This window comes from Sporosarcina sp. P34, assembly GCF_002743375.1.
Taxonomy (GTDB): Bacteria; Bacillota; Bacilli; order Bacillales_A; family Planococcaceae; genus Sporosarcina.
In genome coordinates, this window is the sequence record NZ_PDZC01000009.1 from 57,672 (window position 1) to 115,342 (window position 57,671).

52 protein-coding genes and 1 pseudogene (1 of these 53 only partly in view) are annotated in these 57,671 nt (G+C 41.6%); 13 read left to right on the top strand and 40 right to left on the bottom strand.

Annotated features, from left to right (window positions below):
* Together CSV63_RS12830 and CSV63_RS12835 are read left to right on the top strand one after the other, a co-directional pair.
* Positions 1–973, top strand: the 3' portion of a protein-coding gene (locus tag CSV63_RS12830) for an alpha-ketoacid dehydrogenase subunit beta (RefSeq protein WP_099696162.1). The gene continues 50 nt to the left of window position 1, outside the view; the window shows 973 of its 1,023 coding nt (coding positions 51–1,023); the start codon falls outside the window, past its left edge; its stop codon occupies positions 971–973.
* A gap of 13 nt (positions 974–986) precedes the next feature.
* A complete protein-coding gene (locus tag CSV63_RS12835) occupies positions 987–2,216 on the top strand; it encodes a dihydrolipoamide acetyltransferase family protein (RefSeq protein ID WP_199203666.1) in 1,230 nt (409 codons plus the stop codon).
* Positions 2,217–2,369: 153 nt separating this feature from the next.
* Here CSV63_RS12835 and CSV63_RS12840 read toward each other — a convergent pair whose 3' ends face one another.
* From CSV63_RS12840 to CSV63_RS12865, 6 genes are all read right to left on the bottom strand, one after another.
* The gene (locus CSV63_RS12840) at positions 2,370–2,789 is read right to left on the bottom strand and encodes a PaaI family thioesterase (protein ID WP_099696164.1); all 420 of its coding nucleotides are present in this window, start codon (positions 2,787–2,789) and stop codon (positions 2,370–2,372) included.
* A 78-nt stretch (positions 2,790–2,867) separates the two neighbouring features.
* Complete coding sequence (locus CSV63_RS12845) at positions 2,868–3,686, bottom strand: choline kinase family protein (protein ID WP_099696165.1); 819 nt, start codon at positions 3,684–3,686, stop codon at positions 2,868–2,870.
* Positions 3,687–3,962: 276 nt separating this feature from the next.
* Positions 3,963–4,265 (bottom strand): hypothetical protein, encoded by a 303-nt coding sequence (locus tag CSV63_RS12850; RefSeq protein ID WP_143565403.1) that lies wholly within the window; start codon positions 4,263–4,265, stop codon positions 3,963–3,965.
* A 596-nt stretch (positions 4,266–4,861) separates the two neighbouring features.
* Positions 4,862–6,604: a P-loop NTPase fold protein gene (locus CSV63_RS12855; RefSeq protein WP_099696167.1), complete on the bottom strand. Its 1,743-nt coding sequence runs from the start codon at positions 6,602–6,604 to the stop codon at positions 4,862–4,864.
* A 248-nt stretch (positions 6,605–6,852) separates the two neighbouring features.
* Positions 6,853–7,680, bottom strand: a complete 828-nt coding sequence (locus CSV63_RS12860; RefSeq protein WP_099696168.1) for a hypothetical protein — start codon at positions 7,678–7,680, stop codon at positions 6,853–6,855.
* 470 nt (positions 7,681–8,150) lie between these two features.
* Positions 8,151–9,491 (bottom strand): reverse transcriptase/maturase family protein, encoded by a 1,341-nt coding sequence (locus CSV63_RS12865; protein WP_099696169.1) that lies wholly within the window; start codon positions 9,489–9,491, stop codon positions 8,151–8,153.
* Positions 9,492–10,097: 606 nt separating this feature from the next.
* Between CSV63_RS12865 and CSV63_RS12875 the strand changes: the two genes are divergently transcribed.
* On the top strand, positions 10,098–11,120 hold the full coding sequence (locus tag CSV63_RS12875) for a hypothetical protein (RefSeq protein ID WP_099696171.1): 1,023 nt from the start codon (positions 10,098–10,100) through the stop codon (positions 11,118–11,120).
* A gap of 497 nt (positions 11,121–11,617) precedes the next feature.
* On the opposite strand, the gene CSV63_RS12880 is transcribed toward CSV63_RS12875, so the two are convergent.
* Both CSV63_RS12880 and CSV63_RS12885 read right to left on the bottom strand, forming a co-directional pair.
* Positions 11,618–12,247: an SLATT domain-containing protein gene (locus CSV63_RS12880; protein ID WP_099696172.1), complete on the bottom strand. Its 630-nt coding sequence runs from the start codon at positions 12,245–12,247 to the stop codon at positions 11,618–11,620.
* Positions 12,248–12,388: 141 nt separating this feature from the next.
* Positions 12,389–12,616: a hypothetical protein gene (locus CSV63_RS12885; protein ID WP_099696173.1), complete on the bottom strand. Its 228-nt coding sequence runs from the start codon at positions 12,614–12,616 to the stop codon at positions 12,389–12,391.
* A gap of 116 nt (positions 12,617–12,732) precedes the next feature.
* Here CSV63_RS12885 and CSV63_RS12890 point away from each other — a divergent pair, with 116 nt between their 5' ends.
* Positions 12,733–14,403, top strand: coding sequence for a hypothetical protein (locus CSV63_RS12890; protein WP_099696174.1), 1,671 nt, complete (start codon positions 12,733–12,735; stop codon positions 14,401–14,403).
* Between the two features lie 673 nt (positions 14,404–15,076).
* On the opposite strand, the pseudogene CSV63_RS12895 reads toward CSV63_RS12890, so the two are convergent.
* The 13 genes and pseudogenes from CSV63_RS12895 to CSV63_RS12955 form a co-directional block, all read right to left on the bottom strand.
* Positions 15,077–15,190 (bottom strand): annotated as a pseudogene (locus tag CSV63_RS12895) (flagellin); the annotation flags it as partial.
* Between the two features lie 353 nt (positions 15,191–15,543).
* The gene (locus tag CSV63_RS16975) at positions 15,544–16,830 is read right to left on the bottom strand and encodes a flagellin N-terminal helical domain-containing protein (protein WP_099696175.1); all 1,287 of its coding nucleotides are present in this window, start codon (positions 16,828–16,830) and stop codon (positions 15,544–15,546) included.
* A gap of 262 nt (positions 16,831–17,092) precedes the next feature.
* Positions 17,093–17,314 carry a carbon storage regulator CsrA gene (gene csrA, locus CSV63_RS12905; RefSeq protein ID WP_099696176.1) on the bottom strand — a complete coding sequence of 74 codons (222 nt, stop codon included), beginning with the start codon at positions 17,312–17,314 and terminating at the stop codon, positions 17,093–17,095.
* A 1-nt stretch (position 17,315) separates the two neighbouring features.
* Entirely contained in the window at positions 17,316–17,747 is a 432-nt protein-coding gene (fliW, locus tag CSV63_RS12910; protein WP_099696177.1) for a flagellar assembly protein FliW, read from the bottom strand.
* Between the two features lie 79 nt (positions 17,748–17,826).
* Complete coding sequence (locus CSV63_RS12915; protein ID WP_099696178.1) at positions 17,827–18,381, bottom strand: DUF6470 family protein; 555 nt, start codon at positions 18,379–18,381, stop codon at positions 17,827–17,829.
* A 67-nt stretch (positions 18,382–18,448) separates the two neighbouring features.
* On the bottom strand, positions 18,449–19,324 hold the full coding sequence (gene flgL / locus CSV63_RS12920; protein WP_099696179.1) for a flagellar hook-associated protein FlgL: 876 nt from the start codon (positions 19,322–19,324) through the stop codon (positions 18,449–18,451).
* Positions 19,325–19,340: 16 nt separating this feature from the next.
* Positions 19,341–20,885, bottom strand: a complete 1,545-nt coding sequence (flgK, locus tag CSV63_RS12925) for a flagellar hook-associated protein FlgK (RefSeq protein ID WP_099696180.1) — start codon at positions 20,883–20,885, stop codon at positions 19,341–19,343.
* A gap of 12 nt (positions 20,886–20,897) precedes the next feature.
* Positions 20,898–21,404: a flagellar protein FlgN gene (locus CSV63_RS12930; RefSeq protein ID WP_099696181.1), complete on the bottom strand. Its 507-nt coding sequence runs from the start codon at positions 21,402–21,404 to the stop codon at positions 20,898–20,900.
* 17 nt (positions 21,405–21,421) lie between these two features.
* Entirely contained in the window at positions 21,422–21,688 is a 267-nt protein-coding gene (flgM, locus tag CSV63_RS12935; RefSeq protein ID WP_099696182.1) for a flagellar biosynthesis anti-sigma factor FlgM, read from the bottom strand.
* Between the two features lie 124 nt (positions 21,689–21,812).
* Positions 21,813–22,232 (bottom strand): TIGR03826 family flagellar region protein, encoded by a 420-nt coding sequence (locus CSV63_RS12940; RefSeq protein WP_099696219.1) that lies wholly within the window; start codon positions 22,230–22,232, stop codon positions 21,813–21,815.
* Positions 22,233–22,237: 5 nt separating this feature from the next.
* Positions 22,238–22,852: a ComF family protein gene (locus CSV63_RS12945; protein ID WP_099696183.1), complete on the bottom strand. Its 615-nt coding sequence runs from the start codon at positions 22,850–22,852 to the stop codon at positions 22,238–22,240.
* Positions 22,849–24,219: an ATP-dependent helicase ComFA gene (locus CSV63_RS12950; protein ID WP_199203667.1), complete on the bottom strand. Its 1,371-nt coding sequence runs from the start codon at positions 24,217–24,219 to the stop codon at positions 22,849–22,851. Before CSV63_RS12950 ends, CSV63_RS12945 begins: the two co-directional genes overlap by 4 nt.
* A gap of 14 nt (positions 24,220–24,233) precedes the next feature.
* Positions 24,234–25,082: a DegV family protein gene (locus tag CSV63_RS12955; protein WP_099696184.1), complete on the bottom strand. Its 849-nt coding sequence runs from the start codon at positions 25,080–25,082 to the stop codon at positions 24,234–24,236.
* 863 nt (positions 25,083–25,945) lie between these two features.
* Between CSV63_RS12955 and CSV63_RS16535 the strand changes: the two genes are divergently transcribed.
* Complete coding sequence (locus CSV63_RS16535; RefSeq protein WP_158233966.1) at positions 25,946–26,098, top strand: hypothetical protein; 153 nt, start codon at positions 25,946–25,948, stop codon at positions 26,096–26,098.
* Between the two features lie 297 nt (positions 26,099–26,395).
* Here the strand turns inward: CSV63_RS16535 and CSV63_RS12960 are convergent, their stop codons facing one another.
* The 9 genes from CSV63_RS12960 to lplA all read right to left on the bottom strand — a co-directional run bounded on the left by CSV63_RS12960 (position 26,396) and on the right by lplA (position 38,343).
* Positions 26,396–26,686, bottom strand: coding sequence for a late competence development ComFB family protein (locus CSV63_RS12960; RefSeq protein WP_099696185.1), 291 nt, complete (start codon positions 26,684–26,686; stop codon positions 26,396–26,398).
* 16 nt (positions 26,687–26,702) lie between these two features.
* The gene (gene aspA / locus CSV63_RS12965) at positions 26,703–28,148 is read right to left on the bottom strand and encodes an aspartate ammonia-lyase (RefSeq protein WP_099696186.1); all 1,446 of its coding nucleotides are present in this window, start codon (positions 28,146–28,148) and stop codon (positions 26,703–26,705) included.
* Between the two features lie 102 nt (positions 28,149–28,250).
* On the bottom strand, positions 28,251–30,221 hold the full coding sequence (locus CSV63_RS12970) for a S9 family peptidase (protein ID WP_099696187.1): 1,971 nt from the start codon (positions 30,219–30,221) through the stop codon (positions 28,251–28,253).
* Positions 30,222–30,337: 116 nt separating this feature from the next.
* Positions 30,338–31,891, bottom strand: coding sequence for a fatty acid--CoA ligase family protein (locus tag CSV63_RS12975; protein WP_099696188.1), 1,554 nt, complete (start codon positions 31,889–31,891; stop codon positions 30,338–30,340).
* 965 nt (positions 31,892–32,856) lie between these two features.
* Positions 32,857–34,791, bottom strand: coding sequence for an FtsX-like permease family protein (locus tag CSV63_RS12980; protein ID WP_199203668.1), 1,935 nt, complete (start codon positions 34,789–34,791; stop codon positions 32,857–32,859).
* Positions 34,763–35,542: an ABC transporter ATP-binding protein gene (locus CSV63_RS12985; RefSeq protein ID WP_099696189.1), complete on the bottom strand. Its 780-nt coding sequence runs from the start codon at positions 35,540–35,542 to the stop codon at positions 34,763–34,765. The genes CSV63_RS12980 and CSV63_RS12985 overlap by 29 nt, the downstream gene beginning before the upstream one ends.
* On the bottom strand, positions 35,523–36,545 hold the full coding sequence (locus tag CSV63_RS12990; RefSeq protein WP_099696190.1) for a sensor histidine kinase: 1,023 nt from the start codon (positions 36,543–36,545) through the stop codon (positions 35,523–35,525). The genes CSV63_RS12985 and CSV63_RS12990 overlap by 20 nt, the downstream gene beginning before the upstream one ends.
* Positions 36,542–37,243 carry a response regulator transcription factor gene (locus CSV63_RS12995; protein WP_099696191.1) on the bottom strand — a complete coding sequence of 234 codons (702 nt, stop codon included), beginning with the start codon at positions 37,241–37,243 and terminating at the stop codon, positions 36,542–36,544. Before CSV63_RS12995 ends, CSV63_RS12990 begins: the two co-directional genes overlap by 4 nt.
* A gap of 107 nt (positions 37,244–37,350) precedes the next feature.
* Positions 37,351–38,343 (bottom strand): lipoate--protein ligase, encoded by a 993-nt coding sequence (lplA, locus tag CSV63_RS13000; RefSeq protein ID WP_099696192.1) that lies wholly within the window; start codon positions 38,341–38,343, stop codon positions 37,351–37,353.
* 207 nt (positions 38,344–38,550) lie between these two features.
* Here lplA and yhfH point away from each other — a divergent pair, with 207 nt between their 5' ends.
* Complete coding sequence (yhfH, locus tag CSV63_RS13005; protein ID WP_083035173.1) at positions 38,551–38,676, top strand: protein YhfH; 126 nt, start codon at positions 38,551–38,553, stop codon at positions 38,674–38,676.
* An 838-nt stretch (positions 38,677–39,514) separates the two neighbouring features.
* Here yhfH and hemY read toward each other — a convergent pair.
* Genes hemY through hemE form a run of 3 tightly spaced genes read right to left on the bottom strand, consistent with a single transcriptional unit; the run spans position 39,515 to position 42,962 of the window.
* The gene (gene hemY / locus CSV63_RS13010; protein ID WP_099696193.1) at positions 39,515–40,930 is read right to left on the bottom strand and encodes a protoporphyrinogen oxidase; all 1,416 of its coding nucleotides are present in this window, start codon (positions 40,928–40,930) and stop codon (positions 39,515–39,517) included.
* Between the two features lie 28 nt (positions 40,931–40,958).
* Positions 40,959–41,894 (bottom strand): ferrochelatase, encoded by a 936-nt coding sequence (gene hemH / locus CSV63_RS13015; protein WP_099696194.1) that lies wholly within the window; start codon positions 41,892–41,894, stop codon positions 40,959–40,961.
* A 24-nt stretch (positions 41,895–41,918) separates the two neighbouring features.
* Positions 41,919–42,962, bottom strand: a complete 1,044-nt coding sequence (gene hemE / locus CSV63_RS13020) for a uroporphyrinogen decarboxylase (protein ID WP_099696195.1) — start codon at positions 42,960–42,962, stop codon at positions 41,919–41,921.
* Positions 42,963–43,255: 293 nt separating this feature from the next.
* Here hemE and CSV63_RS13025 point away from each other — a divergent pair, with 293 nt between their 5' ends.
* From CSV63_RS13025 to CSV63_RS13035, 3 genes are all read left to right on the top strand, one after another.
* Positions 43,256–43,765: an antibiotic biosynthesis monooxygenase family protein gene (locus CSV63_RS13025; protein WP_099631136.1), complete on the top strand. Its 510-nt coding sequence runs from the start codon at positions 43,256–43,258 to the stop codon at positions 43,763–43,765.
* Positions 43,766–43,944: 179 nt separating this feature from the next.
* Positions 43,945–45,108, top strand: a complete 1,164-nt coding sequence (locus tag CSV63_RS13030; RefSeq protein WP_099696196.1) for a M20 family metallopeptidase — start codon at positions 43,945–43,947, stop codon at positions 45,106–45,108.
* Positions 45,109–45,524: 416 nt separating this feature from the next.
* The gene (locus CSV63_RS13035; RefSeq protein WP_099696197.1) at positions 45,525–46,061 is read left to right on the top strand and encodes a competence protein ComK; all 537 of its coding nucleotides are present in this window, start codon (positions 45,525–45,527) and stop codon (positions 46,059–46,061) included.
* On the opposite strand, the gene CSV63_RS13040 is transcribed toward CSV63_RS13035, so the two are convergent.
* The 4 genes from CSV63_RS13040 to CSV63_RS13055 all read right to left on the bottom strand — a co-directional run bounded on the left by CSV63_RS13040 (position 46,024) and on the right by CSV63_RS13055 (position 49,044).
* The gene (locus tag CSV63_RS13040) at positions 46,024–46,401 is read right to left on the bottom strand and encodes a YhjD family protein (RefSeq protein WP_099696198.1); all 378 of its coding nucleotides are present in this window, start codon (positions 46,399–46,401) and stop codon (positions 46,024–46,026) included. The genes CSV63_RS13035 and CSV63_RS13040 overlap by 38 nt on opposite strands.
* A gap of 156 nt (positions 46,402–46,557) precedes the next feature.
* Positions 46,558–47,124 (bottom strand): nuclear transport factor 2 family protein, encoded by a 567-nt coding sequence (locus tag CSV63_RS13045; protein WP_099696199.1) that lies wholly within the window; start codon positions 47,122–47,124, stop codon positions 46,558–46,560.
* A 62-nt stretch (positions 47,125–47,186) separates the two neighbouring features.
* Positions 47,187–47,867 carry a response regulator gene (locus CSV63_RS13050; RefSeq protein ID WP_085132956.1) on the bottom strand — a complete coding sequence of 227 codons (681 nt, stop codon included), beginning with the start codon at positions 47,865–47,867 and terminating at the stop codon, positions 47,187–47,189.
* Positions 47,868–47,895: 28 nt separating this feature from the next.
* Positions 47,896–49,044 (bottom strand): sensor histidine kinase, encoded by a 1,149-nt coding sequence (locus CSV63_RS13055; protein WP_199203669.1) that lies wholly within the window; start codon positions 49,042–49,044, stop codon positions 47,896–47,898.
* A 150-nt stretch (positions 49,045–49,194) separates the two neighbouring features.
* Between CSV63_RS13055 and CSV63_RS13060 the strand changes: the two genes are divergently transcribed.
* A complete protein-coding gene (locus tag CSV63_RS13060) occupies positions 49,195–49,827 on the top strand; it encodes a YigZ family protein (RefSeq protein ID WP_099696201.1) in 633 nt (210 codons plus the stop codon).
* A gap of 179 nt (positions 49,828–50,006) precedes the next feature.
* Complete coding sequence (locus CSV63_RS13065; protein ID WP_099696202.1) at positions 50,007–51,038, top strand: LCP family protein; 1,032 nt, start codon at positions 50,007–50,009, stop codon at positions 51,036–51,038.
* Between the two features lie 446 nt (positions 51,039–51,484).
* On the opposite strand, the gene CSV63_RS13070 is transcribed toward CSV63_RS13065, so the two are convergent.
* Positions 51,485–52,528, bottom strand: a complete 1,044-nt coding sequence (locus tag CSV63_RS13070; protein WP_099675390.1) for a glycosyltransferase family 4 protein — start codon at positions 52,526–52,528, stop codon at positions 51,485–51,487.
* Positions 52,529–52,816: 288 nt separating this feature from the next.
* Here CSV63_RS13070 and secA2 point away from each other — a divergent pair, with 288 nt between their 5' ends.
* Both secA2 and CSV63_RS13080 read left to right on the top strand, forming a co-directional pair.
* Positions 52,817–55,180, top strand: coding sequence for an accessory Sec system translocase SecA2 (gene secA2, locus CSV63_RS13075; protein WP_099696203.1), 2,364 nt, complete (start codon positions 52,817–52,819; stop codon positions 55,178–55,180).
* Positions 55,177–56,085, top strand: coding sequence for an accessory Sec system S-layer assembly protein (locus CSV63_RS13080; protein ID WP_099696204.1), 909 nt, complete (start codon positions 55,177–55,179; stop codon positions 56,083–56,085). Before secA2 ends, CSV63_RS13080 begins: the two co-directional genes overlap by 4 nt.
* A 95-nt stretch (positions 56,086–56,180) precedes the next feature.
* On the opposite strand, the gene CSV63_RS13085 is transcribed toward CSV63_RS13080, so the two are convergent.
* Together CSV63_RS13085 and CSV63_RS13090 are read right to left on the bottom strand one after the other, a co-directional pair.
* Positions 56,181–56,639 (bottom strand): C40 family peptidase, encoded by a 459-nt coding sequence (locus CSV63_RS13085; protein ID WP_099696205.1) that lies wholly within the window; start codon positions 56,637–56,639, stop codon positions 56,181–56,183.
* Between the two features lie 250 nt (positions 56,640–56,889).
* Positions 56,890–57,594 (bottom strand): glucosamine-6-phosphate deaminase, encoded by a 705-nt coding sequence (locus tag CSV63_RS13090; RefSeq protein WP_099696206.1) that lies wholly within the window; start codon positions 57,592–57,594, stop codon positions 56,890–56,892.
* Between the last annotated feature and the right edge of the window lie 77 nt (positions 57,595–57,671).

Consider the following 57,671-nt stretch of genomic DNA (forward strand, 5'->3'; position numbering starts at 1 on the left):
GTCATTAACGCTTGTCCAGGCCGTGACAGATGCACTCGGTACGATGCTCGCTGAAGACGACCGCGTCATGCTGCTCGGAGAAGACATCGGGAAAAACGGTGGCGTATTCCGCGCAACCGAAGGCCTTCAAGAAAAATTCGGTGAAGATCGTGTCATTGACACACCGTTAAGTGAAGCCGGCATTGTCGGCGCCTCAGTTGGGCTAGCAGTCAACGGAATGATTCCGATCGTGGAAATACAATTTCTCGGTTTTATTTATCCAGCATACGAACAAATTGCCACGCATGTGACTCGAGTAAGAATGCGGACGATGAGCAAGTATACGGTGCCAATGGTCATTCGTGCGCCATACGGGGCGGGCGTGCGCGCACCGGAAATTCATTCAGACAGTCCGGAATCCCTTTTCACACATATGCCAGGCATTAAAGTCGTCTGTCCTTCATCCCCTGCCGACGCGAAAGGTTTGCTCATCGCAGCGATTAAAGATCCCGATCCCGTATTGTTCATGGAGCCGATGCGCTTATATCGCGCTTTCCGCGAAGATGTTCCGGAAGGGATGTATGAAATCGAAATCGGCAAAGGGAAGAAAGTGGCGGAAGGTGATGATGTAACCGTCATCGCTTGGGGCGCCATGGTGCCTGTCGCGAAGAAAGCGGCTGAAAAAGCGAAAGCTAGAGGGATTCAATGTGACGTAATTGATATGCGTACGTTGTTCCCTCTCGATAAAGACATCATCGCAGAATCTGTACAAAAAACCGGCCGCGTCGTCGTCGTGCATGAAGCACATGAAACGACAGGTGTCGGAAACGATATTTTGTCTATTATTAATAAATATTCATTCTTATATATGAAAGCACCAATTGAAAAAGTAACGGGATTTGACGTCCCAGTCCCCTTCTTCGCACTGGAAGATGATTATCTACCCACTACCAAACGTATAGATGAAGCAATCGAAAAAGTCTATACATTCTAAGGAGGTTTCCCCATTGTTAGAAGTAAAACTGCATGATATAGGAGAAGGAATGACGGAAGCCGAGATTCTTCACTATCTTGTGAAACCCGGTGACTCCGTTGTTGCGGATCAAGCCCTTGTAGAAGTACAAACAGATAAAATGGTAGCGGAATTACCGTCGCCCGCAACTGGAATTGTAAAAGAACTATTAATCGATACTGCCTCTACGGTTAATGTAGGCACTACGATCTTATTGATAGAAGTGGAAAATGGTTCCGGACGGGCCGAGAAAGCCACTGCTGCCAAGTCGGCCCCGACCGAAACAAAGAAACTCGCTGCCACAATCTTCAAAGGCCCTCACCGGATCATGGCAGCTCCGTACACACGGAAAATTGCTAGAGAAAACGGCGTGGACATTACACTAGTCAACGGAACGGGTCCTGCAGGTCGTATTTTAGAAGAAGACGTGTACCGTTTCATGAAAGAAGGAAGCGATCAAACTTCCGCGGTGCTGGAAACTGCAGTAACGGATACTTTGCAATCCACTCCTGCAACTAAAGCAACACCTGCAGAAGTGGAGACGATACCTTTCACAGGCATCCGTAAGCAGATCGCAAAGAAAATGACCCAATCACTGACGACGATTCCGCATGTTACACATTTCGAGGAAATCGATATGACGAATCTCCTTGCACTGCGCGAGGAACTAAAAGCAGACGGAGCCTCTATTTCCGCAGTGGCATTTTTCATCAAGGCATTGGTCGTAGCGTTAAAGGACTTCCCTGTTTTCAACGCCAAGCTGGATGAAGAAAATGGCGTCATCATTCTTGAAAAAGACTATCATATCGGACTTGCCGTTGATTCAACACTCGGACTGATTGTGCCCGTTTTGAAAAATGCTCATAAGAAAACATTGCTAGAAGTCAATACGGAAATGAAAGAGCTGAATGAAAAAGCACGGCTCGGTACATTGTCAGGTAAAGAAATGCGCGGTGGCACCATGACCATCACGAACGTCGGACCACTCGGAAGTACGGGCGCGACGCCGATTATTAACCATCCTGAAACGGCGATCATCGCATTCCATAAAACAAAGAAATGCGCAGTGGTCACGGATGATGACGAAATTGTCATCCGATCGATGATGAATATTTCCATGTCATTTGACCACCGAGTAGCAGACGGCGCAACGGCAGTAGCCTTTACAAACCGCTTTGCAGAATTGATTGAACATCCTAAAAAGCTTTGGTTGGAATTAATATAAATAGTAGGCGATATCATCCAAGTAATAATGAATTACTTTACCCGGGTTCACGTTAACCGGGTTTTTTCTTGTCTAATTTCAATTACTTCAAAAATAAAAATCTTTCCCGTTTTACCGGAAAAGATTTTTTGAGATCGTCTGCACTAGTCCACCTTACTTAGCCAAGATCATTACAGAAGAAACGACGTCTCCAACTTTCTTGTCATTTTGAAAGAGACTAGCTACTACATAAGCCATCTTGCGTCCGAGCCGTTCTACACGAGCCTCTACTTCCACCGTTCCTATCAACACGGGCCGGTGAAATGTCGTATGAATATCTACAGAAGCAAATGTCTGATCTTCGGCTATTTTGGAAGCAACCGCATAAGCCATCATAATATCTGCCGCGGATGTTAAAAAACCACCCATCGACACGCCGTTTCCATTCATGAACTTCTCATCTACTGTCCAAACACCACGAGCCAGTCCATCCTCTGCTGACCGTACGTCAAGCTGCAATGTCAAATCACAATTCGGAGGCGTCGCTTCCCCCTTCACTACCTTCATCAAATCCACTGTTTTCGGCTCTGCCATCCGCTCATCCACTCCATTACTTTGTTTTACTATCTGATACACAAGGGGGAAATGCAAGACGTGGATAATAGAATGCCGTTACTTATCCCCATACTCCCGATAATACCGCTCTACTCCCTCGATCAGACGCTCCGTACGCATCGCTGTATACTGTTCAAACGAAGGATCTTCCTTCTCTTTAACGAGCGACCATAACGACCAAAGAAAGTCAGTCTTTAACTTTTGCAGATCAAGCGACTCTTTCGAGGAAGCTGGCAAACCGTAATAATCGAGTAACACTTGCTCTTGCTGCTCACTTAACTCCCGTTCCAAAATAAACGCCGCCAAATCCCATTCAGGCAAATAATTCGCACTGTACTCCCAGTCAATCAACAGCACTTGCTTGGCATCATTCTGAATAAAATTACCCGTCACCGAATCCATATGACACGGCGCATATTCTTGCCGCTCCCCTTGCGTCAACTTCCGCAACCGCTCCTCCAACAATACATAAAGCGAAGGAATTTCCGTTAACGAACGCTTATACTTCTCCACCTCGTCCCAATAATTAAAACGATTCTTAAATTCCCTATTCGACGAATGAAGCGTAGCCAACACACCCGCCACTTTCTCCAAATACTCCGGCGTCACAATCAAATCCCGCGTTAAATCAGCCGTCGCATCATAATACGGAGTCATTTTAATACCCTCATCGGTAAACACCACGTTACCAACTGTCACCCCAACTTCAGCCGCAATCTGCTGATTTGCTTTTTCATTTTGGCGGTTAATAATATCTTCAAACTCATGCGCCGGGAAACGTAGGACGTATTTTTGTCCTTTGTGCGCAACGAGGAAGTTTAGATTGGTAAGACCGCCTAGTCTTTTGATGTATGTAAGATCTTCGATTAGAAACACTTTTTTGCACCTCGGTTTTCTGTACTATTGTACTTATTGTTCTATTAATATATTTCTGAATTGAAATTAATTATATCAGGACCCACTGTACAATCAAGTAACTATCAGAATAGGCCGATTATTAATTGTAATCAAGCAGACGTTTGATTTGATGCTTATTGTATAATGGCTTCCCTATTGTATTTTAGAGTGGTAAAACTTCAAATATGCAGAGCCGATATACATTGTCATTTCGGTTCACAGCGTCCTGTGTTGATTCTCTTTGCTAATTACCACTCACTTGTCATATAGAGTGTTTTTCTGAAAAGGATACAGATATTTAATATTTTTTTGGAGATTGATTGTATGTGACTGGATTTTGTATTGCTTTTCTGTTTTGTCATTCAAGTAATTGATAATGATATGTGCAACGTCGAGATTCTTCTCGACAATAGTTTTATTCTTTATTTTTAAAGATTCTTTAAGTTCTTTAGTTATTGGCTTGGCGGATTTAGGCAAGTGCACTTGCTCAAAATCGTCAGGTCCACCTGTCGACTTTGGGCAGACCACTTGTGACTGTTGGGCAGGGTGTTGTGTCAAATTGGGTGGGCTAATTATTATGTATTTGGGTAGAGATTTCTTATACATCAGGAAGGGTTATTTGATCATGGATTAAATATTTATTAATCACCTATATATCATTATTTAAAAAATCTCTACACCGAATCTATTAATATTTTCATTATTTTTAAATAAAAATTGTGGTTTATAAGGTAATGAGATATCAGCAGCACTTAATCTGTTTGCTTTTGGGTATAAATTCATGACCCACTGAATAAGTATTCTTTGGGAGGTGTTTTGTTTAAATGAATATTGAACCAAAAGAATTATTGTTAAAAATGAAAGAGCATGACTTTTTTATGACACTACAATCGGCAAAATAGGCAATGCGAATTATCAGAAAGATAAGGCATATGTGTATAAGATATCGGAATTACTTTATGAAAATTTTCACAAGGTTAGATTTGTAGACGATTTAAGTGAAAGTGTAATTGGTAAAGGAAAATGGCAATTTCCTAATACACAGATACACCCCATTTCGCTAGCCTTTTCACATTTCAATGGGATTATTCTCTTTATATTTTTATGACTTGTTTGCACGCTGTTTTAAGACAAGCGACTTCTTCTGTCGATGGCTATTTATATTTCTTATCAAACTCATCTATAAAGGGAACTAAGTTGTTTATTTCTTCTATAATATTTTTATTTGTAGGTAATTGTATATCAATATACTTAATTTCCATTTCTTTTAGATATCTCAACATTTCTTTATACTTATGTGCATCTTCATGATTCCAAGCGAAACCGCCTTTATTTAAAAACATAATTGATGGCATGTAGTTATTCGATATTAATATATTAGCTGTGTATGAAATATTATTTATAGTTCCCTCTGTTTCTTCTTTACATATAATTACACCGTCAATACTGTCATGATAAATATCCATTATTCCAAATAATACGCTTAAGTCTCGTGTTTCTAAAATAGTTGGTTGATATGCCTTCACTTTAGGAAATCTCTCCTGGGTTGGATAATATCTAACTAACTCCTCCTTCAACGTATTTGCTATTTCTTGGTCAAGACAGTCACTATATTCAATTATTATCGATTTGACTTTTTTGAGAACACTATTTAATAAAACATTGCTTGAGTTATATAAAACATCTATTTCACTCAACTCTTGTTCAGTTATATAGTTATTTATTCTATGCACTTCAAGAACATCAAGCATGTAATCAATTGCTATTTCTTTAAAGCCCTCAGGCAATCTTTTTAGATAATGGTTATTTAAAAGGCTTATCAAAATATGATGTGAACGGTTCGAAAAGAACGATAACTCTTCGTTTATTCCACCATTTACAGATAGTCTATATAAATCATCACAATCCTTTCTAATCTTAATTATTCCCCTTAAATTTCCTTTTGTTAGATAAAATATTTTTCTGAGCTCTTCAATCTGGCCTATTTTTAGAACTTTTGGTGCCACTAAAATAAATTCTTGCCAGTTTAATCTTGGTAAAAAAATATACTCTCTAACCACGTTATTTAGGATTAAATGATTGTTACTATATTTCATATCCAAAAATTTTTTAGTGTCAAACAATAAGAAAAATATAACAGGACATTCTGTTAGAAGAATTTTATTCTCATTCATAAATTTTTCTATTTCATCATTGCTCATCTTATCTAGTTCATCCAATATAATAACCACGGATAATTTTTCAGAGAAAATATTGAGGAGACTAATAACTTCTTTTAATAAGTCTTCTTTTCTTTGTCTCGAAGATTTGATCTTCAAGTTTTGGACTCTCTCATCAGTTAAATGTGTATCTTCAGAGCTCATATTAAACATAGAGAAAAACATTCCAACTAGGCTTACCTTACTCTTGAAACTCAAACCGAATTTTGTAACGTTACTACTCCTACTATTATTCTCTTCTATCTCTTCCAAAAATATATCAAATAACACGCTCTCTTTTAATTCAGCAATCCTGTCTTTATAACTTATTAATCCATCTGTTTTTTTGTGCTTTTCTTCGTCTAATCTAGATATCTCTTTTTTTTCTATATATATTTTTTCTAAAAATAATACTATCTCTCTCAATAAATCTGTTTCTTTATTAATAATATTTAAATGTAAAAAAGCAAATTTCCTTTCATCATCAAGATAATCTGTAACTTTGTCATCGTACTTCCTTCTCAATGAATTCATTAGCGTTGTTTTACCAACGCCCCTATCCCCAGCAATAGCATATATCCCAAGTGAATTCTTAATTAAAATCTTCTCTAACATATTTTTCTTAGATAATAAAGTTGCAGGGAATAGGGCATGATCTAACATTTTATTATCTAATGGCTTCATATCGTTATCTTTCAATTAAAACACTCCTACTTTTTGTTAAATCTCACCTTTTATTTTCATGTAATGCACAAATGCGTAATATATCGGGAACCACGTTGCAGCGCCCGCAATTTCTCACTGATTTTAGCGCACCTGTGCATCGCACAACTCTAATACTATTCAGAATCAGTACCAAGTTGTGTGATGCACAGGTGCACAGGTGCACAATACCACTTGGCTAATCTTATAATCAGCATTCAATGTACAAGCGCTTGTGTCAAGAACTACTTTTTCTCTTCTATTAGTTTTACGGACTTTCTTATCATATCCATTTGCAACAGTTGCGATAACATGCTATCTAAGTTGTTCAACAGTTTCTCAGCTATAATAACTAATTCGCTGAAAGAGTATTCTGGGAGTCCACTCAATCCATAACTATGAGTCTGTTGTATATTAAATTTTTGTCGCTCTTTTACGGACAGCATTCGTTTTTGAAGGGCAACAGTCAGTTCATCTATGCCAACAAAGTATCTATGGGTCGATGTATTTCGATAGTGCCTGAGGACATTTCTGTCACTTTGGCTAATGTCTTTGTAAATAGGCGAAAGGATAAGGTTTAATTCATTAATTTCTTTAAAAGATAGCCATCCAGCTCTTTTTTTCTGTTTTTTTAAGCATGACTTAAAAGGATCAAAGTAAACTTTTCCTTCTTCCTTTACTACTTCACAACAGGATAGTTCATTAATCATTACCGCCACATAATCTAATAGAGAAATAATTCTTGGGATGACCGTGCGGAAATAATAATTTTTCATTTCATACTTCCAATAGTTACTCCAAAGAATATCATTTTTTTCTCTAAGTTCTACCTCTATTTGATGAGCCGCCTGTGCGTAATAATAAGTCCTCACAAGCTCCCGAAAAGCTTCTGAAATGGAATAGAGATAGCTTTGACACAACAGGTCCTTAGGCTTCGCAAAACCTTCCATTCCTACTTTATACTGCAAAGTTTTAAACGGAGAAGTAAGCATCATTACAGAATGCTCTCTATGCCATTTTAGTAAATAGGGCCGCATCTCCTCCATGTGTTTATCCAAAAGCTTTTCATCCATACCAACAGCCCCTTTGTATAGTGTAGTTTTCTACACAAGTATCCTTTGTTGAATAGAAATCAAAGCTCAGAAATCTTAAAAATAGGCAACCCTTTTGAATAGTCAACATTGATTTTCACATTAGAAATTATAACTTCATGTTCACTTTCTAATTCTGTTTTATCTTTTTTTATTTTTATTTTCTCATTAAACATTCCATAAGCTAATTTAAACATTTCAAGAAAATCAGCATTTAAACCGTGAGTATTTGACTTATAAGATCTCTAAGATCTCGTTTACCTGTGCATAACACAACTCAAGAACAATTCAGAATAGTATCTGAGTTGTGTGATGCACAGGTGCGTGTTCTTAATATTCGGAGTATGACTCACATCAATTTAGAACGGTGCATGAGTTGTTTGATAATAAGTACAATTTTAAAAAGCGTCAACCATTTTAATGGATTGACACTTAGATTTACCAATAACAGTTTAATGCTTAAAACTAATTCTATAACCTAATTTCTTTTCAATTTTAGTTTTTCTGTTTTTAATTTGTTGCAAAATAAGATTATTTGTATTTGGACTTATTTCATCAAATGCCTTTTGAGCTTTAATCGCATACGTTATAAAATTTCCGTAAGGAGTGCTATTAATCCCTGCGTCTGTGTATAGTGTGTATATTTTCTTTCTATAAGGCAACTTTTTTAAGTTCTTTTTTTCTTTTGCTTTCTTAGCTTTTTCAATTAGTCGGTTAGCTTTCCTATAGAATTTATATGGACTTTTACTTCTCATCCTTACATTTTCTCCATCAAAAGCAAATCCCAAATAATCTAGATTACAGGTAATGTTGCTATCTAAATGCTTAATTTCATTTTGTTCATACTGAAGATAATGTGTTTTAGATAGGTGTATTTTTAATTTTTCTCTTGCAGCGAGAGTGTTAATTTTTGAAGCCAATTCATTAAATTCACTTTTACCAAAGTCACCTTGAGCTGGAATAACAATTATAAAATCATCCGAATATCTTCTGTACAAACCATTGTAATCTTTCACTAATGATTTAATTTCTTTATCGAATAAAATAGCATAGACATTAGCCAAAACTGCACTAATAGCGGTTCCTTGGGGTATGCCAATGTCGTTTTTATTAAAAGAAATCTTATATTTCTTTTTAAATTCCCTATACTCGCGCGTATTGTCAAAGTAACTAAACTTTCGTTTCTTTCTTAAATATTTGTCCGTACCAAATAAGCTGTTTATCAACTCTTTTTCACAATAGGAGTATCTAGTAACAGATCTAAAGACTCTGTACCAATCTTCTTCCAAATTCACCATATTTAACACGATTTTGACTCTTTTCTTTAACAGCTGATGGTCTAAGCTATCAAAATAACTTTCAAAATCCCCTACTATTATGTAACAATATTGATATTCGACTATTGCATTGATAACTTCCGCGGCGGAATCAATATTGCTCTTACTGTACTTAGGCTCCCTATAAGCTATTGACTCTTCGTTTATATCATTTTCTTTAGCCCATTTGGAGTATGCTTCATTTAATAACTCTCCATAGTAACGATAAATAAAATTATCTTTGTGGCAAGCATACATAATATTACGGGGTTTAGTTTTTATCGGCAATTTATCATCACGGATAGATATCTGAGTTGCATCAAATTTATCAGTACTTTGGGTATACTTTAATAATGGGTAAAAATTATGTTTTTCAATCTTCATTGGGTCTTCAACATACTTTTGTACATTTGTATATTCGATTCGACTATCAAAATGAAGATATTTTTTACTTTGATATTTCTTGTTATCTCTCATTGTAATTCTCCGTTCTCCGAGCAGATGAAGCCACAATCCCAGCAATTGTTTTATAGCTTATCTGCACTCCGGCCCTGATGTTCGCAGATGGGGACCACATTAATCCTGCAACATGCTGGTATTAAACTTGAATGTTATAATCTAGTTAGGCTGTCAGTATCTCATATTGGAGGGATTAAATTGAAGCTTCTATTCCAGTTCCAACTTGTTGTAGATCCAGGCTCTATGAAGTATTTAATAGCGTTCCTTGTGTGGATGCCATCTTGGCTTCTTCTCTGGAGCATTATGGTTGACAGTTCCATACTTGATTCCCCTCACATCCCAATATTCGGAGGGCACATGAATTATATCACTTATTAACTCATTTGGCAATTTAAGGGCAAATACCCGCTTAAACTACGCATATCAAACATAGTATCTCTTTGTCACCACTTGCTTAATAGATAAAGAGTTGCAACTATATTAAGGTGTAATGGGTATAATAGAGAATCTCTTAAAAATTAGAATGGAGTGTTTGATATTACTTATTGTTTAGCCTGGAAAGATAAAAATAATATTTTTATGGTAGTGGATTCCGCTGTATCTTCAGATTATTAAGATGGTGAAATGAAGGAAACTAGTTTCGGAAATATACATGAAAAAAGAGGTAAGAAGTATGTATATGAAGGAGCCTTGAAACTTCAAACAATTAATAATTCATACTTAATAAGCTATGCAGGAACCCTAGATCACATTGATGAAGTGTTTGATTTATTGCATATACAATTAACTTCTGGAATTGATATATATAGTGCCTTTAATACAATTGCCAATTCTATTTCTTATAATGACATTGATTTTTTGGTAGGATTCATACAAAATGATACGCCGAAATTAGTTCATTTTAATGGTGAAGAAGCTGTTGGAAAAGAGTTTTGCCACATTGGATCAGGTATCTCAAGAGAGAGTTGGACATATAGAAATGAGTTACTACTTGAAAGAAATAAAGATATTCGAATTTCACCAACACAATCTTTAACTTCGACAATAAATATTCTGCAAATCTATTCTCTAAAAGATAATATGATGGATATTGGTGTAGGTGGATTAGTTTTCGGTGCAAGGATTAATAGCGAAGGAATTCATTGGTGCAAAGATATAACCTATTATTTGTATAATCAGGATTTACTAAACTATCAATTAATAACTGTGATTGCTAGAGATAATAATTTACATGTCTTATCTAGTTTAAATAATAAACATCTGATTTTTGTTAATAGAGAAAATGAAATATCCCTGGAGGGTATATTAAATAGTCACTCTGAATTTCTTCATAAATCATCCACTGACTATTTTGTATTTGCTAGTTTATTTTATCCTAGTATTGTTTTAATTCAAATTAATGGGAAACTACATAATGAATATTTTAGAATGTACTATTGTAGAGATGGGATTTTTACTCATTACAGGTTTATAATTACACCTGAATTAATTGGACTAATATTAGGTGAATCATTCCCAGAAGACGAAATAGTGGTTTTTCAATGGGAATTTGCTCTAGCAGTTGAATATAAAAGTAGGAAAAATGTAATAGTAGAAAATGGACATCAAAATCTGGTTGAAGATTTTGACGATGAACGTTTTATTTAATTTAAAATTATCTCGTAATTAGTAAATAAGCCTATAAATTTGTTCGTTTTTCATAGTGAGACAGATGTACAATCCAAATAAAAAGACCAACCCTTGATGAGGATTATGGCCAAAAGAAAAACACCTTCAGCTGCACAATCATAAGATCGTGTTTTGGTATGTTACTATGCTCTTTCATTAGTGAATGGGGAAGTTAGACATTTGAAGGTGTGTTTTAATTTTGCTTGCCTGTGCATCATATAACTCCAGAACAATTCTGAATGGCGCATGAGTTGTTTGATGCACGGGTTGATAATTACAAAACAATAGAGTTTTACCTGTTCCACAAATAATTCATTGGAGATCAGTTCTGATCAGTTCTGATCAGTTCTGACCATTTCTTAAAAGTAGTTTTTCGTGTAATCTAGTCCATGGAATTGTCATTTCTTATGAATTTGATTGTACTACTGCCTCCAACTCATTATTTTAATTAGACTCTATTGGCTTGAAGCTCAATTTTATCTATTCCAAAAAGGTGATAATAGTATGCAAATCCCCAGAATTAACGGTATAGAATAAGCGAATATAAATTTCCGTTTTTCATTATTGTAATAATCTTCTACTATCTTGTCATCTTCTTTATTAAGCATATTCTTTGCTTTTTTGGATTGTAGATAATCAATATGCTCATGATTTTCAACTATGGCTAGTGTTCGCTCATATTCTTTATAAAGATTAGATACTTTAATAACATCCAATTCTTCTTCTAATCTAAGCATTTCAATCTTTCCATAAATTTTGGATAAATCATGCCCGTTACTTTCCATTAGAATTGCTTTCTCTTTATAATTTTTTCCTCCCATATGAGTAGCGAAAAAGGAAAGCGCTATTGAAATTGCTAATGTTATAAAAGTAGTCCATTGAGCGTTCTCATTATAAAATTGATATAAAGTAATAATAGATATTAATACAACTACAATATTATAAAAAACAATTAGATTTTGGATTTTATCAAAATAGTTTCTAAGCCTGGTAGAACAAGCAAAGCGTGCTCTCCTAGTTATATCGATACGTCTTTCTAATTCTTTTAATGACTTTATTGGTTGATGCGATTCGGAAGATAAATTGGCATTCTCTGTATTTTTCATTAAAACACCCCTTACAACATTATCTATAATTTACTGTCTAAATTTCTATATTTCTAAAACTAAATTCTATATTCCTATAGTCATAGTAATTTATCAAGCAAATTTTCATTATATAGTAGTTTACATACTTAAATAGGAAATTCAAGAATACAAATAATTCTGCAACGACGCAATCGCCACCCGATGACCCTCTATCTGCTTATCCAACTCCCCCACTTCTTCCCCACTAAGCCGATACTTCGAAGCATACTCCGCAATCTCTTTCATCTTATACAACCGCTTCTCTATCTCTTCCAATATCCGATCCTGCTGTTTAACTTGCTCCAGTTGTTCTTTCAACCGCTCGATTTCTTTCGAGTTATCCTTCATTCGCCGCACCTCCTTTCCAACTCTATACCAGTTCTACTACCAGGCTATAATTAGCTATTTACCTTCTAAAATTATATAATAAGAACATATATTCTTATCTTATAGGAGGGCTGGCTATGACGATTGGAACATTGAAATACTCTACTCATTCACGATCTTACGGCTTTTTACTAGAAGACGGTAAAGCGGCAAAGGAACAATACAATGCCAATTGTAAGAACAGTTACCTGAAAATAATTTCACTGCCTTCTTCTAATGAAAAATTAAACAGTCTGCTCTGCGCATTGCTACTTAGCAGTGGACGTATTATGTCGTCTGCAACTAACCATAAATATTTCCGTTTCACTTTCAATACAAAACACAGTGAATGGGCTCATTCCTGCTATCAGCAGTTACAATCGCATATACCAGACTTTCTTATCAAGAAGGAACAAACTACGGATACACGGAGTAAATCCGGCTTTACAGAGCGTGTGGTGATTGAATCTGCCCCTTGCGCTACTGCTGAAGCATTATACTCCGCTTGGTATCAGAACGTCTCAAAGGGCATGCCTCTGGAGTTTGTTGAACAGCATATGACCGCTCAGACACTCGCGTGGTGGTACCAGGAATGTGGTCACTTGAAAGTGAAAGAAAACGGTACGCTGGAGAAACTGATTCTCTCCACCGAGCAATGGACCGAGGACGAGCTTCGGTTACTTCAATATGTAGTAAATATCAAATTCAATTTCCTGTTTGCAATAGACGGTCAACGAAGACTTATTTTGTATGACCAACTGCAAATCAAATACTTTCTAGGTATGGTTGCACCTTGGATCCATCCTGTGTTCTCCTATAAAATTAAGAATGTAGAAGTTCGAAAACCCGTTGCAAAGCGGACAACTATACGGCTTCCCAAACAGATATCTATTCCCTCTCCTACTGATGAAATCAATCAAATGATTCAGCAATACGCTTCCTCTATTAGAGTAACAACAGAGAACTTTCAAAGATTCAACTACGCTCGGCAAGAGAACAATGAATCCAAACGCTATCAAGTGAGCCTTACTGAAGAAAATCGAGACATTCTTTGCTCCGTCCAAGCCGCAACAGGTTTAACTTTGGGTGAGATTGTGCAAGAATGTTTTCATCAACAGAATTGCATATCACCACGACCGTTGAATACGTTGGATGATCTTTCAACTACACAGCAAAATATTATGCTTGGTTCTATTATTGGGGATGGTACATTAAGACATACACCTTCAAAATCTATGGGAATCAGAAGTAATTACCATGAACATTTTTCTATAAATCAACATGAATATCGTGCTTGGAAAGTGATGAAACTTCATCCTTATCTTGTATTTAAACGTGAAGGTACGGTTATTGATTCAAAAGTTGATAATTTATGGAGTACACTTCAATCTGATTTTTATGCCGAGAAAGTAAAAGATGAAAGAAGAATCAAGCGTTTACCTGCAAACCAACTTACTAATTTAAATGATTTGCACAGTATAGCAACTGTCTACATGGATGATGGGTCACTAATGCTAACAACCCGCGTGAATGACAATAATAAAAAGATATATATCACTCCTCATATAGCTCTGTACCTACAAAACTTCACATATGAAGAATTAGAATGCTTCATAGTACAAATCAAAAGTTTAACTCTAGCTGAATTTACACTTACGAAACGACCTGATGGAAATGGTTATTATTTGCGCACAAACCGTACTGCAGATACATTACTGTTTCTTCAAGACATTCAACCTGTTACAATTACCTGCCCTGCAATGCAATGAGCTATAAAACTAACTGGCAGTATCGTTTCTACCTGGAAACTCAAAAATGGCTGCGCGAATATCCCGAATATGAACTCATTACTAGCTCTAGAGACAGGATGCGACCTTATACACCAAAAGAAATAGCTACATTAATAGCTATGAAACAAAAAGGCTGCACCATTCAACATATTGCCGATCAGCTCGGACGCAGTTATTGGTCGATAGTTTACAAAACCAAAGATCTACAGGATCAAAATCTTATGTAAGCAAAAGAGACTTCTAAAAAGAAGTCTCTTTTGGTTATTAAGTACTATTAACGTAGTAGTTGTAGAACGCCCTGAGGCTGTTGATTGGCTTGCAAGTAGTCCTATTGTCTCTAATAGGCTCAGACTATATCTTCACCCACAGCATAACCTGTTTGGGGCTGGGCGCTTCGGACGGTGTTGCTTGTCCTACGGATTTCATCGTCATAGCCCTGAAACCTTAGACGGTATATCCTAGTCGTTGAACCTTCTCCAGAGTTTCCTCACAGGAGCTTGGCTGCTGATTGTCCATTGTTTCATCCTCATCATTTTCAGACCATCACGCTGACCGTTTCCAATTACGTTGTGGTTGATGAAGCTTTAGGAAGTTCCAGCAATTCACCCAGTTGTGCTCTTATCTGTTACCGGATAAGACGCCCTTCCAATCATTATCTCAAGAGTTGTAATACTCCTTGAGGCATCTGATTCGATTGAGCCAACATTGCTTGTGCTGCTTGAGAAAGAATTGAATTCTTCGTTTGTTCCATCATCTCTTTCGCCATCGTGCGAACATTAGCTTTCACTAATGACTAGACTATATCTTCACCCTTCTATACCTTGTGGATATTGATTAGGGGTCGGGCACTTCGGATTCGCAATGCTGATGGACATTGTTTCACCTATGGATTTCATCACCATAGCTCTCGCCTTAGATGGTCTATCCTAGTCGTTGAACCTTCTCCACTCTTTCGAGACAGGAGCTTGGCTGCTGATTGCCCAATCTCTCTTCTTTTTGACCATTCACGCTTGCCGTTTCCAGCTACGTTGTAGGGAAGTGAGTTTTAGGGGTTTCCAGCAATTCACCCGATCATACTCTCTAGCCGTTACCAGCTAGGACGACTGTGCTTGTTACTGCTTAAGCAGCTAAAGCATAATCTACGTCACGGATACGAGATTCCGCAGCAGTTAGGTTTTCTGAAGAAGTGTTTAAGTTGTTAATTGAGTGCTCTAAACGATTTTGGAATGCACCTAGTTTAGAACGCTCTCCTGAAACTTGTTGAATAGCCTTATCAAGAGTCTTAATTGAATCGTTTGCTCCATCTTGAGTTTGAAGATTTATATCTTTTACGAGACCTACATTTGTATCCCCAAGAGTCTTAGTACTCATTTCATTAAAATCAATAGTCATGTTTTGATCTTTGTTAGCACCAATTTGTAAAGTTGCTCCACTATTTGATACAGTTATAGTAGCACTATCTGTTCCACTAGCTAAAGTAGCAGTTAGTTCAGCACCTCTATAACTAACTGATTGTCCAGTTCCTGTGATTGTCTCTGCAACAGAGTTTTCATCAGTAATCGTAACTACTGCGTCATCACCACCAGTAATGGTATCCTTGTCACCGAATTCAGCTGCATCTGTACCGCCTAAAACTATTTTTGCATCTGAGCCAAAGGCTTTAGTTGAAAGTGAAATTGTATCAGTTGTTCCTCCATCACCAGCAACTACGCCAGTTTTATCAGTATATGAATTAATTCGAGCCTTTACAGCGTCTACATCTGACTCATCGTCCATATCACTGAAATCAATTGTAACACCATTAATAGTAAGCTCTTTTCCTGATAATCCTGTGTCAGTTCCAGCACCTGCAAAAGCTGTAGTTCCTTCTGCTGCAGTTTTCACGGTAGCTGCAGTAGAAACATCTACTGTATAATCACCTTTTTTTAGTCCAGAAGCAGTTTCTAATTTCACTACAGTATTATCATCTGATGAACCTACAGCTCCCAAACTACCATTCAAAAGTTTTTGAGTGTTGAATTCCGTAGTATCAGAAATACGATTAATTTCAGATTTTAGTTGTTCAACTTCCTTTTGAATTTCTTTTCTATCATCTAATGTATTAGTGTCATTGGATGATTGGACTGATAACTCACGCATACGTTGAAGAATATCATGTGTTTCATTTAATGCACCCTCAGCAGTAGCAATCATTGAAATACCATCTTGAGCATTTTTAGATGCTTGATCCAATCCACGAATCTGACCACGCATTTTTTCAGAAATTGCAAGACCTGCTGCATCGTCCCCTGCTTTATTGATACGAAGACCTGAAGCTAGTTTCTCCATTGATTTAGATTGGTTAGTTGAAGCTGTGTTCAACTGACGATGTGTGTTCAACGCTGCAATATTATGATTAATTCTCATTTTAATTTCCTCCTTGAGTATGTGTAGGGTACACTTCCTTGTGACCCTGAATTTTGTGGCGGTGTACAGAGCCGGCCGAACTCTTTCTCCCGCTTACACTAGTAATATCGGATAGCTAGGTAAAGAGTTTAGTATATTTTTCAAGTTTCTTAAAATCCAGAAAAAAAGATAGCGTGCATATGTCATAAGTTTGTCTAAACAGAGTCCCACATAAAAAAGCATCGCTACAGAATCTCTATAGCGATACTTTCTCCATTATAGACTATTCTTTATTCATCAACTGCGTGAATAGATCCATATCGATTGTGAGTGCCTCTTTATTTGTCTCTGTAGTCGACTGGACTAACTCACCTCTGAGTATTTCAATGGATTTCGGCGCTTCAATGCCAATCCGCACGGTATCTCCTTTAACCTCCAGTATCCGAATTTCTATATTGTCTGCAATTTGAATCGACTCGTTTACTTTACGTGACAAGACGAGCATGTCAGTTCCCTCCTTTATCAAGTGGGTGTCTGACTGTGAAACGCGGGTCGTTGAGAATCATTTGTTTGGCTTTTTTATTTAGAACTTGAAAGATTAATGGAGCTTGCAAGTTGATTGTCGACTTGTGATAGGGCTGTTTCATGGATAGGATGCCAAGTACCATGATATCTTCTGGCTGATTGATTTCAAGTAAGTCAATCGTCGAGCTATCTATTTCAAATGTATAATCGGTTACTAGTGTATATGGATTAGCTACAATAAATGCAACTTCTTGCTGCTTCGTTGATTGCAAGACTTGTAAAGCGTCACTGCCTTCAATTGGCAACAATACAAAGTCTGTTTCGTTTTCGAAGCCTGGGATTCCTTTTGGAAAATACCACTTTTCTGTTGGATCTATATCGATCGTGGCATGAAATTTGGTTTCAATTCTCATGTTGTAAGTTGCTCCTTTACTTAATGTCTTGTTTACTATTACGTTATTGATTACGAAGATACTTAATATACATTCTTCATTACACTTTCCAATCGATTTCGATAGAAGGATGTTGCTCCAGGTTGGCCGTTACGGTCCCTGGCGTGTAGTAATGGATGGGTTTGTTTACCTGCGCATCTATTATGGGCTTTTGTGGTGTTACGTTTATATTCAATTGGCTTGGTGTAAAGCTTCTTTTTAATTGCAATGGATTTCCTACAAAACGGATACCTAGCTCGGCTACTGGTCTATCTGTGTTTTGTTTAATAATATCAGCTAACGGGTTACCGCCATTTTCAATTTTTACGAGTTGCATCCCTTCCTGAGCTCTACGCGCAATGCCTTCTTGAACTTTTTGCTGGCTGTACTGTGCCACTTCGTCTCCCCGTCTGAACATGCTCATCAAATCTAGTGCCGCCCGATTTTCTGTCGTGTCAATTGTAAGTTCGGACGGTGTAGTGGACATTTCAATAATCGCTGCTGGTTGTTCGATAGTCAGAGAAGCTTTCGGTTGTTCAATCTCTTGTATGGGTTGATTTATCTGTAAGCCTAACTTAGCTGAAGTCGTTTGGATTTGTAGTTGAGGGATATTCAAGTCTATCACCTTCCTTTGCTTTCCTATATAAAAATAGCGGACACTATCAACGTGTCCGCACTACTATTTACCGCAAGAAATCCGTTAAAGAAGGCTGGATAATACGCGCTCCTACCGACAATGTGGCCCGGTGGATAGACTCAGAAGTAATCAAATCCGTAATGGTTTTTTCATAATCAATATCTTCGTTTTCAGAACGTTGCTTTTTCGCTGCTCCTTCCTGCATTAGAAGACGATTTTCCATAAGTTCTGCACGATTGGAACGCGCACCAATATCCGCACGTTTTATTAGAACGTCATCTAGCAACCCATCAATTTTTTCTAGCGCAGAACCAAAATCATACTTGTCGCCCGTATCATTTTTTATATCGGTGAATAATTGATTAATATTATTAAACAGATCAGACACATTCGTACTTACACGCAAGTCTACTCCATCAAATACTTCAATTAATACATTTTCTTTAAAAGATGCGCCCGATTCATAATTTCCCGTTGTTTTGTCGAATAACGGCTTATCGGTCATCTTGCCACTAAATATATGTTTGTCGCCAACTTTCGTGTTCGCTAAGTCCTGCAGTTGATTTTGCAGTTGCTCTAATTCGATTTTGATCATTTCCCGGTCATTAGCTGTCATCGTACCGGAATTTGCAGCATTTGTGGCTAATTCCCTGGCACGGTGAAGGACTTGTCCAACTCCATCCAACGCATCATCCGAACTGTCGAGCCAGTTGCTGACTTCGCCTAGGTTTTTCTGATATTGCTCTACTCTGTTGACCTGCATACCATAGCCGAGACTTTTCATGATGACGACAGGATCATCGGAAGGGCGGGTCACTTTTTTACCTGTATTTAGTTGCTCTTGTAATTTCCCCATCGTATTATAGCCGCTTGATAGGTTCCGCAGCATGTTTTGCGATAGCATGGATTGTGTTACACGCATGAGAATTCCTCCTTCATTATCTGCCGACTGTGCCCATTCCGTTGATGATTTTGTCGAGTGCTTCGTCCATCACAGTGATCATGCGGGCAGATGCGTTGTATGCTTGCTGGAAGCGGATCATGTCGGTCATTTCTTCGTCGAGTGAGACGGAGCTGATGGAGTCACGGCGATTCGATACCGCTAATAGTAAAACACCTGAGCTTTCCGTCATTTTGATTGCTTGTTGCCCTTCGACTCCTAGTTGTCCAATCGTTTGCGCGTAGAAGCCCTGAACGCTCGAACCATCTAATCCATCTAATTTAGCGAAGAATACATCGCTAAGTTTTTTTGCGTTTTGACCGTTACCGACCTCTGCCCCTGTTGTTGAATCAGAGGCTGCTAGTTTATTCGGGTCTTTTCTGATTTCATCATTTACTGCAATGTTACTTGCAGTGAATTCAGTTGCGCCAGCTGGTAAGACAAAGAATGGCTGGTCTTTTACGCCATTTAAATCTGTCCCTTTTTCATGAACTGCGTTAAACGCTTTCGCAAACTCATTCGCCATTCTATCCAATTTCGCCATCATCTCGGGATATAAACCTTTTACGCCAGATGGTGTGTTATAACCGTAAGAGTCTACAAGTGATCGCAATTCCCCAGTCTTTGGCATATTGTCTATTTCTAAGGCAATTACTTTATCTGGATCGTCTACAGCTGGTTTACCTGAAATGTGAAAGTCATCTATTGCATCTGGAAATTTACCTGTTCCAGATGTATTTATTGAAATCTTGGAACTTTCTCCGCCTTTCACAACAGTAATCGCCGCAGTTGTAGTCGTTTTAATTTTAATCGTCACCGTACCTTCTGCAATAGCAAGAGCACGTCCGCCTGATTTCTCATAGCTCGTTTCTATCGGTAGATAACTAGACAACTTGTCCAGTAAGCCGTCACGCGTATCATAGAGGTCGTTTGGCAAGTAGCCATTCGGTTCGACATTGGCGATTTGTTTGTTTAGTTCACCAATTTGACTTAGCAAAGAGTTAATATCATTTGTGCTAAAGTCGATTTCATCACCTAAATTACCTTTAATTTCAGAAACAGATTTATAAATATAGTTAAACGAGTCAGCAACAGCCACCCCACGCTCCACAACGACCGCACGCGCTCCACCATTTTCCGGACTCGTCGCCAATGTCTGCAATGATTGCCAAAAGTCGCTCATCGATTGTTGCAAGCCATACTCGGAAGGTTCGCCTATCGCGTCTTCCATTTGGGCAATGGCATTCGTACGCGATTCCCAGTACCCAAGCTTCGTTGATTCACTCCGATACTGATGATCGACAAACGAATCTCGAATACGCTGAATGCTCCCCGCTTCTACACCTGTGCCGAGAAATCCCGGAACCGTGCCCGCGTTCAGTCCAACGCCTGGAAAACCAGACGTAGCCTGCATGTTGACACGCTGACGTGAGTAACCGGGTGTATTCGCGTTCCCAATATTATGCCCTGTCGTATAAAGAGCGGATTGCTGTGTGTACAATCCGCGTTTGCTAGTTTCTAGTCCCATGAATGTCGAGCGCATATGGTGTCCTCCTTAAGCTTGGGAGTCGAATGAGGAGAGCTTGGTTTTGGCTCTGCTTTGTGACTGCCCTTGTATTTCGTTTTTCGAATAGTTGACGGTTTCCGGACGCGGACGGACCATGTCCAGCGATAGATTCACAAATTGAAGTGATTGATAGGTCAGTTGCTGATTGAGTTCATTCTGCTGTTTCAACTCATGAATCGCATGCAGGAGACGGTCCCTCGCCTCTGCTAATTGTTCTTTGTCCGGAACACTTGCTAGTTCGATTAATTGCGTCATCGTCGGTTCAGCAGGCACTGCACTTCCTTGTGCGGTCAGATACTGCTTCACTTCCTGTACACGCTTTTGGTCCATTTGCATAATAGCTGCTAAGTGAGCTTGCTCCTCCTTCAACAGCTGGTCAATCCCGTCGACGTCGCCGCTTTTTAGCAATGCGGTCTTGTCGTTCGACAGACGGAGCAAGCTCGTATGCAGTTTTTCTAGGTGATTGAGCGTTGTCAAAATTGGTTCAATGGACATGTGGAACCCTACTTTCCTTATAGCTTATTGAAATACGACAGCATAGTGGAAGCGAGTTTGTCCGCATCTACTTGATATTCTCCAGATTGCACTTGCGCTTTCAATTCCTGTACGCGTTGTTGTCTAGCCGATTCAATCGGTGAAGTAGCGGATAACTTTTTGGCCTCTGAAGAAATCTCGAGCTTATCCGTTTTCACTTGTGCGGCTTGCTTCGTTTGATCGACTTTCATTTGCTGATTGCGGTACGGGTTGATGGCTTGTGGTTTAAATCCTTCTATTTTCATACGTCTCGCTCCTTTCATTTCTTATGTTGGATTTGGGTCCTACTCTTTACTTCGGCAGATTCTACGGAATTTATAGAGCCTTTTGTACGAAAAAACGAGCAGTACGAACTGCTCGTTTCGCATGTCATCCTTTACGGTCCTTTTGTGTGAAATATGTGCCTTTATCTTGTGCCTTGATCGCTTCTCGGAGCTCTTGCGCCGCGTCAAATGTCCGTAAGTCGGATTGAATCTCTTCCGTACATTTGGCACAGATTTTACCTGACGATGTTAATGCGCCACATTTATCACACGGATAGCCGAGGTTCGGGAACAATGCGGGTTGCAGTCTTCCTTTACGAACCCAGCGATGCAGTAATTCCTCTGTCACGCCTGTTACTTCCACAATCCGCTCAATATTCGCTGCACGGTTCTCTCGTTTACGTAAAAATCGATACACTGTTTCATACATTTCCTCTTCCGCTTGCGCACACGTGCCACATACGTCCCGAAGTCCTGTGTAATTAAATATACTGCCACATGTCGGACAATTTCGTACTTCCGCCATCTCCATCACTTCTCTCTAATAGGTCTAAATAACGTCACTGCTTCCACTCGGTGTACGCCGCGCTGTTTCAACGCTTCCGCGGCGTGATGCAATGTGGTGCCGGTCGTATAAATATCATCAACGAGCACGTACACTGCTTCATTATAAGGTATATCGGCTGGTACGTGGAATAGTTCAGTCATTGCGAGCCGTTCGCTGCGAGATTTTTCACCCATGACGGATTCCGTTGTTTTTTCAAGTAGCGATTGATACGGAATCTTCGCTGCTTCTAGTAACGCATCCACTTGCGAAAAAGTTCGTTTCTTTTTATTCACTGGATGCATCGGAATCGGTACGACGATCTTTTTGGCATCGTTCAGTACACGACGTAATGCGGGGGCAAAAATTTGTGCGAGCGCGACGTCTTGCATGAACTTGAACTGATGCAAGTACGCTCGTGCTGCTTCATTATATGCATAGAGTGAATGAACAGAATCGAGTACATCGTTTTGTATGACCTGGTCAATGCGTTCAAACTTTTCAAGACAGGTTAGACAGGCGAAAGTGTCTTGTTGCATACCGAGGAAGTGTTGCCAAGTGGGCTGGTCGTGTAATGGTTTATCGCATAGTAAGCACGTCATTGCGGCACCTCTGTATGGTTCAGCTTGCGAATTTCTCGCTTCGCTTCGTCCATGGCATAGGTGATGCCTTGATGGAACAGTACGAAGTCGCCTGACGTGTTCGGCACAGAGCGCCCCACTCGCCCACCGATTTGAATGAGCGCGCCTTTATTGAAAATCGTTTGCTCCGCTCCGACAACCGCCACTTGCACATTCGGAATGGTAATGCCCCGCTCGAGTATCGTAGTCGTCAGCAATCCAGGGACGGCTTTCTGTCTGAGTAACTGCACCCGTTCTTTGCGGTCTTCATGTTCCGCATGGACTGCGCAAATTCGCTCATCAAGTTTTTGGAATAACGGTTCCGCGATTTCCATCAGCTCAATTTGATGAAAGAAGATGAGAAACGGTTGCTGTTTCTCAAGACGTTCGGCTGTCCAACGCAGTAATTTCGCTGGAATCCGTTTCTTTTTCAACTGTTTCTCGTAATTCCATAGCGCAACGCTTCGCGGTACGGGTAACGGCTGCCCATGATAGCGCCGTGCCAAAACCGAAATATGGCCTTGCTTTTTATTCATAGCAAGCAACTGACGAGAAGGCGTTGCCGTCACAAAATGAATCGGCGCGTTCGGTTTTGCTGCTTTCCTCACTGCTTGCTGTAACGTTTCGTCTGCTGTATACGGAAACGCATCGGCTTCATCGACGAAGACCGCATCGAATGCCTCGTGAAAACGATAGAGCTGATGGGTCGTCGCAAGGATTAGCTGTGCGTCAAAGTGTTCTACTTCTGCCCCGCCATATAACGCTTCTACTTTCGTGTCAGGAAAAGCAGTCGTCAACCGCGGCAATAATTCTAAGATGACGTCCACACGAGGCGCTGCTAAGCAAACCCGCTTGCCTTCTTGTAATACATAATGAATCGGTTGAAACAGCATTTCCGTCTTGCCCGATCCGCACACCGCATAGAGTAAATGAGATACCCCTTGTTTTGTACTTTCCAGCAATTCACTCGTCGCTTTTTGCTGCGAAGGCGTCAAATTCCCTTGCCAGTTCATACGGTGGCTCGTCGGGAAAGTTGGTGGTGTGCCTGTCCACGTAAGCAACTCTGAACAACAGGACACCCGTCCCATGTTGAGACAGTTTCTGCAGTAGGCGCAAGGTGCTTCGCATTGAGCGCATGTGAAGACGGTGAAGCGCGCTTGATTTTCATTATGGCAACGCTGGCAAGCATAGTGTTTACCATGCCACGTCTTTTTTGTCGTAACACCTGGTTCTATATGAATATCCCCTTGACGCATCGCTTCGTCAACGGCTTCTTCTGAGAATGGCAAGAGATGACGCAACCAAATGCGCCCTGCCAAAAATTGCTTTAGTTGGTTTCGTTCGGACATGCAGTTCCCCCTGTTCAGGTTCCGCGTCGTTTCACCCAACCGAGTCCCATGGCCCCTTCACCAAGATGCGTGCCGATCACCGGACCAAAGTGGCTGATCGTGAAATCGACGTTCGGATGTTTTTCTTCTAATTGTTTCTTCCATTCGACTGCGTCGTCATAGCGATTCCCATGGATCACTACTGCGTCGAGCAATTGATTTTTCGCATCTTCCGACAGTAAGTCCGAAATGCGTTTCATCGCTTTTCTAGACGTCCGGATTTTTTCGAACGGCACGATAATTTTGTCTACGAAATGTAAAACCGGTTTCACTTGCAACAATCCGCCAACTAGCGCTTGTGCACCGGATAAACGACCGCCACGTTGCAGATGCGATAAATCGTCCACCATGAAATAGGCTTTGACATCTTTCTGCATGTCTCTTAATTCTTCGATGATCGCACGCGGATGTACGCCTTCATTCGCAAGCTGTGCGGCACGGATCGCGTAAAAGCCTTGAGGATAGGCTGAAACTTCCGAATCAAACGCCAGCACTTCCAATTCCGGCACGAGCTCGGCTGCTTGTAACGCGCCCATATAGGTTCCGCTAATGCCGCTCGACAAGTGGATCGTAATGACCGCATCGTAGTCTTTTGCCAGTTCGCTAAATAGCGCTTCGAAGTCGCCAATCGCGGGTTGTGAAGTTTTCGGTAGCGGGCCCTTGCCGCGTACCATTTCATAGAATGCTTCGGTCGTAATGTCGGCATCTTCTTTGAATTCTTTGCCGTCGATTGTTACGAGTAACGGGATGGTATGAATCCCGAGTTCTGCTTTTATGTCATCCGGCAAATACGCCGTCGTATCTGTCACAATCGCTGTTTTCAATATGATCAACTCCTGTTATTTATTCTACCTGAAATTGGTGGAGTTGGCATCTGTGAAGTGGTGATTGGTGGGGATGAATTGCGGTACGTGGGGGATAGAGCGGATGAATGTCTTTATTGAGCGGGTAGCATGGTGGATAGAGCGCCCACGGTAAAGTATGAGCGGGTAACACACTGCATAGAGCGCTTGCCGAGCTGGATAGAGCGGATCTCGACCCACTATGAGCGCGAGCCCCCTTTTTAGTGATGCAAGTATTTTTCAGGGGTCATGTGCGATGGTTCGGGCTTCACAGCTTGGTCGATTGAGCGGTTAGCTTGGTGGATAGAGCGGATACAAGGCTTGATAGAGCGTTCGATTGGAATGATAGAGCGGGTAACATGCTACATAGAGCGGTAACCGAGCTAGATAGAGCGGATCTCGACCCACTATGAGCGCGGGCCCCCTTTTTAGTGAAGCAAGTATTTTTCAGGGATTATGTGTGATGATTCGGTCATCACAGCGTGGTCGATTGAGCGGTTAGCTTGGTGGATAGAGCGGATACAAGGCTTGATAGAGCATTCGATTGGAATGATAGAGCGGTTAACACACTTCATAGAGCGGTAACCGAGCTGGATAGAGCGGATCTCGACCCACTATGAGCGCGAGTCCCCCTTTTTAGTGAAACAAGCTTTTTCAGGGATCATGTGTGATGATTCGGGCTTCACAGCTTGGTCGATAGAGCGGTTAGCTTGGTGGATAGAGCGGATAAAGGGCTTGATAGAGCGTTCGATTGGAATGATAGAGCGGTTAACACACTTCATAGAGCGATAACCGAGATGGATAGAGCGGATCTCGACCTACTATGAGCGCGGGCCCCCTTTTTAGTGAAGCAAGTATTTTCAGGGATTATGTGTGATGGTTCGGTCATCACAGCGTGGTCGATTGAGCGGATAGCGTGGTGGATAGAGCGGATACAAGGCTTGATAGAGCGTTCGATTGGAATGATAGAGCGATTAACACACTTCATAGAGCGGTAACCGAGCAAGATAGAGCGTATCTCAGCCAACTATGAGCGCGGGCCCCCTTTTTAGTTAAGCAAGCATTTTTCAGGGATCATGTGTAAGGTTCGGGCTTCACAATGTGGTAGATAGAGCGGATGAACGTCTTCATTGAGCGGGTAGCGTGGTGGATAGAGCGACTACAGGGCTAGATAGAGCGCCCGCAGGTAAGTATGAGCGGGTAACTCGCTACATAGAGCGGATCCCGTCAAACTATGAGCGCGGCGCGGCGCGGCCCAGCCACTACCCCGTCTATATACAAAAAAATCCTCCCGATCACTCGGAAGGATTTTTCATATTATCGCATCGCGGGTTTTGCCCGACGATTCCCGCGGCCCACGCGACTTTTGTCAAGATGGCCGTGGCCCCTTGACGGTCGGCTTCGTGGACAGCGCGGATGTACGCGCTGTTGGATTCATGGACGACATATTGAGGTTTCACGTTGTTCAACGTCATCGCAAGTACGTCGTTCAGGCAATGTTCGCATGTACATGGTAAATGCAACTCGTCTTTATATTTGGAAATCACGTCGCGTACTACGACTTCCATAATATTATGCACTTTCATAGTCGAATACTCCTTATTACTTAGAAAGAATAATCTTCTTCTTCAACAACTCTTTACCCGAAATACCAGGCTTCGTCATCTCGAATGGATGCAGAATCGTATCCAACTCTTCTGTCGACAAGATATCTCTCTCGATACAAATCTCACGGATCGACTTGTTCGTTAGCAACGCTTCTTTTGCAATCTCTGATGCCACTTCATAGCCGACGTGCGGATTGATCGCGGTGATGATCCCGATACTCTTCTCCACATACTCCGACAAGTGCTCTACGTTTGCTGTGATGCCGTCTAAACAATAATCGCGGAATGCGCCGAATACGTTCGTCATGATTTTCAGTGACTGCAGCAAGTTGAATACCAGCACTGGCTCCATGACGTTCAATTCGAACTGCCCCGCTTCTGATGCCAACGCGATTGTCATATCGTTACCTACTACTTGGAACGACACTTGATTCATTACTTCTGCCATAACTGGATTCACTTTTCCTGGCATGATAGACGATCCTGGCTGTCTAGCAGGTAACGCAATTTCAGAAAGTCCTGTACGTGGACCCGATGCCATCAAGCGCAAGTCATTACAGATTTTAGACTGGTTCAGCATCGTGCCGCGTAGTGCTGCGGATACTTGAACATAGGAGTCCGTATTTTGTGTAGCATCCACTAAGTGTGTAGAGGACTTTAATTCAAAACCACTGTTTTCTGACAGATAGCTCGCTACTTTTTTAATATACAGTGGATCTGCGTTCAAGCCTGTTCCGACAGCTGTTGCGCCCATATTGATTTCGTACAAGTAGACACGTGATACACGAACACGTTCAATGTCGCGACGTAGTACCATTGCGTATGCTTCAAATTCTTGTCCAAGACGAATTGGAACGGCGTCTTGTAAGTGTGTACGGCCCATTTTCAAGACTGATTGGAATTCGATCGATTTTTTCAAGTAGGTTTTATGAAGGGATTCCATCACGCCAAGTAGCTTATCTACTTTCATTAGTGTAGCGATATGGATCGCAGTCGGGAACGCGTCGTTTGTCGACTGCGCCATATTGACGTGCGAGTTCGGGCTAATGATGTCGTATTCACCTTTTTTGTGACCGAGAATTTCGAGTGCACGGTTGGCGATGACTTCGTTTGCGTTCATATTCACTGACGTTCCTGCTCCACCTTGGATTGGATCCACGAGGAACTGATCGCGCAGTGCCCCATTCATTACTTCTTCAGATGCCTGGATGATTGCTTCTGCAATGTTCGCGTCCAATTGACCGATGTCGCGGTTAGCTTGTGCTGCAGATTTTTTGACGATTGCAATCGCACGGATCAAGTCGCTATTGACGCGGTAGCCTGTGATAGGAAAGTTTTCCGCTGCGCGTAGTGTTTGTATACCGTAATACGCGTCTTGTGGCACCTTTTTTTCTCCGATAAAATCCGACTCTATTCTGTACAGTAGTTGTTCCTCCATCATGCAGAACCTCTTCTCAAGTAGTATTTAAAAGTTTAATTCGTCTCTCATTATACACACAATATTTCTCATGTATAGCCGTTTGGCATACCTTTTCATCTTACCTCACAGATACCGTTTAAACCACCTGGTAATCTCTTCTAATCTCGCAATTCGCAGATTCGGTTTTCCTGTTCTCGACATATTATGATCGGATTCGGGGAAGCGAACAAATTCTGTTTCTTTGCCCAAATCTTTTAGCATAATAAATAATTGTTCAGCTTGCTCAATTGGACAGACGAAATCTCGTTCAGCATGCAGGATCAACAAAGGCGTCTCGATGTTCTCTGCATACTTTAATGGTGACTGATTCCACAGCGTATCGACATCTGTCATGTTTGCTTTCAAATGCCAGTCGGTAAAGTAGTAACCGATATTAGAAACACCATAGAAGCTGATCCAGTTGCTGATCGAGCGTTGTGTGACGGCTGCTTTGAAACGGTTCGTATGCCCGACAATCCAGTTCGTCATGAAGCCGCCGTAGCTCCCACCTGTCACGCCAAGACGCGTTTCATCAATCCAGTTTTCCGTTTTTAGTACTTCATCCAGTCCTGCCATGATATCTTCATATCCACCGCCACCATAATCGCCACGCACTGCGTCAACAAACGCCTGACTGTAGCCGTGACTGCCACGTGGATTGACATAGAGAACGCCATAACCTTGCGCAGCTAACACTTGCATCTCATGGAAATACGTAAATCCATACATCGCATGCGGTCCACCGTGAATTTCCACAATGAGCGGATACGTGTTACCTTCTCTAAAGTTCGCGGGCTTCATTAACCACCCCTGAATATTTACATGGTCATTCGTATAATGAATCGTTTCCGGTTCAACTAACTCGACTCTTTTCAACCAGTCTTCATTAAATGAAGTGAGTTTTGTCCGTTCACCCGTCGCTATCGTTTGGCGATACAGTTCTCCGGGATTTGTCATCGTGCTAACCGTGAGCAACGCGAATTCCCCGTCCCCCGCCACATCATACCCGTAGACATGCTCTTCTTCACCTGTCGCAGGATACATCGCGCCGTCCAGTGTAGCCGCATACAAACGCACTTCACCCATACTCGATAATTGGAAATACAATTGCTCGTCTTCCGTCCACACTACACCTGGCGCAGTCACTTGTTGCAAGTGATCGGAAATACTTTCGTCTCCAATCGGCGCGTCAATTCCCGCGGTCAAATTCATCGTCTGATCGTTCGCTTGATCATAGACGAAAACATCCGCCTGCGTGACATTTTGGAACGTCATATCATACCCTGTATATGCAATATAACGGTCGTCTTTAGAAAAAGCTACATTGCCGAAAAAGCCTTGTTCATCGAGAATGACCGTCTCTTTTTTCGTCTCCACATCCAACAGCACGAGTGGCGTACTGAAATCATGATCCGACTGCTCATTGCGATTGACTCCGATGACCAACTGCTTGCCGTCATGTGAAACCGCTTCTAGTGAATGATCAAATGGTTCCATTGTGAAATTGCAAATCGTGCACGTTGCCAGGTCAACATAACCGATTTGTGTGTATTCGTCTTGCGGTATTACGCCAATGAAATCTGCTTTGTATTTCATTTTCGTCACACGGATCGGTTGCGGAAATCCTTTTTCCTTCTGTACTGTAGTAGAAAATGTTTCGCCTGTTTTCAGCGTGCCTGTAAACCAAATTTTCTTGCCGCACGGCGACCATTCGAATGAATCAATTCCCTTTTTACAGTCCGTTAACGCATAAGCTTCCCCGCCCGCCTTTTGCATAATATACAGTTGATTCGTTTCGCTGCGATTGGATAAAAACGCTAATTTCTTGCCGTCAGGCGACCATTTCGGTGCACTGACTTGGTGCTTACCATATGTCCACCTCGTGACATCACCCGTTTGCAAATCGATATGATGGATAGCTGAGTGATACGCATTGTCCTTTTTATTTAATTCCGTCACCGTAAACACCGCTTCTTGATCGTTAGGTGCCAATACTGGATTCGTGACAGACTTCGTTTCAAATAAATCTTCAATCGTTACACATCGTTTATTCATCCAATCCCTCCTGTACTCTTACAATTCATTAAACCATAACAAGTCCGTACCTGCTTTGGCAATACATGAAAAAACGAGTGACAGGTTATAATTCCCATCACTCGTTTCCACTTTCATTAACTCTTAATTTGATCTTTCAATGAACGTCTTAAAATTTTACCTGTCGTATTTTTCGGTAATTCATCCAAGAACTCAATATACTTTGGTACTTTATACTTCACGAGACGCTTCCCACAGTAATTAAGCAGTGACTGTTCCGTCGCGTCCGAACCTTCCTTCAACACGACATAGGCTTGTACTTCTTCACCGAAGTTCGCGTCGGGCACGCCAACGACTGCTGCTTCTACAATATCACGGTGGCTAAACAGCACTTCCTCTACTTCCCGAGGATACACGTTGAATCCGCCGACGATGATCATATCTTTCTTGCGGTCTACTATATAAAAGTAACCGTTTTCATCCCGTCGCGCCAAGTCGCCAGTATAGAGCCAGCCGTCACGTAGAACAGCCGCCGTTTCTTCTGGCATTTTATAATACCCCTTCATGACATTGGGGCCACGTACGATTAATTCACCGACTTCATTGTCAGGAACTTCTTCACCATTTTCATCGACGACTTTATTCTCGACGTTCATAATATTCGTTCCGATCGATCCAGGAACACGCTCGCGATCTAACGGATTGAAACATGTCACGGGTGATGCTTCTGACAAGCCGTACCCTTCCGAAACACGCACATTGAATTTCTCTTCGAAGTCATGAAGCAAAGATACAGGCAATGAAGATCCACCTGAAACTGCCAATCTGATGGATTCAAAGTCTTCTGTTTTACCTTCCGGATATTGATAAAGGAAGTTATACATAGTAGGAACTCCGGCAAATATCGTAGCCTGTTGTTCACGAATGATGTGGAATATTTCACCCGGACTAAAACGTGGCTCGAGTAATATAGTAGCGCCTTTAACGAGTGGTGCGTTCGCTACAACCGTTAAGGCAAATACGTGGAATAAAGGCAATGTCGCCACCACTTTATCATTTTCGGAGAAACCTAAATAGTTCCCTACGTCACGTGCATTGGAGTAGATATTCTTATGTGTTAACATCGCACCTTTTGGGTGTCCTGTCGTTCCTGATGTATAAAGTATGACAGCGCTTTCATTTTCGTCAACTGCTACCGCTTCCGTCATCGGTTTCGATTGCTTGATGAGCACACTAAATGGATGCACTTTTGTCTTCACTGCGTCATTCAGTGCAGCTAACTTTTCTCCTGCATCTGGACTCATTTCACAGACGACATAGTTCTCAATCGTCGGGAATGACTGGCTGGCTAGTTCTACAAGTGGTAGTAATTGATCGATCGCAATAACGGCTTTGGCTTCACTGTTTTCTAAAATATAGGAAATCTCGTCAGGTGTATAGAGTGGATTGATCGGCACAGCTGTTGCTCCGATGCGCATAGTTGCATAGAGAGAGATCAGGTAATGTGGCGTATTCCCAAGTAAAAATGCCACTTTGTCCCCTTTGTTAACCCCTAGGTCTTGTAGTGCGTTGGCGAACATGGATACGGACATGTCAAACTCCGCGTACGTCGTGTCTTTCCCCATAAAACGATAGGCGATTTTACTTGGCTTGCTCTGTGCAGTCTGTTGAACACTAGAAACTAAATTCATGCTTTCATCTCCCTAACCAGTGAATGAATAACCATTCAGTATTTCGTTCATTATACTGACAAAATAATTAATTGGCAAGAGTTTACTGGGAATTTTGTTTATTTACTTTATTAGGTTAGGTTGACGGGGTGTTGGGGTGGGGATTGGCGCTTCGGAGGGGACGCTTTCCTGCGGGTGTGGCTTACTAAAGGAAGTCTATGAGGCACATGCTCCTAACGCTTCGCTTTTACTCGCAAAAGCCGTCCTTCGCTACGGCTCTCGCTGATCCTCCTGGAGTCGCCCCAGCTTCCGCCTCAATCCTACGTTGATAGTGGAGGTACGTAGGTCAGTCACTGCAGATAATGTGTGAATTATTGTTGTCTTTGAACTTATTGAAGTTCTAGTTCTGGTGGTGAGTTACATAGTTGACATGAGGGGATTGAAGCTCCAGCTGGGGACGCTTTCCGGAGGGCGTGGCCCGAGCCGCTTCCCTCACTACGTTCAGTCCAGGGTCTCGAACTCACGCTGATCCTCCCGGAGTCGCCCCAGCTTCCGCTTCAATCCTACGTTGATAGTGGAGGCACGTAGGTCAGTCACTGCAGATAGTGTGTGAATTATGTTATCTTTGAACTTGTTGAAGTTCTAGTATAAATATGTAGATCACTTTCTGTAGGTAGTGTGTTAATTCATATTGTGTTTTGACTCATTGAAGTTCAAGTGTAAAAAAATTATCAACCTAAGTTTAATGAGTAAAAGTAAGTATTATCCCCTGACATTGCAAGGGATTGGAGCGGCAGGCGGCGACTCTGGGAGGATCAGCTCGACAGGTGAGACAACTAAGAGAGCGCAGCGAACAGTTGGCTCACCGCGGGCCCTCCAGAACGCGTCCGCCTAGAGCGCAAATCCCCCACCCCTAGACCCTTTCACTTACGCTTTGAACTAATCTAGTTCAATTCCATTCAAAAAAACACCCCTCCCTAAGAAGTCTAAGAAGTAGGTGCCTTAATATGTGAAATATAGCGCCAGCGGATCAGATAGAAATAGCAAATCTGCATTAGCGCAAAGCCCGCCAGCACAAGCGCCAGCTCCTTGACAATGGAAATTTCCGCAAGCGCATCCCAAATCACCTGCAACGCCATAAACGCGAACACACTGTGGATGAACGACACACCCCACGGGAAGAAAAACTGCGGAATCAACTGACGGTTGACGATCTTCGTAAACTCTCTATCCGTCATCCCAATCCGCTGCAACACCGCATACTGCCGTCGATCATGACTTAGCGATGTATACAACCGGAAATAAATAAAACTGCCCGACGCGAGGAAAAATACACCTGCGAGTAATAATCCAATAAACAACAGCAACGAAAACGTCATACGGATATGCGAATAATTCAACCCAGGATTCTCAAACTCGTAGCGCACCGGGTCACGGTGTTCGAGCATGAGCCCCGCCAACACTTGGGCATGGATAGATAATCCGATTTCCTTCGTCTTCTGCCAATCCCTTACGTTAAACGCATAATAATTAAACGCCAGCGCATTGACATGTGCTTGTTCTTCAATGCGATCGAAATCCAAATGATTCACAACGATCGTATTGAGCCCAAGTGCGTTTGGTGGAAACAATTTATACGGAAACACGCCTTCAATCTTGAGTGAGACGCCACTGTCCGCCAGTTTAGTGCTGACTGATTCTGTCGACAACTGATTGGCCGCAGCCGCTGTTGCGGGTAAGAACAACGCATGTCCTCTATGTAAGGAAAGTGGCTTTTCCCCGAAGCTTACAGCCAGTTCATTCAGATCAGACAGCTTGACGATATTGACTTTATTCTTCGTGTAAGAAGATTGCTGTTCAAGCACACGAAAACGTACAGCCCAGTAATCAAGACTCGCTTGATCAAGTTCATTGGTCAATTGTGCGATATGTGGATACTCGAATTCATTATGTGGCAAGCTTTTATAAATGAGCCCGAGCGGATTTACTTCACGATATTGCGAAGCGAATGACGTTAACGATGCCAAAATGCCGACGGACATGAACGCTATGGTCGAAACGAGCGTCACGATGAAGAACATCCGCGCATTTTCTTTTAAACGTACGATGCTTTCCGAAATCGAGATCATCCAAAAGTCGCGCCAGAAGATGTTCTTTTGCCGTCGCAATGCATGCAATACGAGCGGTAATGTATCGGTGAAAAAGTAATAGGTCCCGACTGTGATAAGTGGCGGTAGTAGGAAGAACAGACTGATGATGCTCGAACGTGATACGAAAGCCGCCATGGCGTAGGCGAGCAACAACAGCACCACTCCGAAGATTCCACGTCTTTTCGAGTACGAATACACCGATTGTACAGCCATATCCCCATGTAACAAATCCGATACTTGTCCTTGCTGAATGAATACAGGTGCGATATATGAAATGATAGCGAATAAACTAAGGAATGCACCCATCGTCAGCACGAATGGTTTCCAGGATAAATAGAGCGGTAATACCGGAATTTGCACGATCGCTTTGACGATCATGAAAAAGAATTTCGAAAACATGAAGCCGAGGAAGATTCCACTTATGATCGATGCGAAGCCAAGCAGCATCGTCTCAATGAAAATGAGTCGATGCAACTGACGTTTTGCCATTCCGAGAAGCAACAGCACCCCAAACTCTTTCGATCGCGCCTGCAAAAATGCACGCATCGAATAGAATAGGAAAAACAGCGTGAATATGAATAGGATAATTTCCGCTATTCCCATGCCAAGGGCGGAGATCTCTTTTAGAAAAGTGTTTTCAATCGATGGATGGAACAGCAACATCGAGTAGAGGAAAAACACCATAACGGAAAACACACTCGCCATGAAGAAGGCTGCATAGACCCGGCGGTTACGAACGACATTACGGTAAGCGAACTGTCGAAAAGTCATTCACATTACCTCCAAGTAATGACAACACATTCAAGATACGCTGGAAAAACGTTTGCCGGCGTTCATCTTTATAGATTTCATTGAAAAACTCTCCATCTTTAATAAACAGGACGCGGTCACAATAGCTTGCGGCAATCGGGTCGTGCGTCACCATGATAATGGTTGTCTGTTCATGCTGGTTAATATGTTCAAGTAATTCGAGCACATCTTTCGCCGACGTTGAATCAAGATTCCCTGTCGGCTCATCCGCTAACAGAATGCGCGGTTGATGGATGAGCGCTCGCCCTATAGCGGTTCGTTGTGCTTGTCCACCCGATAATTCATCCGGTCGACGCTCCAAAATATCTTCTAAATTCAACTTTTTCGCCATATCTACTACACGCTTTTTCATTTCTTCAACAGGTAATCCATCAAGAGTTAACGGTAATACCAAATTTTCTTCCACCGTCAGCATTTGCAGTAAATTGATTTCCTGAAAGACGAAACCAATTTGTCGTCTGCGGAATAAAGCAATATCGTTTTGACTGAGCTTTTCCGGTTCCACGCCTCCAATGACAATCTTGCCATAAGTCGGAATATCCGTGGCCATCAATAAGTTCAACAACGTCGTCTTACCACTCCCGGACGGCCCCATAATCGCAACGAACTCCCCTTCTTGCACATCGAAGTCCAATTGATTCAATGCACGATGTATGACTTTTCCTTCATAGATCTTCGTGACATCTTCCATCTTAACGACCGGTTGCGTCATCTACTTGTTCACCCGCCTCTCCGTCTTTAAATACTAATGATATTGTCGTGCCTTCTCCTTGTTTTGAGGAAATCGTCAGTTCGTGACCGAGTTTCTCACAGACTTCGGATGCGATATACAGTCCCATGCCCGTCGATTCTCCGGTTAATCTACCGTTTTCTCCTGTGAAGAAAGCTTTCGTCACCCGGTGTATATCAGATGCCGGTATGCCGATTCCTTCATCCTTAATTTCAAGACACAGTCCTTCTGGTAGCTGAACTGCATTCACATGTATTTTCTTACCTTTTTCAAATGTATATTTCACTGCATTCGTAATGAATTGATTGAGCATAAACTTGATCCACTTTCGATCCGTCGCGACGGTTAAGTGTTCATCCACATTCAGCACAGGAAACAGACCGTTCGCAATGAAAAGTCGTTTGTTCTCAGTCAGCACTTCCTGCAAGACGTGTCTCAGCAATAGCCGCTCAATTTGCATATCTTCTTCAAATGTATCAAGCCGTGCATTGACAAGGACGATATCCAATCCATTTTGGATGCGTGCCACTTCCTGCTCGAGACTCTTCTTGTCCACTTCCTCTTCTTGCAATAATAAATTAATGACCGAAATTGGTGTTTTCATTTGATGCACCCATTGATTCATGAAATGCAAATGACGATTTTGTCTATCATATAAAGTCTGGACCTCATGTTGGTACAGGCGATATAATTCGCGCGTAAATGCCGTCGTCTGTCGATGTTCGGGCGTCATGATGTGCCGTATCAACGCATCTTCCATTTGCTTCGGTTTTTCAACGATCTTCGCATAATACGTACGCCGCATGATGAACTTCGCTCCCAAATAGCCCGCCGTAAGTAAAATACTCATCGCGACCGAATAGATGGCCGTATTCGGATTGCGGAAACCGTCAAGCCAAAACAATAGTAGTATGAACGATACGAGTCCGATCTGAAACAGCATGAACGATACATGCTCTTTAACGAACAGTGTAAATGTCTTCATTCGACTTCTGATTCCGGCATGAAACGATACCCCGCGCCACGCACCGTTTCAATCCAAGATTGCACATCGTAATCGGTCAATTTCTTGCGCACTCGAGCCATATTAACGTTCAGCGTATTTTCGTCGACGAATGATTGATCATCCCACAATTCTTCGAGTAACTTTTCGCGCGATACGACTTTCGGAGACTCGCCCATCAGCAATTCCAAAATGACGCATTCTTTCTTCTGAAGTGGAATTTCTTCTTTGCCTTTTTGTAACGTCATTCGTTCTATATACAACGTCAAATCGCCCGATACGATCACGCGCTCCGACTGATTCGGTGAATATTCACCGAACGATCGACGCAAATGGCTTTTAATTTTCGCCAATACAATTTCATAATGGAATGGCTTCGTTATAAAATCATCGCCTCCATTTTCAAGCGCAAACACTTGATCCATATCACCTGAGCGTGCTGAGATAAAAATAATCGGACACATCGTATGCTGTCGTAGCTGACGGCACCAATAGTAGCCATCATAAATCGGTAAGTTGATATCTAACAGCACGAGATGTGGATTATACGCTTTGCATTCCTCCACGACTCGATCAAAACCCTGTATAATTGCGACTTCATATTGATATTTCTCAAGCGTTCCCGCTAACAATTTCGCGATTTTCACATCATCTTCTACAATAAATATTCGATGTTTCACCGTGACCCCTCACTTTCTCATTATGTTAAGTATAGCGCATTTCCCACCACACATAAATAAATCCTCATACACAAAAAGCGCATGCCCCGCAAGACATGCGCTTCCCTTTAATAGATTACATTTACAAATTCTTCGAGCTGAATACCACCAAGGATTTTTTCAACGTCTATAGACTCCAGTGCGTCTGTAATCGCCTTGCGCTCATATTTCACACCTTTTAAACGATTCTCAATTTCCTGGACATCACCCACACCGAAAAAGTCCCCGTATATATTCACGTTTTCTATACTGCCCTTTTCCACTTGCAAGCGAACATCAATTCCACCAACAGGGAAACGTTGAGTCTGCTGCAAGTTGAACTTCGGTGAACGGCCGTAATTCCACTCCCAGTTGCCATAGCGCTCCGCAGACAATTCACGAATTTTTGTCCAGTCTTCATCCGTCAACACACGATACTCAATATTTTCTTCGCCATCGAACATCGAGTTTAAGATTTCTTGTCTAAACTGTTCAATTGAAATGGGCTCTTTCAAGAATTCCGAAATATTCGCCACACGGCTACGAATCGACTTGATCCCTTTCGACTCAATTTTGTCTTTCTTCACTTTGAGTGAATTCACGACGCCTTCCATATCTGTATCAAACAACAACGTCCCATGGCTAAACATGCGATCCTTTGTTGCGAATTGTGCATTTCCGGAAATTTTGCGTCCATCAATCAAAATATCGTTACGCCCAAGCAACTCCGCTTGAATACCCATTTTCGCAAGCGCATCTGTTACAGGTTCCGTGAACTTCTTAAAATTACGGAACGACTCCCCATCATCTTTCGTAATGAAACTAAAGTTCAAGTTTCCTTTATCATGATACACCGCACCGCCACCTGACAGTCTTCGTACGACGTGGATGCCATGACGATCGACAAACTCTGTATTGATTTCCTCCACTGTATTCTGGTTTTTCCCAATAATGATGGACGGTTCATTGATATAAAACAGCAGATACGAATCTTTGTCTACGTCCATCGTGTTGAGTACATATTCCTCAATCGCCAAGTTAATACGTGGATCTGTAATGCCTTGATTATCAATAAATTTCATATTTTCTTCTCTCCTCACGAAATTGTCACAATTTATTTTCAGTCAATTCTCACAATTAGAAGCACTAAAACAGCTACAAAGCGCGTCACAATAGGCTTGAATCCATTTTAACAGAAATATAAATGAAATGTTGACTTCTGGTATCTGTTATAATACAATGTGTATATAGCAAAGAGTTATACAACAAACAAAAGGGGATGGATGGATATGGTAGAAAGCATCGTAGAGTTTTTCAAGAACTTGCCGGCGAAGGTTTGTGCGACATGTGGAACTGAAATTGAAGAGCAGCATGAGTGTTACTCTAATCAATGTAATCATTGCAACGTAAAATAAAAAAACTTTCTTTCGGCGAATATTCCTATATTCGCTTTTTTTTTGCGTTGATACATAGATCAGGCCGTTCGCGCAGTATGCTAGGCTAACCGCGCTGTTGGGGTGAAACACCGCGCCAAACTCACCGACAACCGCGCTATTCATCTGAAACACCGCGCTAAACTCGATGACAACCGCGCTATTAACCTGAAACACCGCGCTAAACTCACTGATAACCGCGCTATTCACCTGAAACACCGCGCTAAACTCACTGAAAACCGCGCTATTCACCTGAAACACCGCGCTAAACCCGCTGACAACCGCGCTACTCCAATGAAACACCGCGCCTAACTCACCGACAACCGCGCTATTCCTCTGAAACACCGCGCCTAACTCACTGACAACCGCGCTATTCAACTGACAGACCGCGCCAAACTCACCGGCAACCGCGCTATTCCAATGAAACACCGCGCCTAACTCACTGACAACCGCGCTATTCCACTGAAACATCGCGCTAAACTCGCCGACAACCGCGCTATTCCAATGAAACACCGCGCTATTACTCTGAAACACCGCGCCAAACTCACCGACAACCGCGCTATTCCAATGAAACACCGCGCCTAACTCACCGACAACCGCGCTATTCCAATGAAACACCGCGCTAAACTCACTGACAACCGCGCTATTCCTCTGAAACACCGCGCCTAACTCACCGGCAACCGCGCTATTCCACTGAAACACCGCGCTAAACTCACTGAAAACCGCGCCATCCCCCTAACAAACCGCACCTTCCAATCAAATCCACTTACCATACAACACAAAAAATCCGTACAACGAGTGTTGTACGGATTTTTTCATGTTACGTAAATAGCTTCGCCAGCACTTGATCTTTCGCTGCGACTCCTTGATCGATACAGTCGGGTAAACCGACTCCATTATAGGATGCACCCGCAAGCTCGACCATCGGGAACGCGGATTGTATTTCCTCCCGCGCGCGTAAGACTTTCTCTTTATGACCAACGCGGTATTGCGGTCGGTCCTCTTTCCAGCGTGTTATGATACAGAAATCCGGTTCACCTTCAAGCTTAAGAATGTCTTCCAAGTCTTTGCGAACGATTTTCTCTATTTCAGCATCTGGTAAGTCGACAATCGCTTCTTCCCCAACGCGTCCGACGAATGCACGCACCATCACTTTATCGTCAGGTGTAGTTGTCGGCCATTTACGGTCGACCAGTGTACAAGCTGTAATGGAATGATTGCTGCTGCGCGGTACTAAGAAACCCGTCCCATCAATATCGCTTTTCATCGCATTTTTTGGGTAACCTAAAGCGACAGTTGCGACCGATGTCGTCGGAATCGTTCCTAGCTCTTTCAACAGACCATGTGGTTCAAACAAATGACTCGCTACGGTATGACTTGTTGACATGATTACCGCATCCGCAACGATTTGCTGTTGATCATTCAATGTCAGAACGGCGCGGTCATCTTGTTTCATTATGCTCGTGACACGCGTACCTTTCATAACGTTGACATCTGTCAACTGTTCCTCAAGCGCTATTACTAATGAATCCAGACCATTTTTAAGAGTATGGAAAGCTCCCGTTTTCTTCGAACTATGACTGTTCTTTTGTGGCAGTTGTTTAGGAGTGGTCTTTCTCATTCCTAAAATTAAGCTGCGGTGATTTTTTTCCACTTCATAGAACTGTGGAAAAGTTGATTCCAGACTCATATGATCGATATCACCAGCATAGACGCCTGACAATAATGGCTCAATTAGATTTTCTACCACTTCTGTACCGAAGCGACGCCGGAAAAACTTGCCGAGCGACTGATCTCCAGTTATTTCCGAACGTGGTAATACAAAGTCGCCCGCCGCACGTATTTTACCGCTCAGACTAAATAAACCGGATGTAATAAAAGGTTTGATTTCTGTCGGTACACCCATAACAGCACCTGCCGGGATTTTGTGCATGTGATTATGCAGATAGATATACGCTTGCCCTGTTGCGTTTCGGACAAGCTGATCTCCTATACCCAGTTCAGTCGCTAATTGGTCTACACTTTTTTTACGGATCAAAAAGGAGTCCGGACCGCGTTCGATTACATAGCCGTCTCGACGGACTGTTTGGATTTTTCCACCAAGTTCTGTCGATGCTTCGATCATCATGATGTCTATGGGGAGTCCTTGTTCACGGGCATCTTTTTGCATATAGTACGCTGCAGCGAGACCCGTGATTCCGCCGCCGATTATGACTACTTTTTTTCGTTCACTCATGTCCTTTTTCACTCCGATCCAATTGAATTCATTTTGTTGCGTGTAATTGATCCATCACGGCATCAGCCATTGCATCAATGAATAAAGGATCGGTATTCGGCATGGCAGGTCTGTGATACGCTGCGCCGATATCGTCACATACTACTTTACACTCGTAGTCGTTATCGTATAGAACTTCCAAGTGATCCGATACGAAACCAACTGGTGTGTAAACGAATGATGTATATCCTTTTGTTTCAAATAGGTCACGTGTTAAGTCCTGTACGTCCGGTCCTAACCAAGGCTCAGGTGTTTGACCTTCACTTTGCCAGCCAAGTGCATATGTTTTCACGCCTGCTGCTTGTGTGATCATTTCTGCCGTTTCTTTCAACTGATCAGCATATGGGTCACCGTTAGCCAGAATCTTTTCCGGTAACGAGTGGGCAGACACGATCAAGCATGAATTCTTACGCTCTGTCTCGTCCATCGCATCATAAGTTTGACGCAATTGGTTTGCCCAGTACTCGATAAATTTCGGTTGCTTGTACCAGCTTTCAACAGAAGTAAGTGTAATCCCGTGCTTGTCCGCTTCCTCTTGCGCACGACCGTTGTATGATTTAACGGAGAACGTAGAGAAATGTGGTGCCAATACAATGGATGCTGCTTCAGTAATACCGTCATCATGCATTTTTTGTATGGCATCTTCGACGAATGGCGCAATATGCTTCAGACCGACATAGACTATAAATTCTATTTCGTCTTGTGCTTCATTCAAACGTGCGCCTAATGCGTCCGCTTGATCATCTGTAATCCGCGCAAGTGGTGAAATGCCTCCGATTGCTTCATAGCGATTGCGAAGATCTTCCACTTGTTCCGGAGCCGGCGGACGGCCTCTACGGATGTGCGTGTAATACGGCACTAGATCGTCATAGGAGTTTGGCGTTCCATACGCCATAACGAGTAAGCCCATTTTCTTTTTCGTCATCATTTTCACCTCATGGTTGGATTGTTATTTCGAACGTAATTCTCTACTATATTCATGTACGAAAGCTGTTAAGCGTTTCAAGGTTGCAGGTTTTACTTGAGGGAATACGCCGTGACCTAAGTTGAAGATGTGGCTACCGTGCTCTACACCTTGTTCAACAATAAGCTTTGCACGTTCTTCGATGACTGACCAGTCCGCTAGTAACATCGACGGATCCAAGTTTCCTTGCACTGGTTTTGTGATACCGCGTTCACCAGCTTCTTTTATAGACAAGCGCCAATCCAATCCAACTACGTCGACTGGTAGGTCGTGCCATTCGTTCGCCAAGTGGCTTGCACCTACTCCGAATGTAATCAATGGAATATTTAATTTACGAAGTTCTGAGAAAATACGAGTCATCGTAGGTTTAATGAAGATTCGGTAATCCGATACATTCAATGCGCCTACCCATGAGTCGAATATTTGCACGGCTTTCACGCCAGCTTTAACTTGTGCTTGGATATAACTAATCGTCATATCAGCTAATTTATCCATCAATGCGAACCAAGCTTGTGGCTCAGACACCATGAAGGATTTTGTCAGGTTATAGCTCTTTGAAGGGCCGCCTTCAATCATATAACTCGCCAGTGTAAACGGTGCACCAGCAAAACCGATCAGTGGTACATTCAATTGTTCTTGTGTCAGCATTTTGATCGTGTCCAACACATAAGGAACTTGCTCCTCTGCTGAAAACTCGCCTAAGTTTGCGATGTCTTGTGCAGAACGAATCGGATTGGAGATTACAGGGCCCACGCCTGATTTAATCTTTACGTCTACTCCGATACCTACAAGTGGTGTAACAATATCTTTATATAGAATAGCTGCATCTACATCATATTGATCTACTGGAAGTTTTGTTACATACGCACATAATTCAGGCTGATGCGTAATTTCTTCCAAGGAGTATTTTTCTTTGATTTTAAGATATTCCGGCTGTGAACGTCCTGCTTGACGCATGAACCAAACTGGCGTGTGTTCAATTTCTTCGCCTCTCGCAGCACGTAATAGCGTATCGTTAAAAGTTGACATATTCAGAGATACCTCTTTCCATATTTTTAATTTCTAACACGTAACTCTTATACGTTCTCATGATAAACCGTTGAAAGGTCAATGTATAGTGAATTGCGCCTTTGTCATAATTTTGTGCTAGGACACCCCTCACTTCTGCCATGCTTTAGACAATCATTCCTCACTTGCTTGCAATTAGTGTTTGATTCGGGAGGTTTAAGGGAATTACTATAGGTAGAATCATACACTGGTATAGAGTGCTTTTCATTGAACTTAGCACAGACGATCGTTACTAGCCAAAGGAGGAATTTTATATGAATATTTATATGACAACTGGAACGATGGGTTTTATGGAGAAAATCAAAGACCAACATGCTGATGAGTCAATACTTTTAATGAATGGCGGCGGCAATACGCTGTTGCTACATGAGACGAACGGCAAAAGCATATTTCAAACACCGAGGAAGTTCGAAGTGGTAGGTTCTTACGGTAACCTAACAGAACCTGGATTCTTCGCAATGGACAATGTCGCGGTGACAGATGAAGGAAAACCTATTTTCGAACATCAGTACAAGCACCTAGGCGAAAAACTGCAAAACATGCCCGGTTTCGTAGCTTACCGCTTACTGCGTCCAATCGGATCAGATACGTATACATTGCTGACACAATGGACAGAGCGACGTTTGTATGACATCTGGTATAACTCCCCTGGTAATCAATTATCCGATAAAACGGTTTTCAAGGATGCAGGTGGTGCTACACAACATATCTTCACAAGCGCTCCATATACTACACATTATAAAACACCTACTGAAGAGGTTTGACGTTTTGACGTCAGACCTTCTTTTTTATGTTGAAAGTTGTCACCTCTAAAATTTACACATGACATTTAGTCACTTCATTTATTCAAAAGTTTAAAACACGTAGTTTGCGATGTGGCCTACTGCTTGCTATACTGAACGAGTTGATTGACTTATTTGTCTATTTGAAAGGGGTTTTATTAATGAGAGAACAATTATTTCAGAAACTGGAACAATCGTATGACGATATGGTAGAGATTCGCCGATATTTACATATGAACCCCGAAGTTTCATTTAAAGAAACGAAAACCGCAGCTTATATCGCTGACTTTTATAAACGTCTTGGAGTAGAAGTACGTACTGGAGTAGGCGGCAATGGTGTCGTAGCAAGAGTCAAAGGTGCAAAGCCAGGAAAAACCGTTGCTTTGCGAGCAGACTTTGACGCATTACCTATTCAAGATCAAAAAGATACACCATACGCATCCACTGTACCTGGCGTCATGCATGCATGTGGGCATGACGGCCATACCGCCACGCTCCTTCAATTAGCAAAAGCTATGAATGAAATGCGTGAAGAGCTATCTGGCGAATACGTATTTATCCACCAACATGCGGAAGAATTGGCTCCAGGCGGCGCCATTGCGATGATCGAAAACGGCTGTTTAGATGGCGTCGATGTCATTTTCGGCACGCATCTATGGTCACTTTTCGAATCGGGTGTCATCTATTATGCTTCAGGCCCAATCATGGCTGCAGCGGATCGATTCAATATTACCATTCAAGGGGCTGGCGGCCACGGTGCATCTCCCCATCAAACAAAAGATGCTATCGTAATCGGTTCTCAGCTCGTGATGAACTTACAACAAGTGGTCTCAAGACGTGTTGACCCCATCGAATCAGCTGTACTATCCATCGGTTCATTCGTTTCAGAAAATGCCTTCAATGTCATCGCGGATCAGGCAGTTCTAAGCGGAACCGTTCGTACATTCACAAACGACGTACGCGACTTGATGGAAAAAGAAATTAAGCGCGTAGCTGAAGGTACAGCGATTGCAAACGATTGCGAAATCACCGTGGAATATTTCCGTGGCTATCCAGCAGTGGTCAATCATGAAAAAGAAACGGACTACCTGAAAACTGTCGCTGAATCCATTGCGGATCTAAGTGGTGTAGAAGAAATGCAGCCTCAAATGGGCGGCGAAGATTTCGCGTACTATTTGGAAAAGGTTCCAGGCACGTTTTTCTTTACAGGGGCGCAACCAGCAGATGCGTATCCACACCATCACCCTCGTTTTGACATTGATGAAAAAGCTATGATTGCAGCAGCTAAAACATTAGGTGCCGCAGCGATTGAGTATCAGAACTGAAGTAAAAAATATACTGAAGATATCCCTTACAAAGGTATGGGTATCTTCAGTTTTTATATTTCGCCATAACAGTAGTGTTTGAAGAAGAATGAATAAATTAGAGCGAAAAGAGGTACATGTAGCTTATATAAAGTTTTAGTAAGTAGCAGCATTATGTCGTTACACATGCTTTTTCTGTGCGTGTTTGCTCCTAAGATCGTTGTTCAGCCGGCAATGTTAATTGGCTCCCGTGGTCCATCGCAAACGCTTCCGCTTGCAACATTGGATCACCGTCGCTTCCTTCCCTTCCCATAACGATTCGATAAAATTCATCATATTAATAGAACATTTACTATTTTCCAACATTACAGTTGATTTTAGTTTTTTCTATACTATAATTAATACGTATATGGTCCTATAAAACTGGGGGGAACAACATGGCTAATCCACATTATCTGTCATCTTATATTGTTACATTTCATACTTTTGCATTACTTCATGGACAACATGCAAATCCCTACTATACAAAAGTAGTGGAAAGCGACCGGACTTTTATTGTCGAGAAAACTCCCCTAGAAATTATGAGAGATTCTTGTGCGCATTACCGTTCCAACTTTGAATCCATTATTAACAGTTCCAAAATGGATTTGAAAAATCGTCCAAAACCACCCATCATGCTGACACATTCAAATGACCGGCCTTTATTATTTTTCCCTTTATTGTCCCCCACGTTACATAAAAACTCATGGGTAGCCTATCATGCAGTAAAAGACGCTGTTCAACACGAGGACGGCGTGACCGTTATGTTGAAAAATGATACGCAAATGCAATTAGATACTTCGATAGCTACTGTGTATCGCCAAATGGCGCTATCACATATTTTGTTTCAACGATTTGAAAATGCGCAAGAGGAATTGCGAAGTTCCTATTATATGATCATGGAGCCGAAGAGTTCTGATTCGACAATTTCCTAATATACAGATTCAGTAACTCTTCTGATCGGTTACGTAAGCGAACATTCAAATAGCGACGCATATCTTGATAGCCATCATGTAAAAATACATATTCCGTAAATAGTTCATCTGTTGAATGGCGTATCACTCGCATTTTATGCTTTTGTAAATACAAAGCAGTGGTTCGTAAATCAGCAGAAATTGTGTTCATCGTTTCGTCTATCAAATTTAGATAGGGACTTTTCAATTTAAACGGAACCTTCTCCAGTAACTGACGATCACGTTCCATAATCGTCAATAGCATAGGTAGGTAAATGTAGTTTTCCAAATATGGCATTGCCTCTGCGGGGATCAAAGGCATGGATATCGCCTCCTAATAGAACGTATGTTCTTTAACTGATTATAATTCCTTTAGCGAAGAAAAGCAAGTACTCTTAGTATGGCTTTTTTTTGCATAAAAAAACTTCCAGTTGTACGCACTGGAAGTTTTGTCGCTCAATCGATAGTGAAAATACGTTTATTCGTTTCCTGGTTCATCACCAATAAAGTGGATAGAGAACACTTTCCATGCCCCATCTTCTTTAGTGAAAACAGTTACTTGGCGGCCTTCGGGTGCATTTTCTACTCCTGTCTCATTGTCCGTGAATGTCGTTTTCAACGTAGAAAAAACCTGGGCACTATCCTTTGAATATTTTACAATCGTTTCATTCTCTGTTTCGCGTTTCATCGTAGTATTCTCAAGCATTTCTTCCATAGCCTGACGTTCTTCTTCCAGATCATAGCCTTCGGTAGAAAGTGTAGCGAGATAACCTTCTACGTCTTGATTGTTCAATGTTTCGATATAGCGTTCAAAAGCCGCTAGAATTTCTTCTTTGTCTTCTTTTGGCACATCCGTAGCTTCTTCCACTTGGTCGCCTGACATGCTGAACCCTACTTTTTTATCGTCCACTCCATGATCGATAGCACCATTGCCCGGTGCAGCTTCGCTAGTTTCTGGATGGTTCTCATTTGTTTCCTCTGCGTTACCACATGCGCCTAATACGAGCGCTAAAGCCATGGATGCGACTGCCACTTTTTTCTTCATATGCTCCTCCTACGTAGAGAAAAAAGGCCTCCCACGTACAAAGACCTTTTTTCATTCTATTATTATTTTACTTCTACCCAACCATTTTTGATTGCTGTAACAACCGCTTGTGTACGGTCATTTACACTCATTTTTTGCAAAATACTAGAAACGTGGTTTTTCACCGTTTTTTCTGAGATGAAGAGCGTTTCACCAATCGTCCGGTTACTCTGGCCATCTGTTAATAATTGTAGAACTTCACATTCGCGCTTCGTCAATAAATGAAGGGGGCGACGAATGTCGTTCTGCTGGAAGGATCCTTTATGTTCTCTCTCACTCAAACGACGGAATTCTGTTACTAAATTATGCGTAATTTTTGGATGTAAGTAGGATCCACCATTTGCTACTACTTTGATTGCTTGAATAATTGCGTCTGCATCCATTTCTTTTAGCATGTAGCCAAGAGCGCCTGTTTTCAAAGCATGTGTAACATAGGACTCGTCGTCATGAATCGATAGCATGATAACGCGCGCATCCGGAAACTCTTTCACTAATTGCTCCGTCGCGTCTACACCATTCATGCGTGGCATATTAATATCCATCAGCACTACATCTGGTTCATACTCTCTATACAATTCAACTACTTCGACACCATCGTCGCCTTCTGCTACTACGTTAAACGATTCTTCAAAATCCAAAATTCGTTTAACTCCTTCACGGAATAATTGGTGATCATCTACTATCAAAATTTTTGTCGCTTCCATATCCTATTCCTCCCAGTAATTACCTTACTTACAGATCTTCGTCCAATGGAATTTGAAAAAGAATCGAAGTGCCTTCCCCGACTTTCGAGGTGACTTTCATTTTTCCTTTCAATAACTCTACACGTTCTTGCATTCCAATGAGACCGAATGATTTCTCTTTTACTTCATTTGTATCAAAGCCGAGGCCTTGGTCTTTAATCAATATATTAACCGATTCACGTAACCATTCGATTTTCACCCATATTTCATCAGTTTTCGCATGCTTAATACTGTTATTCACTGACTCTTGTATGAGACGGAAAATACCTACTTCAAAATTGGAAGCAAATCTTTTTTCTGCTCCGTTACTTTGAAAATGAATGATTAGCGGCGCCTCGTATTCGCTAATGGTCAATAAATACTTTCGCAATGTCGGAACAAGTCCTAAGTCATCCAAAGCCATGGGTCGCAAATTATAAATGATACGACGCACTTCAGATAACGCTCCCCTAACCATTTCTTTTAGGTAAGACAGCTCTTGCATTGCTTCTTCTGGACCTTGCCGAACAAACGTTTTTTCGATTAAACCAGAGCGCATCAAGACATTAGCTAGCATTTGCGCGGGTCCATCATGAATATCACGTGATAACCGTTTCCGCTCTTCTTCTTGTGCCTGGATAATCTGAATCGCAAAGTCTTGTTTATGGCGTGCCGTTTCCAGTGCTGTACTTACATTTTTCAAATCAGATGTTAAATATGTCATCACAGTGGTTACTTGGTTAACAAGCTGGTCTGCTCTTTCAATTGTAGAGAGCAGCAACTTAAGTCGACGTTCAAGTTCATCCCGTCTTTCACGAAGTTGTTTCTCTTCCATTTTATTAATGGAGGCGCGTACAAGCAAGTCATTTGCCACACCATACGCTTGTTTAACTTCTTCTTCACTATATGTTACAAAGTCTTTTGATACAGTAGCAAGACGCTGTCTAGAATGGCGTGATAGGTTCTCTAGGGAATCACCTTCAGCTATCACATGAGAAATACTATCTTTTACTTCTGCTAACTCTGTTTGCATCTCTTCAAAACTTTTGCGGCTTTGTTCGCTAATTAAGAAGATGTCGCTTTTTGAACGATCCATTACATTAACCATGTTGCCAAATATTTTCTCCATCTGTTGAATGTCAATAGCCTTGTCGCTCAAATAACTCCCTCCCGCACGTGTTTTTGTGAAGATTTGCAAAGTGAGCATTATTGCAGTTTAGCCTAAATACTTATACACTTCTTATACAGTATATCATTTTAATGATGAGAAAGTATTATAAGTATATTACAAATGTAGGGGGCACGACAAATGCGAGCAAATTATAAAACCGTAAAACTGTACGGAGAGAGTGAATTTATCATCCAAAAATCCCGTTTTCTGTCATTTGTCAAAAGAGTCGAGACAGAACAAGAGGCATTGGACTTTATTCAAGACATCAAAAAGGACCATCATACAGCTACACATAATTGTTCAGCTTATATTATAGGAGAACATGACCAGATCCAAAAAGCGAATGATGACGGTGAACCTTCTGGTACAGCCGGCTTTCCTATTTTAGAAGTTCTAAAAAAGCAACACCTAAAAGATACCGTGATTGTCGTCACTCGCTATTTCGGCGGCATCAAACTCGGCGGTGGCGGATTAATCCGCGCTTATGGCAAAGCAGCTTCTGAAGGCATTGCCGCAACAGGTGTTGTGGAAAGAAAATTGCATGCACTAGTTAAAGTTTCTATTGATTACACATGGCTAGGTAAAGTAGAAAACGAAGTACGGCAATCCGACTACCCGTTAAACGACATCGTCTATGAAGAGGACGTTGAACTCTTTTTATATGTTCCTGAAGAAGATCAAGAGATTTTTGTAGAATGGATGATGGAATTAACGAACGGCCAGGCAACCATTGCCACAACCGGACATAAATTCCTAGAGTTCGACATCTGACTATACGTCCAATCGAAAAGCAGGTATAATGGTAGAAGGTGGATCCTATGAGCAATAGGTCTGATTTTATTTGGTCACTATGGATTTTTATGTGAAGATGTGTAACTCATCACCAGAATCAACTTCCCATAGATTCGCCATTGACGGTTTTTTTCTGCCGCACACCCTGGAGGTTAAAAATGAAAAGAGAAGAGTATCGGAAAAAGAAGGTTTCTAAAACGAAGCGCTTTTTAAAAATAGTATTATGTACGTTCTTCATCGCAGCTATAGGTGTTTTCGCTTATGTATTCAAACTTCATAACCAAGCAATGAATGTACTAGATCGTTCGTATGAACCTATCGCCAAGCAAGATCCGCCAGAAATCTATGTAGAACCTGCAAAAGATAAAGTGTCGATTCTATTGATTGGCGTAGACGAAAGCGAAGCACGCCAGGATCGTGAAGTGCACGGAAGATCAGATGCTTTAGTGCTTGCAACGTTAAATCCTAGAACTAAAAGCATCAAACTCGTCAGCATACCTCGTGACTCCTATGTTTATATTCCACAGGTAAACTATAAAGATAAAATTACACACGCCCATGCGTACGGTGGAACGAAAGCTTCTATTGATACAGTTGAAGAACTATTTGATGTTCCAGTCAACTATTACGTCAAAATGAACTTTAATGCATTCATCGATGTGGTAGATGCACTTGGTGGTGTAGAAGTTGAAGTTCCATACGAGCGTATCGAGAAAGATGAAAACGATAAAAATGCGATTCATCTAATGCCAGGAATTCATCGCCTAGACGGACGCCACACATTGGCTTTAGCACGTACTCGTAAACTAGATAATGATATCGAGCGCGGTAAACGTCAGCAAATGATTCTTCAAGCCATGATCAAAGAAGCGACATCGATTACATCCATTACAAAATACGGGGACGTCATCAATGCGCTTGGCGAAAACATGAAGACTGATATGACATCCAAGCAAATGTTGTCGTTTATTCAGTATATAAAAAGCGGACTACCGGACGTAGATACCATCACATTGACAGGCTATGACGATATGTCGACGGGTACGTACTATTACAGATTAGATGAACAGAAGCTAGAAGAAGTAAAGCAGATTCTAAAATCCCATTTAGGATTCATCCCAGACTCCTCTTCTCTAACCGAGCTAGACACGGATCAATCCTCCGCATCCGTTCAAACCAATTATCAATAATTCATTCAGAAGCGATGTGACCTTCACTGGTTTCATCGCTTTTGTTATAGATAGGGAAAAATGAGTGGGTTCGATTAAAGAGTGTTAATTAACTAGTGGTTTGATAGTACATGGAAGTTATTAACTGACTTAATTTTGTTCATCGAATTTATTTAAATGCAAATACAAGTTCACAAGTTGAAATAACTTTCACTTTCACTTTATAATTTCAGAAAACCAAACTAGTTGATCGTAAGTGGAAGGCGGCGACTCCCAGAGGATCAGCGTGCGCCTTGAGATCCCGCAGAAGCGAAGCGCACGAGGAAGCTCAAGCCACGCCCTCGGGAAAGCGTCCACCTGGAACGTCGATCAACGGTACCCTCCCCCTCACCAATCACTTCATCTTTATACATTTCAACATAAAAAAAGCCCCCATCCGCTTCACAGCAGACAAGGACTCGTTTTACTTATTTACCAATCATGCGTACTAAATTTAACAACGGACGATAATTCGCCCCAGCCAAACCAATCAACTCTACAAACAGTTCAATCACAAGCAGCATGACGAAGATCAGAAGCAATGCGCCCCACACTGTGGCTTGTGAGAACAATACAGCGGCTGCTCCAAATAGAATCGCAATACCATAAATCGTAAGGACAGCTTGTCTATGCGAGAAACCTACGCGCAATAAACAGTGATGCAAATGCGACTTATCTGCAGCTGTAATAGACTGCTTCATGCGAACACGTCTAACAATCGCGAAAAATGTATCTGAAATCGGAACACCTAGCATGATAATCGGAATAACTAGTGATACAACGGCAACATTTTTAAAGCCGAGTAATGCCAGTACCGAAATCATAAATCCGAGAAACAGCGATCCAGTGTCGCCCATAAAAATTTTCGCCGGATGGAAGTTGAACAATAAGAATCCAAGCGAACTAGCTGCCAATATGGAAGCTGTAGCAGCAACAAAGACATCTCCCATTAATAAGGCCATTACCGTAATAGCAATGAGCGCAATCGTGGAAACACCTGCTGCTAAACCATCTAATCCATCAATCAAATTGACGGCGTTCGTGATCCCGATGATCCAAATGATCGTGATCGGAATACTTAAATACCCAAAGTCGAGCTGTCCAAGGAACGGTAAGTTGATGAATTCAATTTGTAATCCGCCCCATAGGACAACAACTAACGCAGCCGCTAGTTGGCCTAACATTTTTGCTTTTGCTGTGATTTCCAGCATATCGTCTAAAAAGCCAATCATGACGATCAGTACCGCACCGATTAGGATGCTTACTGCGTGCTCGTCTTTCGGCAATAATATAGCATATCCAATAATAAACGCTCCGAAGATTGCGAGCCCGCCGATTCTAGGCATGATTCTCGCGTGAACTTTCCGATAATTGGGGCGGTCAACCGCACCGATCCGATACGCGAATTTGATGACTAGCGGTGTTAGTATGATTGCAGCGATAAAAGCTACAGACATTGCAATGAATAACATGTCTTTCCTCCCCAAATAACATTAAGTACATATCTCCTTTTAGTATAACATAATTTTTGCTAGAGTTCATCATTTAGAATGCATTACTCATCTATTCCCTTACTTGCTTACTTACAAACCCTAATTAACACCGCCACAACAAAGATTTAACCATTTCACATATGGTAAATTTTGATCAATCTATTGTTCTTCTCTATCTATATATAGATAGTCTTTTATCGATCCTTTTGGTAAAATAGATAGGAATCTCTCATTTAAGATGGAGATTTATAAAGGAGCGTCTAATTCATGTTAAAAATCTTTAAACGTAAAACTGGAACGAGTGAACGACAATTGCGTAAATATCGCAAAATTGTGGAGCAAATTAATTCACTTGAACCTAAATATATCGCTATGTCTGATGATGATCTATCTGGAATGACAGATCAATTCAAACAACAGTTAGAAGACGGTGCAACTGTCGAGACCATTATGCCGGATGCATTCGCAGTCGTACGTGAAGCATCTAAACGGGTTCTCGGTATGCGCCATTTTGATGTGCAACTAATCGGTGGTGCAGTATTGACGGAAGGTAATATTGCTGAAATGCCGACCGGTGAAGGGAAAACACTCGTCGCTTCTCTCCCCTCTTATGTACGCGCGCTTGAAGGTAAAGGCGTTCACGTCATCACAGTCAATGATTATCTGGCAAAACGAGACTTTGATCAAATCGGTCAAATTCATCGTTTCCTCGGATTGACTGTTGGATTAAATGTTCCGATGATGCAAGGACCAGCGAAGCAAGCCGCCTACGAAGCAGATATTACGTACGGTGTAGGAACAGAATTCGGCTTTGACTATTTACGGGATAATATGGTGCAACACACTTCTCAAAAAGTGCAGCGACCTTATCACTTCGCTATTATCGATGAAGTCGACAGCGTCTTGATCGACGAAGCGAAAACACCATTAATTGTAGCAGGCAAAACGCAAGCCGATGCGGATCTCCACCATATTGCAGCCCGCCTAGCCAAGCGCTTTAAAGTAGATGAAGATTTTGACTTTGACGAAGCAACAAAGGCAACTTCCCTTACCGAACAAGGTATTGAAAAAGTCGAGAAAGCATTCGGTATTGGGAACTTGTATGATTTAGATCACCAAACACTTTATCACTACGTCATCCAGGCTGTCCGTGCGTTTGTCATCTTCAAGCGTGATGTCGATTACATCGTACGAGACGGAAAAATTGAATTGGTAGATATGTTCACTGGCCGTATTATGGAAGGTAGAACTTTATCAGACGGTCTTCACCAAGCAATTGAAGCAAAAGAAGGCGTCGATATTACAGACGAAAATAAAGCACAAGCGCAAATTACCATTCAAAACTATTTCCGTATGTATCCAAAGCTTTGTGGAATGACGGGTACTGCGAAAACCCAGGATAAGGAATTCCGTGAAGTCTATAATATGGATGTAATTCAAATCCCGACGAACCGCCCACGTGCCCGAATCGATGCACCAGATTGCGTTTTCAGAACGACAGAAGAAAAGTATAAAGCAGTAGCAAAAGAAGTAGCCGCTCGTCACGCAAAGGGACAACCTGTATTGGTCGGTACTACATCCATTCTCCAGTCCGAAGCAGTCGCCAAGTATTTACGGGATGAAGGATTGAAGTTCCATCTATTAAATGCAAAAAGTGTCGAACAGGAAGTTTCATTGATTTCCGAGTCTGGGCAAGCGGGCAATATTACCGTCGCTACGAATATGGCAGGTCGTGGAACGGATATCGTTCTAGGTGAAGGCGTGGAAGAAAATGGTGGACTATTTGTATTAGGTACAGAAAAACATGAAAGTCGCCGTGTAGATAATCAGTTACGAGGCCGTTCAGGTCGTCAAGGAGACCATGGAGAAAGTCAATTCTACCTTTCTTTAGAAGATGAAATGTACATGCGCTTCTCTCCTGAAGAACTCGAAAAATTTTTGCCTAAGGTCCGTACGGATGAGAATGGTAAAGTACTGAACCCTGAAGTACATGAACTGACGGAGCGCACACAACGTATCGTGGAAGGCGCGCACTTCTCTATGCGTGAATATAATCTAAAATTAGACGACGTCATCAATGATCAACGTGAAGTCATCTATTCATTACGCAATCGCGTACTTGAAGGCAAGGACATTTTCGATAAACTTAAGACGATGTTGTCAGAAACAGTGGAGTTCGTTGTGTTAGATAGTTGTCCAGAAAATGAAATTGCCGATAACTGGGATTTCGATCGTATCGAACGGACTATGAACGCACTTTTACTGACTCCGGTGAATCTTCCCCATTCATTAGATAGAACCGCAGATATATTGAAAGAGTACGATGAAGAAATGGCAGAGTTGTTTGCATTTATTGACACGTTCACTGATAATGAACAAGTGAGCCAACTGTTGCCACAAGTCATGTTGAGCTATATTGACACGATGTGGGTGAAGCATTTGGAAGTAATGACTCGTCTAAAAGAAGGAATTGGATTGCGTTCATACGGACAAGAAGATCCTATGCGTATTTACCAGCGTGAAGGCTTGCAGTTATTCGCCAAGCACTATCAACGCCTACGCCGGGATATCGCGTCTGAGATTATCGCATTCATGAAGCAACTCAATACAGAACAGGAGGTTTCCCAATGAAACTCTTCAATTTATTCAAAAAAACCGAAAAAACCGGATTGGACAGTACAGTTGAATCCGAAGAAATTTTAGAAAATGGTCAAGCTGTTTCAGGCGATGAAGATATTGAAACAGAATTATCTCTTCATGCGCAATGGAATCTAACACAGGAGCAGGAATATGTTTTTCGTTTCCTAGCAAATGAACTAGAGCCATTAAAACCAAATCAAATCTCCTTATCAGGTATCGATATCGATTTGGAGCCTGCAAACGGTAGCTGGTTAGTTAAAGCATTCTTCCGTTCTTCACTCGATCAAGCGATCACTGTAGGCGAAATCGAGTTATTACTACTTGATGAAGAAGGCAATACAGCCGCATCTGCAGAGTTCGATTTGAACGAGTTAGGTGAAATCCCAGCGCGCAGTGCACGTCCATGGGTATTCGTTTTCGAAAAGAACGATCAATTGGTAGAAGAAATCCCTGCAGCGAATTGGAAGCTTGCATTCAACGTTCACTCGATGATGCCACATCAGTTGGAATTAGCCCCAACATGGGAAGAACAACTACCTGCTGAGCAAAAAGAAGCGTTATCTAAAATTGTCAACGACTTGCCGAAGTTGAAGCCACGCGAAGTAAATATCGCCGGTTTCCAAATCCAATCACAAGATGATGGTACGATTGCAGCATCCGTTTTCGTTCGTAACGGCCACTCCAAACAAATCAATATTGAAAAGTTACCGCTTGAATTGATTGACGCAACCGGAGAATTGGTAGCACGAGGAACATTCGACCTCAATCCTCCACTTTCCGTGAAAGCAAACAGCACGACTCCTTGGACATTCATCTATCCTAAGGAATTGGTGAAGAAAGCAGAACCGGACTTCTCCCGTTGGACAATCCGTGTTCCACAAGACGCAACTACCTAATATTTACCGGATAAGATGGGACCTCCCCTTCTCTATCCGGTATTTTTTCACAAAAAAAATCGATCTTCCACGTAGGAAGATCGATGTCTCTTCTATTAAATACCTGCAACACGCTTCGCACCTATATAGCGCTTGCCCCAATACGTATCATTCACTCTATCTACACGCACACCTTTTGATGTAGAAGCATGTGCGAACTTACCATTTCCAACGTAAATTCCAACGTGAGAAACACCGCGTCCTGTTGTGTTAAAGAATACTAAATCCCCATTACGTAGATTTGATTTCTTTACAGCACGCCCTGATGCATACATCGCTTTAGAAGTTCTTGCTACTTTTAAACCATTTTGCTTGAATACATACCCAACATAACCTGAACAATCAAACCCTGCTCTAGTCGTACCGCCATAGCGATATTTGATACCCGTTAAACTAGTTGCTGTCTTTGTGATATTCGTTGTTTTACCCGCTGCATCTGCTTGTCCTGCAAATGGCGAGACGATCAAAAGTGTGGAAAGTGCTAAGACTGAAATAACTTTTTGTACTAGATTCATAAGTTCCTCCATGACAGTATGTATTTTTAGTAGTTTACTTGTCTGTTTATGTGTACTCATTTTAGCATTTGGCAAACTCTTAAAATATTACAGTAATGTAACAAGGATATTTCAAAATCAAACAATATATTACACTTGAAATATATGTGTCTAAAATTGGCAAAGCCATGTACTAGGTTGATTGTATTGCACAAAAAAAGACTACCCTAGAAGTCTGCTTGCACTTCCAGGATAGCCCCTAATATTCTACTCAATCAAGCTGTAAATCAGTGATCACAACTACATCCTCATGACGCAATAATTTTGTAATCGGCCACTCCGTTGTAATCTCTCCAGCTTTCAATTTCTCCATCGCCGGACGCTTCTTCTCACCAAATGCCACCATGATCAACTTCTTCGACTTTACAATAGAAGAGATTCCCATCGTCAATGCAATATTCGGAATCTTATCATCGTTTTCGAAGTACTGACTATTCACGCCTAGTGTAGAGTCTGTCAGCGTCGCAACATGTGTTACAGAATCGAATGGCGTGCCTGGTTCGTTGAATGCGATATGACCATTCTCCCCCACTCCAAGAAGTTGAATATCTAACGGGTGAGAGTTCAATTTGTTCTCGTAGTCTTTACACTCCTGATCTAAATCTTCCGCCATACCATTCGGAATATGCGTTTCTTTGAACGGCTTTTTACTAAATAGATGTTGATTCATAAAGTATGCATAGCTATTCGGGTTATCTGCGCTGATTCCGACGTATTCATCTAAATTAAATGCCGTAATATTTGAAAAGTCTAATGACGAATTAGTCCATTCATTGTAGATCGGAATCATCGTGCTGCCTGTAGCCAATCCCAGTACATGCAATCTATTATTATGAAGTTCTTCAGAAATCAGTTTAAATACTTCTTTGGCCCCTTCATCAGGGTTTTCTACTGTTATCCATTTCACATTTTCCATTTCACACACCGGCTTCCTAGGTTTTACCTAATAATAGTATAATTTCAATTCACCATACGGTCAACATGGAGTACATG

Excerpts from the sequence above, each read along its gene's own strand:
- CSV63_RS12840 (WP_099696164.1), bottom strand. The coding sequence starts at position 2,789 with ATGGCAGAGCCGAAAACAGTGGATTTGATGAAGGTAGTGAAGGGGGAA.
- CSV63_RS12860 (WP_099696168.1), bottom strand. The coding sequence starts at position 7,680 with ATGGATGAAAAGCTTTTGGATAAACACATGGAGGAGATGCGGCCCTAT.
- CSV63_RS12865 (WP_099696169.1), bottom strand. The coding sequence starts at position 9,491 with ATGAGAGATAACAAGAAATATCAAAGTAAAAAATATCTTCATTTTGAT.
- CSV63_RS12875 (WP_099696171.1), top strand. The coding sequence starts at position 10,098 with ATGAAGGAAACTAGTTTCGGAAATATACATGAAAAAAGAGGTAAGAAG.
- CSV63_RS12880 (WP_099696172.1), bottom strand. The coding sequence starts at position 12,247 with ATGAAAAATACAGAGAATGCCAATTTATCTTCCGAATCGCATCAACCA.
- CSV63_RS12885 (WP_099696173.1), bottom strand. The coding sequence starts at position 12,616 with ATGAAGGATAACTCGAAAGAAATCGAGCGGTTGAAAGAACAACTGGAG.
- CSV63_RS12890 (WP_099696174.1), top strand. The coding sequence starts at position 12,733 with ATGACGATTGGAACATTGAAATACTCTACTCATTCACGATCTTACGGC.
- CSV63_RS16975 (WP_099696175.1), bottom strand. The coding sequence starts at position 16,830 with ATGAGAATTAATCATAATATTGCAGCGTTGAACACACATCGTCAGTTG.
- csrA (WP_099696176.1), bottom strand. The coding sequence starts at position 17,314 with ATGCTCGTCTTGTCACGTAAAGTAAACGAGTCGATTCAAATTGCAGAC.
- fliW (WP_099696177.1), bottom strand. The coding sequence starts at position 17,747 with ATGAGAATTGAAACCAAATTTCATGCCACGATCGATATAGATCCAACA.
- flgL (WP_099696179.1), bottom strand. The coding sequence starts at position 19,324 with ATGCGTGTAACACAATCCATGCTATCGCAAAACATGCTGCGGAACCTA.
- flgK (WP_099696180.1), bottom strand. The coding sequence starts at position 20,885 with ATGCGCTCGACATTCATGGGACTAGAAACTAGCAAACGCGGATTGTAC.
- CSV63_RS12930 (WP_099696181.1), bottom strand. The coding sequence starts at position 21,404 with ATGTCCATTGAACCAATTTTGACAACGCTCAATCACCTAGAAAAACTG.
- flgM (WP_099696182.1), bottom strand. The coding sequence starts at position 21,688 with ATGAAAATAGAAGGATTTAAACCACAAGCCATCAACCCGTACCGCAAT.
- CSV63_RS12940 (WP_099696219.1), bottom strand. The coding sequence starts at position 22,232 with ATGGCGGAAGTACGAAATTGTCCGACATGTGGCAGTATATTTAATTAC.
- CSV63_RS12945 (WP_099696183.1), bottom strand. The coding sequence starts at position 22,852 with ATGACGTGCTTACTATGCGATAAACCATTACACGACCAGCCCACTTGG.
- CSV63_RS12950 (WP_199203667.1), bottom strand. The coding sequence starts at position 24,219 with ATGTCCGAACGAAACCAACTAAAGCAATTTTTGGCAGGGCGCATTTGG.
- CSV63_RS12960 (WP_099696185.1), bottom strand. The coding sequence starts at position 26,686 with ATGAAAGTGCATAATATTATGGAAGTCGTAGTACGCGACGTGATTTCC.
- aspA (WP_099696186.1), bottom strand. The coding sequence starts at position 28,148 with ATGATGGAGGAACAACTACTGTACAGAATAGAGTCGGATTTTATCGGA.
- CSV63_RS12970 (WP_099696187.1), bottom strand. The coding sequence starts at position 30,221 with ATGAATAAACGATGTGTAACGATTGAAGATTTATTTGAAACGAAGTCT.
- CSV63_RS12975 (WP_099696188.1), bottom strand. The coding sequence starts at position 31,891 with ATGAATTTAGTTTCTAGTGTTCAACAGACTGCACAGAGCAAGCCAAGT.
- CSV63_RS12980 (WP_199203668.1), bottom strand. The coding sequence starts at position 34,791 with ATGACTTTTCGACAGTTCGCTTACCGTAATGTCGTTCGTAACCGCCGG.
- CSV63_RS12985 (WP_099696189.1), bottom strand. The coding sequence starts at position 35,542 with ATGACGCAACCGGTCGTTAAGATGGAAGATGTCACGAAGATCTATGAA.
- CSV63_RS12990 (WP_099696190.1), bottom strand. The coding sequence starts at position 36,545 with ATGAAGACATTTACACTGTTCGTTAAAGAGCATGTATCGTTCATGCTG.
- lplA (WP_099696192.1), bottom strand. The coding sequence starts at position 38,343 with ATGAAATTTATTGATAATCAAGGCATTACAGATCCACGTATTAACTTG.
- yhfH (WP_083035173.1), top strand. The coding sequence starts at position 38,551 with ATGGTAGAAAGCATCGTAGAGTTTTTCAAGAACTTGCCGGCGAAGGTT.
- hemY (WP_099696193.1), bottom strand. The coding sequence starts at position 40,930 with ATGAGTGAACGAAAAAAAGTAGTCATAATCGGCGGCGGAATCACGGGT.
- hemH (WP_099696194.1), bottom strand. The coding sequence starts at position 41,894 with ATGACGAAAAAGAAAATGGGCTTACTCGTTATGGCGTATGGAACGCCA.
- hemE (WP_099696195.1), bottom strand. The coding sequence starts at position 42,962 with ATGTCAACTTTTAACGATACGCTATTACGTGCTGCGAGAGGCGAAGAA.
- CSV63_RS13025 (WP_099631136.1), top strand. The coding sequence starts at position 43,256 with ATGAATATTTATATGACAACTGGAACGATGGGTTTTATGGAGAAAATC.
- CSV63_RS13030 (WP_099696196.1), top strand. The coding sequence starts at position 43,945 with ATGAGAGAACAATTATTTCAGAAACTGGAACAATCGTATGACGATATG.
- CSV63_RS13035 (WP_099696197.1), top strand. The coding sequence starts at position 45,525 with ATGGCTAATCCACATTATCTGTCATCTTATATTGTTACATTTCATACT.
- CSV63_RS13040 (WP_099696198.1), bottom strand. The coding sequence starts at position 46,401 with ATGCCTTTGATCCCCGCAGAGGCAATGCCATATTTGGAAAACTACATT.
- CSV63_RS13045 (WP_099696199.1), bottom strand. The coding sequence starts at position 47,124 with ATGAAGAAAAAAGTGGCAGTCGCATCCATGGCTTTAGCGCTCGTATTA.
- CSV63_RS13050 (WP_085132956.1), bottom strand. The coding sequence starts at position 47,867 with ATGGAAGCGACAAAAATTTTGATAGTAGATGATCACCAATTATTCCGT.
- CSV63_RS13060 (WP_099696201.1), top strand. The coding sequence starts at position 49,195 with ATGCGAGCAAATTATAAAACCGTAAAACTGTACGGAGAGAGTGAATTT.
- CSV63_RS13065 (WP_099696202.1), top strand. The coding sequence starts at position 50,007 with ATGAAAAGAGAAGAGTATCGGAAAAAGAAGGTTTCTAAAACGAAGCGC.
- CSV63_RS13070 (WP_099675390.1), bottom strand. The coding sequence starts at position 52,528 with ATGTTATTCATTGCAATGTCTGTAGCTTTTATCGCTGCAATCATACTA.
- secA2 (WP_099696203.1), top strand. The coding sequence starts at position 52,817 with ATGTTAAAAATCTTTAAACGTAAAACTGGAACGAGTGAACGACAATTG.
- CSV63_RS13080 (WP_099696204.1), top strand. The coding sequence starts at position 55,177 with ATGAAACTCTTCAATTTATTCAAAAAAACCGAAAAAACCGGATTGGAC.
- CSV63_RS13085 (WP_099696205.1), bottom strand. The coding sequence starts at position 56,639 with ATGAATCTAGTACAAAAAGTTATTTCAGTCTTAGCACTTTCCACACTT.
- CSV63_RS13090 (WP_099696206.1), bottom strand. The coding sequence starts at position 57,594 with ATGGAAAATGTGAAATGGATAACAGTAGAAAACCCTGATGAAGGGGCC.